The 57,671-nt window shown below is 56.2% G+C and carries 48 protein-coding genes, 1 tRNA gene and 3 pseudogenes; 30 read left to right on the top strand and 22 right to left on the bottom strand.

Annotated features, from left to right (window positions below):
* Window positions 1-180 precede the first annotated feature (180 nt).
* Window positions 181-516, top strand: a complete 336-nt coding sequence (locus GH657_RS00255) for a GNAT family N-acetyltransferase (RefSeq protein WP_153098811.1) — start codon at window positions 181-183, stop codon at window positions 514-516.
* Window positions 517-548: 32 nt separating this feature from the next.
* Window positions 549-824, top strand: a complete 276-nt coding sequence (locus tag GH657_RS00250; RefSeq protein WP_153098810.1) for a hypothetical protein — start codon at window positions 549-551, stop codon at window positions 822-824.
* On the opposite strand, the gene GH657_RS00245 is transcribed toward GH657_RS00250, so the two are convergent.
* From GH657_RS00245 to GH657_RS00230, 4 genes are read right to left on the bottom strand one after another with little or no spacing between them, the layout of a single operon-like run.
* On the bottom strand, window positions 808-2,526 hold the full coding sequence (locus GH657_RS00245; RefSeq protein WP_153098809.1) for a glycosyltransferase family protein: 1,719 nt from the start codon (window positions 2,524-2,526) through the stop codon (window positions 808-810). The two genes, GH657_RS00250 and GH657_RS00245, sit on opposite strands and share 17 nt — an antisense overlap.
* A 16-nt stretch (window positions 2,527-2,542) precedes the next feature.
* The gene (locus GH657_RS00240) at window positions 2,543-2,983 is read right to left on the bottom strand and encodes a GtrA family protein (protein WP_153098808.1); all 441 of its coding nucleotides are present in this window, start codon (window positions 2,981-2,983) and stop codon (window positions 2,543-2,545) included.
* A gap of 2 nt (window positions 2,984-2,985) precedes the next feature.
* On the bottom strand, window positions 2,986-3,702 hold the full coding sequence (locus GH657_RS00235; RefSeq protein ID WP_153098807.1) for a class I SAM-dependent methyltransferase: 717 nt from the start codon (window positions 3,700-3,702) through the stop codon (window positions 2,986-2,988).
* A gap of 3 nt (window positions 3,703-3,705) precedes the next feature.
* Entirely contained in the window at window positions 3,706-4,677 is a 972-nt protein-coding gene (locus tag GH657_RS00230) for a glycosyltransferase family 2 protein (RefSeq protein ID WP_153098806.1), read from the bottom strand.
* A 114-nt stretch (window positions 4,678-4,791) separates the two neighbouring features.
* Here GH657_RS00230 and GH657_RS18485 point away from each other — a divergent pair, with 114 nt between their 5' ends.
* Window positions 4,792-5,082 (top strand): transposase, encoded by a 291-nt coding sequence (locus GH657_RS18485; protein WP_153098805.1) that lies wholly within the window; start codon window positions 4,792-4,794, stop codon window positions 5,080-5,082.
* Window positions 4,979-5,309, top strand: a pseudogene (locus tag GH657_RS00220) (integrase core domain-containing protein); the annotation flags it as partial. The gene GH657_RS18485 and the pseudogene GH657_RS00220, both read left to right, overlap by 104 nt.
* A gap of 249 nt (window positions 5,310-5,558) precedes the next feature.
* Here GH657_RS00220 and GH657_RS00215 read toward each other — a convergent pair.
* From GH657_RS00215 to def, 9 genes are all read right to left on the bottom strand, one after another.
* Window positions 5,559-5,634 (bottom strand) — tRNA-Phe (locus GH657_RS00215).
* Between the two features lie 162 nt (window positions 5,635-5,796).
* Window positions 5,797-6,519 carry a response regulator transcription factor EsaR gene (gene esaR / locus GH657_RS00210; protein WP_153098804.1) on the bottom strand — a complete coding sequence of 241 codons (723 nt, stop codon included), beginning with the start codon at window positions 6,517-6,519 and terminating at the stop codon, window positions 5,797-5,799.
* On the bottom strand, window positions 6,520-8,928 hold the full coding sequence (locus GH657_RS00205) for a sensor histidine kinase (protein WP_153098803.1): 2,409 nt from the start codon (window positions 8,926-8,928) through the stop codon (window positions 6,520-6,522).
* A complete protein-coding gene (locus tag GH657_RS00200; protein ID WP_153098802.1) occupies window positions 8,918-9,505 on the bottom strand; it encodes a DUF4390 domain-containing protein in 588 nt (195 codons plus the stop codon). Before GH657_RS00200 ends, GH657_RS00205 begins: the two co-directional genes overlap by 11 nt.
* Window positions 9,502-10,965, bottom strand: a complete 1,464-nt coding sequence (gene rsmB, locus GH657_RS00195) for a 16S rRNA (cytosine(967)-C(5))-methyltransferase RsmB (protein WP_153098801.1) — start codon at window positions 10,963-10,965, stop codon at window positions 9,502-9,504. Before rsmB ends, GH657_RS00200 begins: the two co-directional genes overlap by 4 nt.
* A 351-nt stretch (window positions 10,966-11,316) precedes the next feature.
* Entirely contained in the window at window positions 11,317-12,174 is an 858-nt protein-coding gene (gene htpX, locus GH657_RS00190; RefSeq protein ID WP_153098800.1) for a zinc metalloprotease HtpX, read from the bottom strand.
* Between the two features lie 135 nt (window positions 12,175-12,309).
* Window positions 12,310-12,963 (bottom strand): LysE family translocator, encoded by a 654-nt coding sequence (locus GH657_RS00185; protein ID WP_153101566.1) that lies wholly within the window; start codon window positions 12,961-12,963, stop codon window positions 12,310-12,312.
* Window positions 12,964-13,062: 99 nt separating this feature from the next.
* On the bottom strand, window positions 13,063-14,046 hold the full coding sequence (gene fmt, locus GH657_RS00180) for a methionyl-tRNA formyltransferase (protein WP_153098799.1): 984 nt from the start codon (window positions 14,044-14,046) through the stop codon (window positions 13,063-13,065).
* Window positions 14,047-14,110: 64 nt separating this feature from the next.
* Window positions 14,111-14,614 (bottom strand): peptide deformylase, encoded by a 504-nt coding sequence (def, locus tag GH657_RS00175; RefSeq protein WP_153098798.1) that lies wholly within the window; start codon window positions 14,612-14,614, stop codon window positions 14,111-14,113.
* Window positions 14,615-14,814: 200 nt separating this feature from the next.
* On the opposite strand from def, the gene dprA reads away from it, so the two are divergent.
* From dprA to GH657_RS00160, 3 genes are all read left to right on the top strand, one after another.
* Entirely contained in the window at window positions 14,815-16,026 is a 1,212-nt protein-coding gene (gene dprA, locus GH657_RS00170; protein ID WP_153098797.1) for a DNA-processing protein DprA, read from the top strand.
* A gap of 56 nt (window positions 16,027-16,082) precedes the next feature.
* Entirely contained in the window at window positions 16,083-16,463 is a 381-nt protein-coding gene (locus GH657_RS00165; RefSeq protein ID WP_153098796.1) for a thioredoxin family protein, read from the top strand.
* Between the two features lie 258 nt (window positions 16,464-16,721).
* On the top strand, window positions 16,722-19,334 hold the full coding sequence (locus tag GH657_RS00160; protein WP_153098795.1) for a DNA topoisomerase III: 2,613 nt from the start codon (window positions 16,722-16,724) through the stop codon (window positions 19,332-19,334).
* 125 nt (window positions 19,335-19,459) lie between these two features.
* On the opposite strand, the gene GH657_RS00155 is transcribed toward GH657_RS00160, so the two are convergent.
* Complete coding sequence (locus GH657_RS00155) at window positions 19,460-20,560, bottom strand: LysR family transcriptional regulator (RefSeq protein ID WP_153098794.1); 1,101 nt, start codon at window positions 20,558-20,560, stop codon at window positions 19,460-19,462.
* 460 nt (window positions 20,561-21,020) lie between these two features.
* Between GH657_RS00155 and GH657_RS00150 the strand changes: the two genes are divergently transcribed.
* From GH657_RS00150 to GH657_RS00135, 4 genes are all read left to right on the top strand, one after another.
* The gene (locus GH657_RS00150) at window positions 21,021-21,980 is read left to right on the top strand and encodes an NAD(P)H-dependent flavin oxidoreductase (protein ID WP_153098793.1); all 960 of its coding nucleotides are present in this window, start codon (window positions 21,021-21,023) and stop codon (window positions 21,978-21,980) included.
* Window positions 21,981-22,612: 632 nt separating this feature from the next.
* Window positions 22,613-23,131: a (2Fe-2S)-binding protein gene (locus GH657_RS00145; protein WP_153098792.1), complete on the top strand. Its 519-nt coding sequence runs from the start codon at window positions 22,613-22,615 to the stop codon at window positions 23,129-23,131.
* Window positions 23,128-25,398, top strand: a complete 2,271-nt coding sequence (locus GH657_RS00140; protein ID WP_153098791.1) for a xanthine dehydrogenase family protein molybdopterin-binding subunit — start codon at window positions 23,128-23,130, stop codon at window positions 25,396-25,398. Before GH657_RS00145 ends, GH657_RS00140 begins: the two co-directional genes overlap by 4 nt.
* Before the next feature lie 75 nt (window positions 25,399-25,473).
* Window positions 25,474-26,781 carry a cytochrome c gene (locus GH657_RS00135; RefSeq protein ID WP_153098790.1) on the top strand — a complete coding sequence of 436 codons (1,308 nt, stop codon included), beginning with the start codon at window positions 25,474-25,476 and terminating at the stop codon, window positions 26,779-26,781.
* An 84-nt stretch (window positions 26,782-26,865) separates the two neighbouring features.
* Here the strand turns inward: GH657_RS00135 and GH657_RS00130 are convergent, their stop codons facing one another.
* Together GH657_RS00130 and GH657_RS00125 are read right to left on the bottom strand one after the other, a co-directional pair.
* Window positions 26,866-27,945, bottom strand: coding sequence for a porin (locus tag GH657_RS00130; protein ID WP_153098789.1), 1,080 nt, complete (start codon window positions 27,943-27,945; stop codon window positions 26,866-26,868).
* A gap of 284 nt (window positions 27,946-28,229) precedes the next feature.
* The gene (locus tag GH657_RS00125; RefSeq protein ID WP_153098788.1) at window positions 28,230-28,538 is read right to left on the bottom strand and encodes a hypothetical protein; all 309 of its coding nucleotides are present in this window, start codon (window positions 28,536-28,538) and stop codon (window positions 28,230-28,232) included.
* A gap of 390 nt (window positions 28,539-28,928) precedes the next feature.
* On the opposite strand from GH657_RS00125, the gene ychF reads away from it, so the two are divergent.
* The gene (gene ychF, locus GH657_RS00120) at window positions 28,929-30,023 is read left to right on the top strand and encodes a redox-regulated ATPase YchF (protein ID WP_153098787.1); all 1,095 of its coding nucleotides are present in this window, start codon (window positions 28,929-28,931) and stop codon (window positions 30,021-30,023) included.
* Between the two features lie 187 nt (window positions 30,024-30,210).
* On the opposite strand, the gene GH657_RS00115 is transcribed toward ychF, so the two are convergent.
* A complete protein-coding gene (locus GH657_RS00115; protein ID WP_153098786.1) occupies window positions 30,211-32,646 on the bottom strand; it encodes a heavy metal translocating P-type ATPase in 2,436 nt (811 codons plus the stop codon).
* 112 nt (window positions 32,647-32,758) lie between these two features.
* Here GH657_RS00115 and cadR point away from each other — a divergent pair, with 112 nt between their 5' ends.
* The 13 genes from cadR to GH657_RS00055 all read left to right on the top strand — a co-directional run bounded on the left by cadR (window position 32,759) and on the right by GH657_RS00055 (window position 45,426).
* On the top strand, window positions 32,759-33,190 hold the full coding sequence (cadR, locus tag GH657_RS00110) for a Cd(II)/Pb(II)-responsive transcriptional regulator (protein ID WP_153098785.1): 432 nt from the start codon (window positions 32,759-32,761) through the stop codon (window positions 33,188-33,190).
* Between the two features lie 83 nt (window positions 33,191-33,273).
* Complete coding sequence (locus GH657_RS00105; protein WP_153098784.1) at window positions 33,274-33,459, top strand: hypothetical protein; 186 nt, start codon at window positions 33,274-33,276, stop codon at window positions 33,457-33,459.
* A gap of 20 nt (window positions 33,460-33,479) precedes the next feature.
* Window positions 33,480-34,907 carry an ATP-dependent RNA helicase DbpA gene (dbpA, locus tag GH657_RS00100; protein ID WP_153098783.1) on the top strand — a complete coding sequence of 476 codons (1,428 nt, stop codon included), beginning with the start codon at window positions 33,480-33,482 and terminating at the stop codon, window positions 34,905-34,907.
* 221 nt (window positions 34,908-35,128) lie between these two features.
* On the top strand, window positions 35,129-35,842 hold the full coding sequence (locus GH657_RS00095; RefSeq protein WP_153098782.1) for a GntR family transcriptional regulator: 714 nt from the start codon (window positions 35,129-35,131) through the stop codon (window positions 35,840-35,842).
* Window positions 35,843-35,949: 107 nt separating this feature from the next.
* On the top strand, window positions 35,950-36,747 hold the full coding sequence (locus GH657_RS00090; protein ID WP_153098781.1) for an SDR family oxidoreductase: 798 nt from the start codon (window positions 35,950-35,952) through the stop codon (window positions 36,745-36,747).
* 45 nt (window positions 36,748-36,792) lie between these two features.
* On the top strand, window positions 36,793-37,725 hold the full coding sequence (gene kce / locus GH657_RS00085; protein WP_153098780.1) for a 3,5-dioxohexanoate:acetyl-CoA acetone transferase: 933 nt from the start codon (window positions 36,793-36,795) through the stop codon (window positions 37,723-37,725).
* A 62-nt stretch (window positions 37,726-37,787) separates the two neighbouring features.
* On the top strand, window positions 37,788-39,137 hold the full coding sequence (locus GH657_RS00080; protein WP_153098779.1) for an MFS transporter: 1,350 nt from the start codon (window positions 37,788-37,790) through the stop codon (window positions 39,135-39,137).
* A gap of 770 nt (window positions 39,138-39,907) precedes the next feature.
* Entirely contained in the window at window positions 39,908-40,120 is a 213-nt protein-coding gene (locus tag GH657_RS00075) for a hypothetical protein (RefSeq protein ID WP_174769835.1), read from the top strand.
* 1,161 nt (window positions 40,121-41,281) lie between these two features.
* The gene (locus GH657_RS00070) at window positions 41,282-42,028 is read left to right on the top strand and encodes a hypothetical protein (RefSeq protein WP_153098777.1); all 747 of its coding nucleotides are present in this window, start codon (window positions 41,282-41,284) and stop codon (window positions 42,026-42,028) included.
* 642 nt (window positions 42,029-42,670) lie between these two features.
* Window positions 42,671-42,874: a hypothetical protein gene (locus GH657_RS18450; RefSeq protein WP_343031256.1), complete on the top strand. Its 204-nt coding sequence runs from the start codon at window positions 42,671-42,673 to the stop codon at window positions 42,872-42,874.
* A gap of 259 nt (window positions 42,875-43,133) precedes the next feature.
* Window positions 43,134-43,316, top strand: a complete 183-nt coding sequence (locus GH657_RS18480) for a DUF3320 domain-containing protein (RefSeq protein ID WP_174769834.1) — start codon at window positions 43,134-43,136, stop codon at window positions 43,314-43,316.
* 30 nt (window positions 43,317-43,346) lie between these two features.
* The gene (locus tag GH657_RS17940; RefSeq protein WP_174769833.1) at window positions 43,347-43,553 is read left to right on the top strand and encodes a hypothetical protein; all 207 of its coding nucleotides are present in this window, start codon (window positions 43,347-43,349) and stop codon (window positions 43,551-43,553) included.
* A 115-nt stretch (window positions 43,554-43,668) separates the two neighbouring features.
* Window positions 43,669-45,426, top strand: a complete 1,758-nt coding sequence (locus tag GH657_RS00055; protein ID WP_153098774.1) for a DUF4236 domain-containing protein — start codon at window positions 43,669-43,671, stop codon at window positions 45,424-45,426.
* A 17-nt stretch (window positions 45,427-45,443) separates the two neighbouring features.
* Here GH657_RS00055 and GH657_RS00050 read toward each other — a convergent pair.
* Window positions 45,444-45,866, bottom strand: a pseudogene (locus tag GH657_RS00050) (transposase); the annotation flags it as partial.
* 222 nt (window positions 45,867-46,088) lie between these two features.
* On the opposite strand from GH657_RS00050, the gene GH657_RS00045 reads away from it, so the two are divergent.
* Window positions 46,089-46,337: a hypothetical protein gene (locus GH657_RS00045; protein WP_153098773.1), complete on the top strand. Its 249-nt coding sequence runs from the start codon at window positions 46,089-46,091 to the stop codon at window positions 46,335-46,337.
* A gap of 473 nt (window positions 46,338-46,810) precedes the next feature.
* Here the strand turns inward: GH657_RS00045 and GH657_RS00040 are convergent.
* A pseudogene (locus GH657_RS00040) lies at window positions 46,811-47,508 on the bottom strand (transposase); the annotation flags it as partial.
* Window positions 47,509-47,605: 97 nt separating this feature from the next.
* Here GH657_RS00040 and GH657_RS00035 point away from each other — a divergent pair.
* The 4 genes from GH657_RS00035 (at window position 47,606) to gapS4b (ending at window position 52,008) form a co-directional block, all read left to right on the top strand.
* A protein-coding gene (locus GH657_RS00035; protein ID WP_153098772.1) for an IS3 family transposase occupies window positions 47,606-48,705 on the top strand; the annotation gives its coding sequence in 2 pieces (ribosomal slippage) (window positions 47,606-47,867 and window positions 47,867-48,705; 1,101 coding nt in all).
* A 194-nt stretch (window positions 48,706-48,899) separates the two neighbouring features.
* Window positions 48,900-49,907, top strand: a complete 1,008-nt coding sequence (locus tag GH657_RS00030) for a nucleoid-associated protein (protein WP_174769832.1) — start codon at window positions 48,900-48,902, stop codon at window positions 49,905-49,907.
* Window positions 49,908-49,909: 2 nt separating this feature from the next.
* Window positions 49,910-50,851, top strand: a complete 942-nt coding sequence (gene gapS4a, locus GH657_RS00025; RefSeq protein WP_153098770.1) for a GapS4a family protein — start codon at window positions 49,910-49,912, stop codon at window positions 50,849-50,851.
* Window positions 50,848-52,008: a GapS4b family protein gene (gene gapS4b, locus GH657_RS00020; RefSeq protein ID WP_153098769.1), complete on the top strand. Its 1,161-nt coding sequence runs from the start codon at window positions 50,848-50,850 to the stop codon at window positions 52,006-52,008. Before gapS4a ends, gapS4b begins: the two co-directional genes overlap by 4 nt.
* Window positions 52,009-52,188: 180 nt before the next feature.
* On the opposite strand, the gene gyrB is transcribed toward gapS4b, so the two are convergent.
* The 3 genes from gyrB to dnaA form a co-directional block, all read right to left on the bottom strand.
* Entirely contained in the window at window positions 52,189-54,660 is a 2,472-nt protein-coding gene (gene gyrB / locus GH657_RS00015) for a DNA topoisomerase (ATP-hydrolyzing) subunit B (RefSeq protein WP_153098768.1), read from the bottom strand.
* Window positions 54,661-54,773: 113 nt separating this feature from the next.
* Entirely contained in the window at window positions 54,774-55,877 is a 1,104-nt protein-coding gene (gene dnaN, locus GH657_RS00010) for a DNA polymerase III subunit beta (RefSeq protein ID WP_153098767.1), read from the bottom strand.
* A 255-nt stretch (window positions 55,878-56,132) separates the two neighbouring features.
* The coding region (gene dnaA / locus GH657_RS00005) for a chromosomal replication initiator protein DnaA (protein WP_153098766.1) at window positions 56,133-57,671 on the bottom strand (1,539 nt) is incomplete at its 5' end.

The raw sequence follows: 57,671 nt of genomic DNA, 5'->3' as shown, positions 1-57,671 counted from the left end.
GCCAGGATATAAATTCGCTGTACTGGGCAAAACCCGGTTACTTGCACGCTGGTTCGTATGCCAGATCATTCGGGCATTCTCGTGGACCTAACGAATTCGGTCATCTGGTACTAGCTGACGAGATTGTTCCGTGATGACAATCAAAAATTGTTTTAGCGCGTGCGACAGGGGTGGAGCAACATGCAGGTCTACGTGTTTAAAGATCGAAGCGGGCGTGTTATTCGCGTGGTGTTCGATACGGAAAGCCTGTGCGCGCTCGCCTATCGTGATGATGAGATCGTTGGCGTATTGCGTGTCGAAAACGATGCAGTGGGAGCGCAGACGTCAGTCAGGCTTCTATCTGTATATGTCGAACCCGCCTACCGGCGCTGCGGTATCGCGCATACGTTGCTCGCTTATGTTTGCCGCGAAACGGGCCAGTCGATCGAGATCGCTCCGGTGATGGCGTCTCAATCTCTTGCCTTCGCTCATCTGTGCCGTTGCCTGATGCAAGAAGGCGTCATCGTGGCGGCATGAAGGGAGATTCGGCTGCGTGACGGCATGGCTGCATGACGGCATGGCTGCATGATTTCCTGATCCTGGTGAGCCTGACCTGCTCAGCGTTTCGTGCGTATTCGTGGGGTCTAGCGGGAGCACATAAGAAAAAACCCCAACCGAGAGTGGGTTGGGGTTTGAATTTTGGTGGAACGCTGGCGCGTCGCTCCGGCCCAAAGTTCATCCGCCTGCTTGATGGAGTCATCTGGCGACTGTGCGACAACGAGGGCTACGAAAACGACGGCCTGATTTTGAGGTTTTTCCAGGCGCCCGTCAATCGGAAGCCTTAACCTCGAAAACTCCTATTTGTTGAATATCGTCACGTGATGGCAATCTTAATGTTAAGACGTGTTTCCCAGGCTTTGAAATATATTTCGGATCAATTGCAGCGGTAATTATTTTATCTTCAACTGAAGTGGCCAAAGCAGCCTTGTCATCAAAGTAAACTTGAGCCTGGGAAAACCCTTGCGTACTATTAACCTTAATCCACAAGCCAATACTGCCATCTGGCTGTTTATTAGGGTTGACACCTGCCGTGGTGAACTTTGGACCAAAATCCTCAACAGAAAGATTATAGTTAACCACCGATAACAAGCAGTGTTTATTGAGATTAAGTATAAGGCTATCCTTTATTGGTTGCTGGCTAGGTGACGGAGTGTGAAACGTAATATTGCCGTGTTCGCCAATCCGGTTTCGATCATGAATTAGTCGCAACAAAATAGTCGTTGGAGCATCCCAATCTGATGTAAAAAAAACATCGCCTGGAAATCCTGCTGAAGCATGATTAGCCTCCAGTGAAGTTGATATTCGATTCATGCATAAGCCGGTTTCATAGATTTGCTTTTGAAATGCAAATCCATGCCATAGTAAAATAGATGTGGCAAAAATAGAAAAGAACTTAACTAATTTATTTTTATTAAGAATTAGTGACGCCAAAGCAACACTCAATGGCGCAGCAGATGCAAACATGTAATGCGAACCTTGGTTTTGCAAAAAAAGGACTGGGAGCAAGAACAAAAAATAGGAAATTATATATATTAAGGAATATCGAAAACCATAACAAAACGCCAAAATTAAAACTAGTGCAACATGTATAGTAAACGAGAGGGTAATAGACCAGGTGGACTGAAGCGTCCAATTATGCGCCTCGGTAATAAAGGGATGAAAAGGGTATATCCAATATGCAAAAATATTTTTACCAATATTTAAAAACGATGCGGCGTAAGGATCCTCTGCTGCACCCCCAAATGAATTCTCAATAGCTGCGATGCGATATAGAAGATATAAAACTATTGGAAGCAACCAGACCCCAGCCACCAGAAATAGGCGGCGCCATCGTGAGAGCAACTGCTTGGGAAAGAGAGCAATCAGTAAAAGAAGTAAGGCAGGAAAAACTATCCCGGTCTCCTTTGAAAGAACAGAAAACATACCTCCTGCAGCAACTGAAACCAGCACAAGAATTTCTTTTTTTGAATTGAATACATACCTCACAGCCAACAAAAAGGTAACCAATCCAAAGGTAAAATATAATTGATCCATCAGCGCTGCCGACCAGCCAGTTGCCAGTACAGCCAATGGATTTAAAGTGAACAACGCACCCGCAACAAGAGCGACCTTCCTGGTAAGCCCCAAATTAATGCAGGCAAAATACACAATTATTGAGACAATGATTGTATTAACAGCGCTAATAAGATGAACAACAAATGGAAACGATTGGAAGAAAAGATTATGAATGCCTTGGAGTGCAAAAGCTACTGGACGAACAGGGGTTCCGAAGCTGGCGCCAGCATGAATTTGAGAAGACTGGGCAATATATGAAAAAAATCCATTATTAAGATAGTTGTCGAATCTCTGCCATTCATCATGCGAATAATAACCAGGGTTCGCAATCAATAAAATCTGCCCAAGGACGCCAATTAAAAACAAAATCAAAATATCCCTGGAATCAATTTTGCGATTCACGAAGCCAGGAGAGGTAGCGCCAAAATCCATTTTAATTCCTCAAAAACTATCGTCTAAATCCCCAAAGCCTGCTCAATGAATAACTTATAGCAGGCACCACAGAAGCAGAGATGGTCGCAGAAAAAGCAGCGGGAAACCAATTTTTTCGAACCAAAAATGCGAGGATCGTTGTGTTTATAATAAATGCACAGACTGCGATAATAAAAAATCTAAATGCTGCGCGATGTGGGCTGCCTGGAGAACGAAATGTCCATAAATAGTTTCCGCTGAACGAAATAACAAAAGCCACAAGGAATGCTGTGGTATTAGCTGCAATTGGGGAAATGCTCGATGTCACCAATAAAAGCCACACAATCGTAATGTGGACTGTAGTGGAGAGAAGTCCAACTAGACCAAAGCGTGAAGCGATGATAATTTCGCGTAAAAAGCTCACATTCGAAAATTTTTTCTTTTGCAAAAAATCATTACCTGTATCAGTCGGCGCCATAGTCAAGACTTTTCCGCAAGTACAAAAACAGACAAGCCGGCGACACGGTTACTTAAAAATAATGGCAACTCAGCTGAAGACAGTGCGGCCAATGTTCCATTTACGAAGGGATGGTGCTGTGAGAGCTGTGATTGAGCTTTGTAATGCCCTCGTTGTAATAGGTTAGTCACAATACGAATGACTACCGCGATCGGGAAAATCGCGCCAAAGTAATAAGAGCCGCGCTTCACCGTCAAACCCGCGCGTCTGACCACATCCTCTATCTGATTTAAACGGTATCGGCGCTTATGTTCAAGAAAGACATCATGGCCGCTCCATAAAAACTGGAAGGCAGGAACTGAAATCAGGAATCGTGTACCATGCGGAACCTTCTTTACATAGTCGTTAAGCAGGCCAACGTCGTCGTCGACATGCTCTAGCACATCCATAAGAAGAACCAAATCTGCATCAACCTCATCAACTGATCGCCTAAAATAAACAGGCTTACCAGCCTCTAATGTCTCTGAGTCGGCTTCATAGCTTATGTCTACACACCATGCCTGTTTTGCTGATGTATTCGAAAGTAACTTTCTCGAAAAAAAGCCTGAACCAGCACCGACATCCAGGATTATGGAGGGCGTCACATCACCAAGCAGATGCTCCATCGCTCTGGCTTTGGATCGGTAATACCAATGTTTTCCGATATCAGCGCCGAGGATATCAGTTTCTTTCAAGTCCATCTCTTAATCCTTTTGGCCGTAAACTCGTCTAACCAGATATACAGGACGACGTTTCGATTCAATGTACGACCGTCCTATATATTCACCTATGATCCCGATCCCAACGAGTTGTAAGCCTCCGAGAAACGTTACTGCAACTACGACAGACGCGTAGCCAGGCACATCCACTCCGTAAAGCAAAACTTTAAAAATCATAAAAATGGCAAACAAAAAAGATATGGACGCAACCACGCCGCCAATGTAGGCCCAAATTCGCAAAGGATCAGTACTAAAACTAGTTATACCTTCAAGCGCGAAATTCCATAGTCGCCATCCGTTGAATTTTGTTGTGCCAGCAATGCGCTCGGGTCTCGCGTACTCAATTGCAGTTGTCCTGAATCCAACCCAGGTAAACAATCCCTTCATAAAGCGTCTGGATTCTGGAAGTTCATTTAGAGCTTCAACAACCGAACGGTCCATAAGCCTAAAATCACCAACGTTCTCTGGAATTTTTGGCTCAGAAATTTTGTTGTGAATCCGGTAAAACCAGGTTGCTGATTTTCTTTTTATCCAGGAGTCCGAGTCTCTATTAATGCGTTTTCCGACTACGACGTCGTACCCCTCCTGCCATTTTTGAATCATTTCAATGATGAGCTCTGGCGGATCTTGGAGATCAACATCAATTGGAACCACGACATGACCAGAGGCTATTTTTAGACCTGCAGTAAGAGCAGCTTCTTTTCCAAAATTTCGACTTAAGTCTACTATTCGAATACTTCTGTAATGGTTTTTTAATTCAAGAAGCCGCTCAAGCGTATTGTCAGTGCTGCCGTCGTTCACAAAAACAACATCCAGGCCAATCCAATCAAATTCATCAAAAACTTTCTTGACGCGCTCCATGAAGAGAGACACTGTTTCCGATTCATTAAAAACAGGCACGACTAGTGTAAGCACAATTTTTTCATAAGTGCGCGCATCAGCGTTTTCTGTTTCCATCAAACTAGAATCCTGTATCACGTCCACGTTATGCCTTTTAGATATTTTTTGATTCGCGCACCAACACCTATGGGCACTCAATCATTTGAAGCGGTATTTTAGACTGCGAAGGGGGTGATCTGTCCTGAAAATTTCGTACCAACCGAATCTAGAGATAACGGCTTCTTAGCTCAGGTGAGGAGTTGGTATGAAGAAAGCCGGTGCAGCGACGGACAGGTTGTGCGGATCTTGCGCGAGGCGGATCGGGATACTGTGCCTGAAGTGGCCAAGCGCCACGGCGTGAGCGAAGTGTCGATTTACGCATGGCGCACCACGTTATCTCCGATCAGACAACGGGCCGGAGTTTGTCAGTACGGCGCTTTTGAAATGGGCGCTCCAGGAGCCGATCGAGACAGCGCTGATTGATCCAGGCAAGCCTTGGCAGAACAGCACCAACGAAAGCTTCAACGGAAAATTCCGTGATGAATGTCTAGCGATGGAGTGGTGTCGGAACCGAATCGAAGATCGTGATTGAAGACTGGCGAACACACTACAACGAAGTGCGCCTGCATTCGAGTTTGCAATACCAAACGCCGGCAGAATTTCGTCGGGTTAGCGAACGTAGTTCAATTACTGGGGCCGTGAATCTCTAGACAGCAGCGGTACGAAAAAATCCGTCAGGTCACATAGGTCTCGGGCGTGACGCCTGCGGACTTCTGGCGGTTTTGCACCAAGAAGGAAGGGAAGAGAAATGGCCTGGAGAGAGTGCTATGTGGCCAGAGGTAGGCAGCAGGCCTGTGAGCCGTCCGCCAAGCCTGCTCATCGTTGCGCGTGAACTCGCGGGGCTTGGCGGGAGCACATAAGAAAAAACCCCAACCGAGAGTGGGTTGGGGTTTGAATTTTGGTGGCCTGGGTCGGAATCGAACCAACGACACGCGGATTTTCAATCCGCTGCTCTACCAACTGAGCTACCGGGCCATGAAGAAGCGAGAGTATAGCAAAGCACTTCAAACGGCTCAAGTTCTTCGTGAAAAATTATTGACCGCACTTTGAGTGCCAAGGTGGGCCGGTGCAACGGGGGCGGATAAGCGTACAGGAACAGGGCAACCACAGGCGCGCATGGATTGGCGCCGGTTGGCGTTACTCATTCCTCGACGTTTCGACATTTTTGACCGGTTTGCTGATAGCCAGATTGACGCCGAGCTGTTTGAGCTTGCGATACAGATGTGTGCGTTCGAGCCCGGTTTTTTCTGCCACTCGCGTCATGCTGCCGTTTTCGCGTGCGAGGTGATATTCGAAATAGGCTCGCTCGAACGCATCGCGTGCGTCGCGTAACGGAATATCGAAGGGAATCGTCGTCGTCTGAGCGGGAGGAATACGGCCCGCGATACTGTCGGCCGGTGAGAGCTGAGGCAATGCCGCAGCGGATGCGATCAGCCCGGGATCAAGCTGTTGCGGTTCGGCTTGCGCTTCGTTTTCGACAACCGGAAGCGGCGCGCCTTGACGGTTCAGGCCTAGTTCGACCGCTTTCAGCAGCTTTTGCAGTGCGATGGGTTTTTCGAGGAAATTGAGCGCACCGATGCGAGTGGCTTCGACTGCGGTGTCGATGGTCGCGTGGCCGGACATCATGATGACCGGCATCGTGAGCAGCCCTTGCGCGGCCCATTCCTTGAGCAGCGTGACGCCATCGGTATCGGGCATCCAGATGTCGAGCAACACCAGATCAGGTTCCTGGCGTGCGCGGAAGCTGCGTGCTTCCTGTGCGTTTTCCGCAGCCTCGACGACATGCCCCTCGTCGCTGAGAATCTCCGAGAGCAATTCCCGGATGCCCATTTCATCGTCTACCACCAGGATGGTCGCCATTTATGCTGCCCTTGTTTGCACGGTTGCTTTTATTGTTGCCACACTGTCGTGTTTCGACTGCGACTGGCCTCCTGGGGAGGCCGGGTCGTTGGCTAACTGAAGAAAAAGAATAGATATCTGTGCGCCTTCGATCACATCACCCGCCTTGAGGCGATTGCGAATGTCGATCCGTGCGCCGTGTTCATCAACGATTTTCTTGACCATCGCCAGCCCGAGCCCGGTGCCTTTGGCCTTGGTGGTCACGTAAGGCTCGAAGGCGCGCGTCAGGATGCGCGCGGAAAAACCGGGGCCGTTATCAGAGATGGTCAGGCGCACGGCGACCCGTACCTTACCTTCCGCGTCGGGATCGCCGTATTCTACTGTCCTTGTCTCAAGATGGACACGCGGTTGCGGTACATCGGCGACAGCGTCCTGCGCGTTTTGCAGCAGGTTGTGAATCACCTGACGCAATTGCGTGGCGTCGCCGCAGATCACAGGCAGTGCTGCCAGCTCGACCACAATCGGGCTTTTACCCTCTTCGATGCCGTACAGCATCAATACTTCGCTAACCAGATCATTGAGCTGGAGATTGACCAGAACGGCGGGTGGGGTACGGGCGTAATCGCGGAAATTGTCCACCATCTGCTTCATCGCCGCGACCTGGTTGACGATGGTCGTCGCTCCCCGTTTGAGCACGTCGGCGTCCGCGGGCGCCAGCTTGTCGGCGAGTTTCATTTGCAGGCGTTCCGCCGATAGCTGGATCGGGGTCAGCGGGTTTTTGATCTCATGGGCCAGGCGGCGCGCGACTTCGCCCCATGCAATCGAGCGTTGTGCGGAGATCACGTCCGAAATATCGTCGAACACAATCACATAGCCCGAGGTTTGTGCGTCTTGCGCATCGCGGTCGCTGGCGGAGACGAGGCGCGCACCGCGCACCAGCAACGTGAGCGGCTCCGTCTCGCCGCTGACTGGCATCGAGAACTGCTGTTGCCAGTGGCCCATGTCGTCGTGACCGTCGCCGCTAGCCGCTTCGCGGTCAGCGAAGGCCTTGCGCACCATGATGCCGAATTCGTTGAGTGCGCTGATGTGATCGAGCGCTGCGCCGAGCTGGGTCTGAAACGGCTGACGGAAAATCCGTTCCGCGCCTCGATTGGCCGTGGTGAGCCGGAATTGCCGGTCGAAGACGAACACGCCAGCGGTCAGGTTGGCCAGGATGCTTTCCAGATAGGTTTTGGAGTGCTCGAGTGCGATCCGGTTGTTCTCGACGCTCGCACGGGCTTCGGCTAACTGCCGCGTCATCGCGTTGAATGACTGGGTGAGAAACCCGAGTTCATCGCGTGACTTGATTTCGCGCTTGGGCGTGTAATCGCCTTCGGTAATTTCTTTCGTGCCTTGCGCGAGCAAAAACAGCGGCCGTGCGAGCTGGTTGCCGAGTGCCAGAGCCAGCATCATGGCGATGAATGTGGCAAGAAAGAGCGCGAGCGTCAACGTGCCGATGTACATCTTGCGCAAGCCGGTGCGGCCTAGCGATTTTTCCTGATACTCGCGGTAAGCGCGTTGTACGGCGTCAGCATTACGCGCCAGTGTGGGGGACACGGGTTGCGTCAGTTGCAGGAAGCGCTCGGAGGGTTGCAACAGCGTGGAGCTGGCGTCCGGGATGCGCTGCACGATGCGCAGCCGCAATGCACCTTTTGCCCCGTTCGTGTGAGGGTCGCCGTCGAGTTCACCTTCGATCGCGGCAAAGCCGTTATTCCGCGCCTGGTTGATCATCAGTGGCGTGGGCAGGTCGTTCGGCACGAGCGTGGCGTAATTGCTTGCGACTTGCGCGATCACATGCATGTTCGGCGTGGCACCGGACATGCTGCGCGTGGGTTCGACGATGGTCGCATCCTGCACGCCAAACTGGTCGCGCAGGCGCAGCAGCGTCAGTGTGGTGCCGCTGCCATTGCCGCTGGCAAGTTGTTCGGCCATCAGACGGCCTTTGGTTTGCAGGTCGGAGAGCGAGGCGTCGAGCATGCCACGGCCCAGATTCAGGCCAGAGGTCAAGGCCGTTTCGACATTCACATCGAACCAGGATTCGATGCTGCGCGACACAAACTGATATGACACGACGTAAATAATGCCGCCTGGCACTACGCCAACGAGGGCGAAGAAAAAGGCGAGCTTGGCCAGCAAACGGGTGCCGAATTTCCCTTTGCGCAAACGCGTCACGATGCTCGTGACGAGCACCGCGACGATCAGCAGGAAGATCACGGCGACGGCGAGGTTGGCCGCGTAGAGCCACTGGTAATAGCGGTCGAAGAACTCGGTGTTGGCGCTAGCGGCTGCCAGTAGCACGAGCAGCAAGATGGCCGTGACTGCAACCGTCGACACCAGCAGGCGTACGACGAAGCTACGGGCATTGGCGGTGCGGCGCACTCTATTTAGCACGTTCGGTTGCTGTGAAGGTAAAGCGCTTCCAGTCGGAAGACAGGTTCCAGTCGCGGTTGTTGACCGCGTCGATCTGGAACGGCTTGGGCATCAGCGCGATGTCGAGTTGCATGCGCACGGATGCGGTGTAGGTTTCACCAGGATGCACCTGGTTGCGATCGATCACGTGCCAGGAGGTGACATGGCGGATGACCGCCAGCGCTTCTTTCAGCGTGCCAAAGCCGAGTTGCAAGCCCCCCGTGGAGACGCGATATTCGCGTGTGAGCGGCTGGAACGACAGGCGGATGCTTTGCGATACGTTGACCGGCTGTTCATCGAACCAGTACCAGCGGGGGCGGCTGAGTGAGAAATCGGTGGTGAAGTAGAGCGGAATGCCTTTATTAACCACCTCTTCGAGGTTGCTGTTAAGTTCGAAGTCGAAGCGGGCGTCGAGGCTCCAGCCGCTACCGTCGGCCTGAAGCGAGGCGCGCGGCACGCCGATGGAATCGGCGTGAGCAAGCCCTGTGCCAAAACAGAGCACAAGCGTGATCCAGAGCAGAGCCGCGAGCCGAAGCGGAAAGAAGCGTTTGATGGTCACCGTTTCTGAAAGCGCGCGTAGAAAAATCCGTCGTGATCGGGGAGTGGGTCCGTGTCCGGTTTCGTTCCGAAGCCCACTGCGAGGGAAGTGGGCATCCCGGGTGTATCTGGTGTATCAGGTGTATCGGAGGCGTTCGACACGGCCGGTAGAAGTTGCCCCGGGGCGCCCAATCGTACCGCATCCTCCTGCGCGCTTTCAAACCACAGGGCTTGCTGCTCTCCTTCTTCGGGGAACACGGAGCAGGTCACATACAACAACTCGCCACCCGGTTTGAGGAGTGGCCAGAGCGCTTGCATAATGCGCCGCTGTTCAGCTACCAGCGCGGCGATGTCGGAGGCACGTCGCAACCAGCGGATATCCGGATGACGCCGGACGATACCCGATGCGGAACACGGCACGTCCGCCAGAATCCGGTCAAAGAGCGGCTCATCGGTGTTGTGCCATTGCGACGGTGTGCCCGCGTCACCGATGCGAATGTCGGCGTTGAGCCCGAGACGCTGCAGATTCTCTGTGATGCGCCGGGCGCGCGAGGCATCGCTTTCCAGTGCCACCAGGTCGATTGTGGCGAGTTCCAGCAAATGCCCGGTTTTGCCGCCGGGTGCCGCACAAGCGTCCAGCACGCGCATGCCACCTTGTACGCCCAGCCATTGCGCGGCTAGCTGTGCTCCGGCGTCTTGCACCGAGACCGTTCCCTGGTTGAAGCCCGGAATCCGGTCGACCGGCATCGGCGTGGCCAGCCGCACCGCGTGTTCGCCGGCGCGCGTCGCGCTGATCCGTGTTTCTTGCAGTTTTGCCAGATAGGCTTCGACGGTCGTGTGGCGTTGATTCACGCGCAGCGTCAGCGGACCTTGCTGGTTGCCCGCCATCAGCAGGTTTTGCCAGTCAGCGGGCCAGGCTTTTTGCAACGCTGTGATCCACCAGACGGGATAGTTCCAGCGTGCGACGTCATCGGCCTGCGCGGCTTCGGCGAGTGTCATGCGTTCGCGCAGGAAGTGACGCAAAACGGCGTTGACCAGCCCTTTGGCAAATGCAAGTTCACGCCGTGCGCCGATCGCGTCGACGGCCTGATCCACGACCGTGAAGGGCGCATAGGCGGCGTGGGGTCCCTCATCGAGAAGCAGTGCCAGCGCACAGGCCAGCACATTGGCGACATGTGGCGGAGGCGCTTTGCGAACTTGCCTGGCAATCAGCCAGTCGGCGGTGCCGAGGCGCCGCATGGTGCGATAGGCAATGTCTTGCGTCGCGCCGCGCGAAGCGGCCGCGGCGCCTTCTGGCGCGGCGACGAACACGGATTGCAGGGCAGCGGGGAGCGCCGCGCCCAGACGGACGGCGCCAATAGCCTGGGCGGCACAATCGAGCGCAAAGCCAAGCGATTCAGGTGCGAGATGCAACGTGGACAGGCGAGATTCGCGCGCGCGTGAGGCAGGCGCCGAGGCATGCTGGATAGGCTTGGCAGTCATGAAATGAGAGGGGGCGGGCTGCACGGGGCGCGCGGCACAAACGGCGCATTGTAGCGTGGCGAGGCGAACGGGCTGCGGGGGTATGGGTTGGGCGTGGCGTGAGGTGCGCTGGTGGGCGTGGCTGGATTTATCGCGGGCGATGGGTTGGTGCTTCGGCAAAACGCATGAAAAGGCGCTAGCGGTTTGCGCTACTGGTGTGGTGGCTAAAAAACGAAAAAGCGAAACGAAAAAACGAAACGAAAAAGCGAAAAAAACGAAAAGGCGAGTTTGAAGGCTCGCCTTTTCGTTTGGGATGTTTGGGATGGCGGCCGCTGCCGCTATGGATGGTTCTGGATGGCGAAGCTGCCGGTGTTATTCGAAGCGTCCGGTACGCGCCATTTCCATCAAACGGGCAATGCGTTCCTCGGTGGCCGGGTGGGTGCTGAACAGTTTGGAGAGGCCACCGCCGCTCAACGGATTCATGATCATCATTTGCGCGGTGGTTGGGTGCGCCTCGGCTGTCGGAAACGGAATGCCGCTGGCATAGCGATGGATTTTATCCAGCGCGGACGCGAGCGCCTGGGGATCACCGGAGATTTTTGCCCCACCACGATCAGCTTCGAATTCACGCGAGCGGGAAATGGCCATCTGGATCATTGCGCTAGCGATCGGCGCGAGCAGCGCAACCGCGATGCCTGCGATCGGATTGGACGGACGGCCATTTTCATCCCGGCCACCGAAGAACATGGCGAAATTGGCGAGCGCGGAAATGGCCCCAGCCATCGTGGCTGAAATGGTTGAGATGAGAATGTCGCGGTGTTTGACGTGCGCCAGTTCGTGGGCCATTACACCGCGCATTTCGCGCTCCGACAGCACCCGCAAGATACCCGTGGTAGCCGCGACCGCCGCGTGTTCTGGATTGCGCCCAGTGGCGAAAGCGTTGGGCGCATCTTCGTTAATCAGATACACCTTGGGCATGGGCAAACTAGCCCGGGTGGCGAGCTCACGTACCATCCGGTAAAACTGTGGCGCGCTGGTTTCATCGACTTCCTGCGCGTTGTACATGCGCAGCACCATCTTGTCCGAGAACCAGTACGAAAAGAAATTCATGCCGATGGCGATGATGAGCGCGATCATCATGCCGCGCGATCCGCCAACCATGCCGCCTATGACGATAAATAACCCCGTGATGGCGGCCATTAATATTGCGGTTTTCATCCAGTTAAACATATTCAGTGCTCCTTGCCCGCATGGGGTTCCTGTCTGATCTTTGCGCCGTCCGCGCTGTCCGGTTATATCGACCGGATGGACTGGACGGCCAATTGTAAGCGATCTGTTAGATAGGGGCGGGTGCGGAAAATTCAATCATTGCGTGGCGGTGGCGAGTTTCACGCCAAGGCCCACGAAAGCGCCACCGACACCGCGATCGAGCCATTTTCTGGCCCCGGGCTTGCCGGAGAAGTGTTGCGTGACACTGCCGGCGATCCATGCGACGAAGCTGTTCCAGACCATGCTCATCAGGACGAACACCACGCCCAGTGTTAAAAACGCGAGCGTTTTGTGTTCGCTGGTGCCGGTGACGAACTGGGGGAAAAACGAAACGAAGAACAGCACGACCTTGGGATTGAGCACGTTGGTCCAAAAGCCCTGCAAGAACAGCTGGCGCAGCGATTTGTGCGCATGGGCCGCGGGTGCCTTGCCCGTTGGCGTCGAGGCGCTTGGGGCGTTGGGGGCGCGGGTAAAGATCAGGCGCACGCCGAGATACACCAGATAAATCGCGCCTGCGAACTTGATGACGGTGAAGGCGGTGGGCGAAGCCGCCAGCAGCGCGGTGAGCCCGAAAGCACACGCCAGCGAATGCACGCAGCAGCCGGCTGAAATACCGAGCGCCGACATCAACCCGGCGCTACGCCCCTGCGCCACGCTGCGCCCGACGATGTAGGCCGTATCGGGCCCAGGCGTCACATTCAGCAGAAAAACAGCGACGAGAAAAAACGGGAAATGAACGATGCCGAACATGAAGACCTCTGAAACGGGGTGGCGCATGAGGATTCTAGCGTGCGCTAACGCGGCTGGCGATTAGGCCAATTGGCCGATGGCACAGGGAAAATGTGCCTGCTATTGTGGCCCGGTTAGCGCAAAACGTTGTCCGGCAGCCAGGCTGGAGCCGCTCAGAAATTCCCGTGTGGGCAGCCGTTTGCCGCCGGGCTTCTGGAGTTGCGTGAGACGCAGCGCGCCGTCGCCACAGGCGACCACAATGCCTTCAGGGGCGACTTCAAGGAGCGTGCCGGGGGGCGCGTCGTGAGCACGCTCAACGGGGCGGGCCGCCCAGATTTTCAGTGTGGTTTGGTCCAGTGTGGCGACGCAGCCTGGGAAGGGGTCAAAGGCACGCACCTGGCGGGCAAGGTCGATGGCGGGACGGCGCCAGTCGAGCGCGGCCTCGTGCTTGCTGATTTTTTCTGCGTAGGTCGCGCCGGCGTCAGGCTGCGGCGTTGCGGGCAACGTGCCGTCGCGTTCGAGCGCCGCGAGCGCTTGCACGATTCGTTGCGCCCCGGCGAGCGCCAGCCGGTCGTGCAGCGTGCCGGTGGTGTCGTCATCGTGAATGGCCATGCGCGATTCGGCAATTATGGCGCCTGTGTCAAGGCCCGCATCCATTTGCATCAGTGTGATGCCGGTTTGTGTGTCACCTGCCTCGATGGCGCGATGAATGGGCGCCGCGCCGCGCCAGCGCGGCAGCAATGAGGCATGGATATTGATGCAGCCGTGTGGAGCGATATCCAGCACTTCCTGCGGCAGTAGCAAACCGTAGGCCGCGACCACCATCACATCGTGCGGCGTGGCGCGGAGCCGCTCAATGGCCGCGGTGGCTTCGGCGGGAAACTTGCCACTGCGGCGCAGGGACGGCGGCTGGATTAGCGGCAGGCCTGCGGCCAGGGCATCGCGCTTGACCGGACTTGCCTGGTGTTTCATCCCACGTCCGGCGGGCCGGTCAGGCTGGGTTAGAACAAGTGGGATGGCAAAACCTGCCGCGCGGATCGCGTTGAGTGCTGCCGCGGCAAATTCTGGCGTGCCAGCAAAGACAACACGTAGCGAATGGCTCATGGAAGTTAGAGGAAACAGAACGATACAAGAGGGAATTAAAGACGCACGGCGGTGAATGCCACGGTTACATCGCGTGCGCGAGTTTTTTCAAACGGTTTCTGATGCGGGTCTGTTTGAGTGGCGACAGATATTCGACGAAGACCCGGCCTATCAGGTGATCCATCTCGTGCTGGATGCATACGGCGAGGAGCCCTTCGCAATCGAGCTCGAACGTTTCACCGTGTTCGTTGAGCGCTCTTACGCGCACCTTGTCCGCGCGTTCGACATTGTCGTAAATACCGGGCACCGAAAGACAGCCTTCTTCATGAACCTGTTTGTCGGCGCTTGACCAGATGATTTCAGGGTTGATAAAGGCGCGTAGCTCGTCATGTGTTTCTGAAACGTCGATCACGACGACACGCTCATGCACGTCAACCTGGGTTGCCGCGAGCCCCACGCCAGGCGCGGCATACATGGTTTCCGCCATATTGGCGACGAGCTCGCGGATACGGTTATCTACCACCTCAACGGGTTTGGCGACTTTGTGCAGACGTTTGTCGGGATAGTGGATGATATTCAGCAAGGTCATGATTTTGAAGTAATTTTTGGTGTTTTTCGCATCGGGGGGAGAGGCTCCGTGCGTTTCAGCGTTGTTGCACGATGCTGAAGGGCGTTTTGAAAGGCAGTTGTACCGGGGGCGTTGCCTGGCGGGCTTTCTGGATGCCGAAAATTCTAGCATGGCGCTTGTCCCTTCGCCGGAGCGCTGGCCGCGCGCGAGGATTGATTGAGATGCAAATTCTGTCGCTGACTGATACCGAACTGGCCGCCTGGTTGCGCCTTACTACTGCCAGGGGGCTAAAACCCGCTGCGGCGCGCACACTGCTCGAAACCTTTGGCTTGCCTGAAGCGATCTTCGGCCAGTCTTTTGCGGCGTTGGCCAGCGCGACTAGCACTGCGGTTGCAAGGGCGGTGCTGGGCACGCCCAGCCCTGATTTCGCCACGCGCGTGGCGGCACTGCTTGTCTGGCGCGCCCAGCCGGGCAATGCGGTGGTGACGCTGGCCGATCCCGCCTATCCGCCGCAACTGCTCAATATGGCTGATCCGCCACCGATGCTCTATGTGAAAGGGCGCATTGAGCTTTTGCACGTTCGAAGTGTTGCCGTTATCGGTAGTCGCAATGCAACGGCTCAGGGCATGAGGGATGCGGCCTGGTTTGCCGGTGCGTTTTCGCAGGCGGGTCTGGCGGTTGTCTCGGGTCTCGCGCACGGAATCGATGGCACCGCGCATCGTAGCGCGTTGATGGGGCCTGGCAGCACGGCCGCGGTAATTGGCACGGGGGCCGATATCGTGTATCCCGCCGCGCACCGGGCGCTTGCCCATGACATCGCGGCAACGGGCGTGATGGTGTCGGAGTGGCCCTTGGGCGCGCCTCCTCGGGCCGCGCATTTTCCGCAACGCAACCGCCTGATTGCCGGGCTGGTGAGTGGCGTGCTGGTGGTTGAAGCGGCGTTGCGTTCGGGCTCGCTGATTACAGCGAGGCTCGCCAATGAAATGGGCCGCGATGTATTCGCGTTGCCTGGGTCGATTCATGCGCCGCTTTCACGCGGCTGTCACGGGATGATCAAGCAGGGTGCGAAACTCGTTGAAACTCCCGACGAGGTGCTGGAAGAATGGGGGCTCGCCCAGTCAGGCGCGGGGCAAGCCGTGGCACGGAAAGACGCGTGTCAACCCGTTTTGCGTATCGCGTCCCAGGGGAGCGTGCCACGCAGGGTTACTCCATCGGGTGCTGCGCCTTCGCCGTCTGACATCGTGCGCGAACTGCCGCCCGAAGCCCGGCAAGTGCTGGATGCGCTGGGCCACACGCCCGCGCTACTGGAAACTCTCGCGGTTCGCACGGGCTTTGCTGATACGGTACTGCAAAGCGTGTTGTTGCAGCTTGAACTGGCAGGGCAACTGACGATATTGCCTGGCGGGCGTTATGCCCGTGCTACTCACGGGTGAATTCGCCATGCTACATTCGTGCCTCTTTTTTTGACCTAAGCATGCAAGGATCTCTCATGCCCGCGCTGAACCTCGATACCGATTCAGACCGGATCGCCGAGCGCGTCCAGTGTCCTGAAATGCTGTTTGTCGCCTGTTTGTGCGCCGAGTGGTGCGGCACCTGCCGGGATTACCGGCTGATTTTCGACCGGCTGGCTGAACGTCATCCGGATATCTGTTTCGCATGGATCGACATTGAAGCGCATGCAGACCGGTTCGATGATCTCGACGTCGAAAACTTCCCTACGATCCTGATCGAAGACGCTGACACCACACGCTTTTTTGGCACGGTTTTGCCGCAGCAGGCGATCGTCGAGCGCATGCTTGTCGATCTGAGCGCGTTGCCTGGCATGACCGGAGCACCGAAGCTGCGCCCCGCCCTGGCGCGTGCGCAATAACATCCCAGACACGTGCAAATGGCGATGGCATGGACCTCCCCTGGGATGAACACGGCGCGGCGGCTCAGGTTGGCGAGCGGCACGCACAATCCTCGCGGATGCCTTTCGTGCCCCGGCTGTGCTGCCGTGGCGCCGTGTGCTATAAAGCGGTCGTTAACAGGTTGGAGCCGCCAGGGTTGGGGCCGCCAGCCTGGGGTCGCCAAGCTTGACGCTGCAAACCCGCAGTAAAAATCCCGATCTCCCAACTCACATCCAGTCATGTCCAAAGCACTCATCATTGCCGAAAAGCCTTCCGTTGCGAATGACATCGCACGCGCTTTAGGTGGTTTCACCAAGCATGACGACTATTTCGAAAGCGATGATTACGTTCTTTCTTCAGCGGTGGGCCATTTACTGGAGATCGCCGCGCCCGAAGAATATGAAGTGAAGCGGGGCAAGTGGAGTTTCGCTAATTTGCCCGTGATTCCTCCGCATTTCGATCTCAATCCGATTGCAAAAAGCGAATCCCGGCTGAAAGTGCTGACGCGTTTGCTCAAGCGCAAAGATATCGATGCCCTGATTAATGCCTGTGATGCGGGGCGCGAAGGCGAACTGATTTTCCGCCTGATCGCGCAGCACGCGAAGGCAAAGCAACCGGTATCGCGTCTCTGGCTGCAATCCATGACGCCCGCGGCGATCCGTGAAGGGTTCGCTCATTTGCGCAGCGACCAGGACATGCAGCCGCTGGCCGATGCCGCGCGTTGTCGCTCGGAAGCCGACTGGCTGGTGGGGATCAACGGCACGCGTGCCATGACCGCTTTCAACAGCAAGGGCGGGGGGTTTTTCCTGACGACGGTGGGCCGGGTGCAAACCCCGACGCTGTCGATTGTGGTTGAGCGCGAAGAGAAGATTCGCCGTTTCGTGCCGCGTGATTACTGGGAAGTCAAGGCGGAGTTCGTTTGCGCGGCAGGGTTTTACGAGGGCCGCTGGTACGACCCAAAATTCAAGCGCGATGAGTTCGATCCGGAAAAGCGTGATTCCCGGCTGTGGAGCTTACCCGCCGCCGAAACCATCGTTGCTGCTTGCCGTGACCAGATCGGCTCGGTGACGGAAGAATCCAAACCGTCCACGCAACTATCGCCGGCGCTGTTCGATCTGACCAGCTTGCAGCGTGAAGCCAATGGGCGTTTCGGCTTTTCGGCGAAGAACACGCTGGGCCTTGCCCAGGCGCTGTATGAGAAGCACAAGGTGCTGACCTATCCGCGTACCGATGCACGCGCCCTGCCCGAAGATTATCTGGACACCGTGCGCGGCACGCTCGACATGCTCAAGGAGAGCAATAACTATTTGCCATTCGCCAAACAGGTGCTCGATCGCGGCTGGGTGAAGCCGAACAAGCGGATTTTCGACAATTCGAAGATCAGCGATCACTTCGCTATCATCCCGACGCTGCAAGCGCCCAAGGCGTTGTCCGAGCCTGAACAAAAGCTTTATGACCTCGTGGTGAAGCGCTTTCTCGCGGTGTTTTTCCCGGCAGCTGAATACAAGGTGACGACGCGCATCACGGAAGTCGTGGGGCATCACTTCAAAACCGAAGGCAAGGTGCTGATCGAGCCGGGCTGGCTCCAGGTTTATGGCCGCGAAACTAGTGGTGAAGATGCCAATCTGGTCGCGGTGCAAAAAAACGAGAAGGTCAAGACCGACAAGATCGCGGCGCAGCAACTGGTGACCAAGCCGCCTGCGCGCTATAACGAAGCGACGTTGCTGTCGGCGATGGAAGGCGCAGGCAAGCTGGTCGAAGACGACGAGCTGCGCGAAGCCATGGCGGCCAAAGGCTTGGGGACGCCTGCAACGCGTGCGGCGATCATCGAAGGTTTGCTGGGCGAAAAGTATCTGGTGCGGGAAGGCCGCGAAATGATTCCGACCGCCAAGGCGTTTCAGCTGATGACGCTGCTTCGAGGCTTGGGCGTGAAGGAGCTGACTGCCCCCGAACTAACCGGCGAATGGGAATACAAGCTCTCGCAGATGGAGCGCGGCAATTTGCAGCGCGATGCATTCATGCAGGAAATCGCCCGCATGACGCAAACCATCGTCAAGCGCGCGAAGGAATACGATTCGGACACCATCCCCGGCGATTACGCGACGCTCGAGACTCCGTGTCCTAATTGCGGTGGTCAGGTGAAAGAAAATTACCGGCGTTTTGCCTGCACGAAGTGCGAGTTTTCCATTTCGAAGATTCCCGGCGGGCGTCAGTTCGAAATTGCCGAAGCCGAAGAGCTTCTGCAAAAAAAGGAGATCGGGCCGTTGTCGGGCTTCCGTAGCAAGATGGGCCGGCCGTTCTCAGCTATTCTCAAGCTCGCTTTCGATGACGAGACCAAAAACTACAAGCTGGGGTTCGATTTCGGCCAGGACGCGGGGGGCGAAGACGGCGAAGTCCCCGATTTTTCCACGCAGGAACCGGTAGGCGCGTGTCCGAAATGCCAGTCGCATGTGTTCGAGCATGGCATGAGTTACGTGTGCGAAAAATCGGTCGCCAATCCAAAAACCTGTGATTTCCGCTCAGGCAAAGTCATTCTTCAGCAGGAAATTACCCGTGAACAAATGGCCAAACTGTTGGGCGAGGGGCGCACGGATTTGTTGACCAACTTTAAATCGTCGCGCACGGGTCGCAACTTCAAGGCTTTTCTCGTGAAGCAGGGCGATGGCAAGATTGGTTTCGAGTTCGAGAAGAAAGCGCCTTCGGCGAAAGTGGCCGCCAAAGGTGGTGAGGCCAAGGGCGATGATGCGGCTTCGACGTCAACGGCCGTACCGGCTAAAAAAGCAGCGGCCAAAAAAGTCGCGGCTAAAAAAGCACCGGCAAAAAAGGTGGCCGCGCGCAAGACGGCTTCCTGAGGCAGGAGCAGGCAGAGGCGAATGCGCTTTTGTGCCCCAGGGGCATAAGGCGCAAAAAACGCGATGCGGCACATTGGTGCCGCATCGCGTTTTTTCTGAACTGCTCCGCGTTTTCGTGCCGGTCGTTATAGCGGCGAGAGTGCTTCCGCGCGTGTGCGCCCGGGTTTTTTCGCGGGCGTGGGAGGCAGCGGGCTATCGTGGCTGGCTTCCGTTGCGCCGGGTTCCGCGGTTGCGGCAGCGAAAGCCTCCTGCGGCTCCCAGCCTGCTGCTTCAAGCGCTTGCGCGCCTGGACGAAGCTGGCCGTCCTTGATCCATTTTTCCCCGAGCAGGCCATTGGGTGTCTGGCTGAAATGCTCGACCAGGTGATCAATGAACGTGCGCACTTTAGCGGGCAGGTGCCGTCGGCTCGGATAAGCGATGTTGATCTCGACTTGCGGCAGCCGGTAGTTGCCCAGCAGCCGGACCAGCTTGCCCTGGGTCATGTCGCGGCCAATCAGGTAACTTGGCAGGATGGCAATGCCCATGCCTAGCAAGGCGAACTGCCGCAGCATTTCCGTATTGTTGGCGGCGATCACGTTTGAAGGCCGGACGCGGACTTCACCATCGGGGCCGGTGAAAACACGCTCGTCACCCCAGTACTCGGAGGGCAGGCTCAGACACGGATGCTCTAGCAGATGCTCTGGGCGCGTGGGGGTACCATGGCTTTCGAGGTAACCGGGCGTGGCGCATACCGTCATGCAACCGGTCGTCAGGCGGCGCGTGACGATACTGGCGCTGCGCATTTGCCGTGCAATCACAATGCCGACATCGAAGCCTTCTTCGACCAGATCGACCTGACGATCCACCAGAGTCACGTCCGGCACGACCTTGGGAAACTGCTGGACGTAGGTTTGAAGCACGGGCGCGAGGTTATGCAGCCCGAATACTACCGGGGCCACCAGACGCAACGTGCCCACCGGCTCATGATTGCGTGCGACGACCATTTGTTCGACGTCTTCCAGTTCATCGAGAATCTGGCGAGCGCGTTCGATATATACCTGACCGGATTCGGTCAGCGACAGGCTACGGGTGGTGCGGTTAAGCAGCCGCGTGCCGAGGCGGCCTTCCAGATCGGCGACATGCCGTGTGGCAACCGCATTCGAAATATCCATCGCACTGGCGGCGCGGGCGAAACTTCCAAGATCCGCCACCCGCACAAATACTTTCATCGACTGTAAATGATCCATAAGGCAGAACTCCTGCGTCCTTAAGCTGGGCGTAAGCGATGAAGATGACTAGGAATTGTCTTGTGACTGTCTTAGCTGGGAAGAAGTTGCCTGAGACAGTGCATTTTTCATTTGAATTTGCGCCATTGCGCAACGGTTAGTCTCGCTAGACTAGATGGCGTATTTATTGTTCGAGTGAATGCAACAACAGGTCGTGCCGCTTGCGAGTACCAGGCATTTTCTTTCTGTGCCGTTTTTTTAACAGATTATGGTGTGGTTCACGCGCGCTTGTCTCAAAAAACAACGGTATTGACCTTAATAATTCGTTTTCGCATGTTGGGAAAAGCTTTTGATGAAATAAATCTGTAATAAAACCAGAGCTTTTCTGTCAATGAATGGGTCATGAATTGACATGAGCTACCCGTCTATAATCGAACGCTCGTTCGCAAACTGCCCAAACCAATTTCAGGAGACTCGCGCCATGGCCCTGCCCGCCGTTTTGCAGAATCTTGCGTTACCCGTTGTGGCATCCCCGATGTTCATCGTCAGCTATCCCGAGCTGGTGCTGGCGCAATGCAAGGCTGGCATCGTCGGCTCATTTCCGGCGCTCAATGCACGTCCCGCCGAATTGCTCGATACGTGGCTCACGCAAATCCAGTCGGCACTGGCTGAGCACCGGGCCGCGCACCCGCATGCCGTGATTGGCCCGATAGCCGTGAACCAGATCGTGCATCAGTCGAATGAGCGTCTCGAACATGACGTGCAGGTATGCGTCGAGCACCAGGTGCCGATTTTTATCACGAGCTTGCGCGCACCCTCGCGCGCGATCGTCGATGCCGTGCATAGCTATGGCGGCATCGTGCTGCACGACGTGATCAATCTTCGTCATGCGCAAAAAGCGCTGGAAGCGGGCGTGGACGGGTTGATTCTGGTGGCGGCGGGCGCGGGCGGCCATGCAGGATCGACTTCACCGTTTGCGCTGGTGGGTGAAGTGCGGCGCATCTTCGATGGTCCGCTGGTGCTGTCCGGGGCGATTGCGAATGGCGGCTCGATCCTGGCGGCGCAGGCGATGGGGGCTGATCTGGCGTATATAGGCACGCGTTTTATCGCTACCCAGGAGGCTCACGCGGTGGATAACTATAAACAGGCGATCGTACAGGCTAATGCTGCCGACATCATCTATACCAATCTGTTTACGGGCGTGCATGGCAATTACATCCGCGAGAGCATTGTCAACGCGGGGCTCGACCCTGATGCGCTGCCCGAGTCGGACAAAACGAAAATGAATTTCGCCAGCGACAAGACCAAAGCCTGGAAAGATATCTGGGGCGCAGGCCAGGGTGTTGGGTTGATGGATGATGTGCCGAGCGTTGCGGAACTGGTCGCGCGTCTGACGCGCGAGTATGAAGATGCCAAGGCGCGCCTGGGCATGCTTCGCTAGGTTGGCCACGCTGGGTTGGCCACGCTGGGTCAGGCCGCGCTTTCGTTGTTCACCGTGAGTTTGGGGTGCCTGTTGCTTTTTGGGGGAGGCAAGGGGATGCGTTCTGGACGCGGGGAGATGCGCCGGAAGACAAGGCCTCGACGTGCTTGTCAAAGGCCTGTCGCAAGCTATCCTGTCAGCTCGGGTCGGCGTGTAGCTTGTGGGCGCGGTGATGGGTGCCAAGGGCGGTGTTGCAACGCGGCTTCGGCGGCGCGGGTAACAGCCGGGTTTCAGGTCATGATTTATTTTTCTTCTTACGCCATTAAAACCGTGAATTTCCCCAGTTTTAATGCATCTTCCGTATTTTCAGCCCAAGTCTTCCCCGGAAAAAATCAGGCAACCGAAACAATCGCATGAAGCTGTCCGCTAATTTGTCACCGTAGTTCTCCTCGTAGTTGCCTGCGTAGTTGCTTGCGTAGTTACCTGATTAACGGCTCGCATTACGTCTGCCGGTGGTTTTCAGGATGTTGGTTTCAGAACTGTGGATAAAATCGCCCGTTATTACTGTGACACTGTGACGCGGCCTTCTTGATACAGAACCAATTTCAATCCTTGCCGTATTGCCGCTATACGCGAAGCAAGGGGGAACCCACATGAATACGAATCTCAAGCTGACCGTTAATGGTCAGATCCGGCACGTCGAAGCGGAGCCCGATACGGCCCTGCTTTACGTGTTGCGCAATGACCTGGCGCTCAATGGCCCCAAGTTCGGCTGTGGTTTGGGCGAATGCGGTGCCTGTACGGTCATCGTCGATGGCGTGGCGACGCGTTCGTGCGTGATGCCCGTTGCTGCCGCTGTCGGCCGCACCGTGACGACGCTGGAAGGGCTGGGCGACCTGGCCGCGCCCCATCCGGTGCAGCAGGCGTTCATCGATGAGCAGGCGGCGCAGTGTGGCTATTGCATCAACGGCATGGTGATGACCGTCAAAGCATTGCTTGATCGCAATCCTAATCCCACTGATGCCGAGATTCGTCAGGAACTGGCGTACAACTTGTGCCGCTGCGGCACTCACGTTGAAATTCTGAAGGCCGTGCATCGCGCCGCCCTCTTGCTGCGTGATGCCGCAACCGCAACCGCAACCGCAGCCGCTCCGGCAAAGGCTAGCTCATGAGCCACGCTTTGCCCTCATCCGTGTCCCGCCGCGCCTTTCTCAAGGCGGGCGGTTTGTTGCTGGTCACGCTGAACATGCCTGCGCCCCTCGCGGCGGCGCTTGCCAGCCCTGGCCCGCTGGCTGCCCCTGAGTTGCCGCTCGATCAGGTGGACACCTTCATTGCGATTGGCCCAGACGGCCGCGTGACGGCTTTTAACGGTCACGTTGACCTTGGCACTGGCGTGCGGACCGCACTGGCGCAGATTGTCGCCGATGAGCTGGATGTCGCTTTCGATCATGTCGAGATGATTCTGGGCGATACCCGCCGTACACCCGATCAAGGTCCGACGATTGCTAGCGCCACGATTCAGGTGACGTCAATTCCGCTGCGCCAGGCGGCCGCCGAAGCACGGCGCTTTTTGCTCGAGCGCGCGGCCCAGCATTTTGGTGTGCGTCCTGAACAACTCAGCGCTGCCGATGGCGTGGTGACAACGCGTCATGGCGGGCTTCGCACCATCGGTTATGGCGAGCTGGTCAAAGGCCAGCGTTTTAACCTGCATCTCGATAGCGCGACACCGCTCAAGCCGCGCAAGGATTTGCGCCTCATCGGCCGGTCGGTGCCGCGCGTCGATATTCCCGCCAAGCTGACGGGCCAGTTGACCTATGTGCATGACATGCGAGTTCCGGGCATGTTGCATGGCCGTGTCGTGCGGCCGCCCTATACCGGTGTCGATAACACCGCTCCCATTGGCAAAAGCCTGATTTCAGTGGAGATGGAATCCATCGCTGGGCTGCCGGGGTTGGTCAAGGTGGTCGTCGAGGGTGATTTTGTCGGAGTGGTCGCCGAGCGCGAGGAGCAGGCGATTCGCATCGCACGTCAGCTCAAGGTGAACTGGAAGCCATGGAAAGGCTTGCCCGACCTGAGCCTCGATGGCCTGGAAAAAACCTTGCGGGCACATCCCAAGAGCCCGCGCATGCTGCACGATGATCCGCAGGTCGACAAGGTACTGAGCACAGCGGCCAAGCCGCTCAACGCGACCTATGTCTGGCCGTATCACCTGCATGCCTCGATTGGCCCGTCCTGTGGGCTGGCCGATGTACAGAATGACCAGGTCCAGGTGTGGTCTGGCAGCCAGAATCCGCACGATCTGCGTGCCGATCTGGCGAAACTGCTCAAGCGCCATGAAGCTGAAATTCACATCGTGCGGATGGAAGCCTCGGGTTGCTACGGGCGCAATGGCGCTGACGATGTGTGCGCTGACGCGGTGCTGCTGTCGCGCGCGGTGGGGCGTCCGGTGCGCGTGCAACTGATGCGCGAGCAGGAGCAAGGCTGGGAGCCCAAAGGTACGGCGCAACTGATGGAAGTGCGTGGTGGGCTGGATGCGAAAGATGGCGTCGTAGCTTACGATTTCAGCACCTGCTACCCCTCGAACAGCGCGCCGACACTCGCGTTGCTGCTCACGGGCGCGATTGATGCCAAGCCCGAAGTCGCGCAGATGGGCGATCGCACGGCGATTCCCCAGTATCGCTATCCGCATATGCGGGTGGTGGCCAACGATGCGGCGCCGATTGTGCGAGCCTCGTGGCTGCGGGGCGTGTCGGCATTGCCGAACGTTTTCGCGCACGAATCCTATATCGACGAACTCGCCCATCTGGCGGGTGTCGATCCGCTGGCATTCCGTCTGCGCTATCTGGATGACGAGCGCGCCCTGGCGCTGATTCACGCAGTGACTGAGCGTGCGGGCTGGACACCGCGTCCCGTACCCAATCCGCAGGCGCGCCAGGGTGGCGTGCTGAAAGGGCGTGGGCTGGCTTATGCGCGTTACTTTCACAGCAAGTTTCCGGGCTTTGGCGCGGCTTGGGCGGCCTGGGTGGCCGATGTCGAAGTCAATCCCGATACCGGTGCGGTCAAGGTCACGCGGGTGGTGGTGGCGCACGATTGCGGCTGCATGATTAATCCGGACGGCGTGCGGCATCAGGTGCATGGCAATGTGATCCAGTCACTGAGCCGGGTGCTCAACGAATTTGCGACGTTCGATGAAAGCTCGGTCACGAGCCTTGAGTGGGGCGGCTATCCCATCCTCGGCTTTACCACGTTGCCGGAGATCGACGTTGTGCTGCTCGATCGTCCGGATGAGCCGTCGAAGGGCGCGGGCGAATCGGCTTCCGTGCCGAGCGCGGCGGCAATTGCCAACGCGATTTTCGACGCTACGGGTGTGCGCTTGCGCCAGGTGCCTTTTACGCCTGAGCGTGTGAAGGCAGCCTTGCAACAGCACAACATTGTCTGAACCGGATGCGCTTTTCCCTGGTGAGCCGGGTGAAATGACGCGCTCGCAGTAACCCGCAGTATTTCCTTTTCGATTATGAAAACAAAGAACAAGGCTCTCTGGAGCATCGGCGTCGTTGTCGTACTGATCGCCTGTAGCGCCATGGTGGCCTGGCAGCCAGCCATTGCCCCTGTCGCGCCCCCGCCTGCGGCGAGTTTCGATTCGGCGCAGATCGCGCTGGGCCAACGCCTCGCGGCACTGGGCGATTGCGCGGTATGTCACACGCGTGACGGTGGCGTGCGCAATGCGGGTGGGCGTCCGCTCAACACGCCGTTTGGCACGATTTACAGCACGAACCTGACGCCGGATCCGAAATACGGGATCGGCAATTGGTCGTATGCCGCGTTTGAACGGGCGATGCGCCATGGCATCGACCGCGAAGGACATCACCTGTATCCGGCGTTTCCCTATACCTCGTTTACAAAAACCAGCGATGACGATCTGAAGGCGCTTTACGCGTATCTGATGAGCCAGCCGCCGGTGAGCGAGGCCGCGCCTGCAACGAAGTTGCCGTTTCCCTTCAACCAGCGCTATCTGATGGCGGGCTGGGACTTGCTGTTCCACAGAAGCGGGCCGTACAAGGCGGATCCCAGCCAGAGCGTCGAATGGAACCGTGGGGCTTATCTGGCTGAAGGGCTGGGACATTGCAGCGCGTGTCATACACCGCGTAATTTCCTGGGGGCGGAACGTGGTGGCGCGGCGCACTTTGGCGGTGGTCTCGCGGATGGCTGGGATGCCCCTGCACTCAATGCGAAATCGCCTGCGCCCCTGCCGTGGACCCAAAGCGATTTCAACAGCTACCTGCGGCATGGCTTCACCCCGCTGCATGGCATCGCAGGCGGGCCGATGGCACCGGTGATCCAGGGCGTCTCGGGTTTGCCGGAGGATGATCTGGATGCACTCTCGCTTTACCTGGCGTCCTTTGGCCAAAAGACGGACAACGCTGGGGAACAGGCAAAACGTGCCGCCGAGTTACGCGCGCAAACCTATGGTCAAATGCAGCCCATCACCGGGCAGGGTGCGCGTATTTTCGCTAGCGCATGTATGGCCTGCCATCACGATGGCAATGGGCCGCACCTTTTTGGCGTGCGTCCTTCGTTAGCGTTTAACACCAACGTGCATGCAGCGCGCCCTGACAATCTGTTGCGCACGATTCTGGATGGTATTGGGCATCCGGCAAAAGATAATCTGGGCTATATGCCGGGCTTCCGGAACAGCCTGAACGATGAGCAAATCAGTGCGTTAGCCGGGTATCTGCGTGAGCATTTCGCGCAAAAGCCCGCGTGGGATGATGTGCGCGGCCGGGTTGCGGCGTTGCGGGCCGCGACGGCGCCTTCACACTAATTTGCGCGAGCTTGTTTTTGAATCAATGCAGCGCGTGAGGCCTTCAGGGCTCACGCGCTGCATTGATTGTGCGATTCCCGATGTTTAAAAACGGGAGCGGATACCGGCGCCAAAAGTATTGCCGTTGGACTGGCCGCTGATATGGTCGTTCAGATAGCCCGCGTAAAGATCGGTGCGTTTGGAAAACGGATAGTCGTAGGCGAGCGCCCAGGTTTGCCGCGTCAGATCAAGCCCGCCACTATCGTGCGAGTAGGCATATGAGGCCAGAATTTTCCCCGTACCGGCGGGTACCGAGACGCCGCCCTGGGCGGTGTTGACGTGCCAGCTTCCTTGGCTTGACCGGTCATTCTTGCTGTACATGTACTGGCCATAGAGCTTCATGAACGCCAGATCGTAGGTCAGGCCCAGTTGCGCGACGCTCTGGCTTTTCATGCTGGCAGTGAGTGCCGCCAGGTCACCCGGGTTTTGGCTGAAGTTGACATACTGAAATACGCCAGATGCCGCGAATGCCCCTCCGGAATAAGTGAATTGCGCACTCCATTTTTTTGCGCCGTTTTGTCCGGGTGTATTGCCCAGGGCATACATGGCGCTGGCGCTTAGGCCTTTGAAGTCCGGCGACGAATACTGGATGGCGTTGTTCCAGCCTGAATCGCCGAGTGCGCCCTGGTCTGTAGGGTAAGGCTGGGAGGTGCCCAGGCCCAGATACGTGTGATAGACCATCGGCGAAAACACATAAGAATCGCCAAATGGGTTGAAGCCAATCGTCGCCAGAAAAAGCCGCGTGGTCAGGCGGCCCGCGACCAGCCTGCCATACGGCGAATCGATTCCCGCATAGGCATTGCGAGCGAAAAAAGGATCACCGGTAAACCGTCCGTATTGCCCATTCTCGGCGCGGAAAAATCCTTCCAGCGAGAACACCGCCTTATAGCTGCCGCCGAGATCTTCAGCGCCTCTCAGGCCCCAGTACGAGGTGGACATGCCGCCTCCCGAAACTCTCACGGCCCGCTCGCCCCCAGGTAATTTCCTGGCGCCTACCCATTCGTCGACCAGGCCGTAAAGCTGCACGCCGGATTCGGCGAATCCGGGCGAAGCGCCTGCTAGCAGGCTAATGAACGTGCTGGCCGTAAGGGCTTTTTTCAGCGAGCTGCGACAACGAGGAGGCATAGCTTTTCCTGTTTTGGCTTGAGGCACCTGACTGCGACGTAGTGCCGCGGGGTGCCTCACATTGGCCGCTCGTTTTGCGCGAGGCTGACCGGAAGAGCGCATCTTTACGGATCGTCTGGCCGGAAAAAAATAAGGCAAGTTATTGCGGGTATATCGAGTGCGTTAGCCTTGGGAGGGTGATGTGTGCTGGGGGGGCGGTGCAGGGTGTGGGAGGCGATGCCGTGGCGACAGGACGCGAGTTCGGCCGGGTGAGCCGGGCAACTGGAAAGTGAAAGACGGCGGAGCTAATTGTTGCGGTAAGGAGGGATGGCCGGCGGCCGGGCGACCTCGTCGAGGACACGGATATTGCGGCGTTCCTGGTTGTAGCGCGTGACGTCGTAGCGGATCGAATTCGTGTGAACCTGTGCCGGGCGGGCGGCGGCGGGCGACGGTACGACAAATCGCGTCGCCGTCGTGTTTGAAGCGGCTTCGGCCTGCTGCGCGTTGTTGCCAGCCACCGCGCGGCTGGGCCAGCCGTGCGCCTCGGCGAGCGGCAGGGCTGCGATCATCAAACCGGCCAGCCAGTATTTCATTTCCGGACGCATGGTATCCACGGCGATTTGCCTGCTAGGGATGAGTTGCAGCATTGAATCTATGAGAGCGATTAACCCGTGTCGAGGCAAAAGATGTGAGTTCTTGCGCCGGGTTGTAACACGATGTTAGCTGGGTATTCTGGCTGCCGGTACCGCTTTTTTTCAGGTGTTTCAGGCTCGGACCCTTGTCTGTCGGGGCCTCTGAACGCGTTACAATTGCGCCTTTCGCGGCGCAGGGCGCGTACGGCCCCGCCGGGCGGTCGCGCCAGTGAGCTGTTTTGCTGCCCTGTCGTGTGCTTCGTGCGTTTTCCGTGGCTTTCGTGGTCTCTGGGTTTGCTTTGTCCGCGCCCGCATGGCCGGCATAAAAGCATCCATTGCGCCACATCAACTATTGATACAAAAGGTTTTCCCATGAGCCTCAAATGCGGCATCGTCGGCCTGCCCAACGTCGGCAAGTCTACCCTGTTCAACGCGCTGACCAAGGCGGGTATTGCTGCCGAAAATTATCCATTCTGCACGATCGAGCCCAATGTTGGCGTGGTGGAAGTGCCCGATGCACGGCTTGACGCGCTAGCGGCCATCGTCAAGCCGGAACGCATCCTGCCCGCCGTGGTGGAGTTTGTGGATATCGCGGGCCTCGTGGCCGGGGCGAGCAAGGGCGAAGGGTTGGGCAACCAGTTTCTGGCGAACATCCGCGAAACTGATGCCATCACCCATGTCGTGCGCTGTTTCGAAGACGAAAACGTGATTCACGTCGCGGGCAAGATCGATCCGCTGTCGGATATCGAAGTGATTAACACTGAACTGGCGCTGGCGGACTTGGCGACCATCGAGAAATCGCTGACGCGCTACGCCAAGGCGGCGCGCTCGGGCAACGACAAAGAGGCGGCCAAGCTGGTCGCCGTGCTGGAAAAGGTGCGCGCGCAGCTTGACCAGGCGCGTCCGGTACGCGCGCTGGATCTCTCAGACGATGAGCTGGCGCTGCTCAAGCCGTTTTGCCTGATTACCGCAAAGCCGACCATGTACGTGGCGAACGTGAAAGAAAACGGCTTCGAGAACAACCCCCATCTCGATGCGGTGAAGCGGTTTGCTGAAGCGGAGGGGGCGCCGGTGGTGGCCGTGTGCGCGGCGATCGAAGCCGAAATAACCGATCTGTCAGACGATGACAAAGCGATTTTTCTTGCCGATCTGGGGATGGACGAGCCCGGGCTGAACCGGGTGATTCGCGCAGGTTTCAAGCTGCTGGGACTACAGACTTATTTCACGGCAGGCGTCAAGGAAGTGCGGGCCTGGACGATTCATATTGGCGATACGGCGCCGCAAGCGGCCGGCGTGATTCACACTGATTTCGAACGCGGTTTTATCCGGGCACAGACCATCGGTTTCGACGACTTTGTCACGTACAAGGGTGAGCAGGGCGCGAAGGAAGCCGGCAAGATGCGTGCGGAAGGTAAGGAATATGTCGTGCACGATGGGGACGTGCTGAACTTTTTGTTTAACGTCTGAGCGAACCCGTTTTTCTGATGCCTGCAACCCGGTAGCAGGCAAGCCCGTCAAATGAACTGCGCCCCAAAAGTTGGAGATCGAGCCAACCGATCCAACCTTTGGGGCGCAGTGCAAAAGCCAGCGAGCGTTGCTTTATCCGGTTCGGGCTTGCATAACGGCAGACCCTTGCCTCAAAACAAAAACACCATCACTTGCGCAACAGCCGCAAACCGTTCCCGACCACCAGCAAGCTTGCGCCTGCGTCGGCAAACACAGCCATCCACATCGTTCCCATGCCCATCAGCGTGAGCGTCAAAAAGACCGCCTTGATGCCCAGCGCTAACACGATGTTTTGCACCAGCACCGAATGCGTAGCCCGTGATAGCCGGATAAAAAGCGGAATCTTGCGCAGATCGTCATCCATCAAGGCGACATCGGCGGTTTCAATCGCGGTATCGGTGCCCATCGCGCCCATGGCGAAGCCGATGTTCGCTCGCGCCAGCGCAGGTGCATCGTTAATGCCATCGCCGACCATGCCGACGACCGTTGTGCTTTCAGCCGAGAGCGCCACAATCGCATTCAGCTTGTCTTCGGGCAGTTGATTGCCGCGCGCTTCGTCAATTCCCACTTGCCGCGCAATGGCCTCGGCGGTGTGGGGATTGTCTCCGGTCAGCATCGCGGTCTGGACGCCCAACTGATGCAGCTCGGTGATGGCCGCGCGGCTGCTTTCTTTCACGGTGTCGGCAACCGCGAAAAGAGCTAGCACGCGCTCGGCGTCGATTAGCATCACGACCGTTTTGCCTTCACGTTCCAGCGTATCGAGCCGTGCTTCGAGCTCGGGTGAGCAGCGTCCCAACTCCTCAACCAGGCGGTGATTGCCCAGCGAATACGACATGCCGTCGATCATGCCGCTGACGCCGCGGCCAGCAATCGCTGTGAAATCTTCGACGGCAAACAGGGTCAGCCCGTCAGCCTGGGCGGCGCGGGCAATCGCTTGCGACACGGGATGATCTGAGCGGCTGGCCAGGCTGGCGGCGAGTATCCGGCTACGTGCAGCATCGGCATCGGCGGCGCGCAGCTCGAAGGTGGTTTGCACGGGCTTGCCATGTGTGATGGTGCCGGTTTTGTCGAGTGCGAGCCATTTAAGCTTGCGGCCTTGTTCCAGATACGCACCGCCTTTGATGAGGATGCCGTGCCGTGCCGCGGCAGCGAGCCCGCTGACAATCGTCACGGGTGTTGAGATCACCAGCGCGCAAGGGCAGGCGATCACTAGCATCACGAGTGCCTTGTATACCCACTCATGCCACGCACCGCCAAATAGCAGCGGCGGCAGCACGGCGACCGCCAGGGCAATGGCAAACACCACGGGGGTATAGACCCGGGCGAACTGGTCCACGAAACGCTGTGTCGGCGCTTTGTTGCCTTGCGCTTCTTCGACGGCGTGAATGATGCGCGCCAGCGTCGTATTGCCGCTGACGGCGGTGACACGATAGTCGAACGAACCCGATTCGTTGATCGTTCCAGCAAATACAGGATCGCCTGGGTTTTTGTCGACGGGCAGGCTTTCGCCAGTGATTGGCGCCTGATTGACGCTTGAGCGGCCCGCAACGATATCGCCATCCAGACCAATGCGCTCGCCCGGCTTCACGCGCACGAGGCTGCCGACGGCAATCGTCTTGAGATCAGTTGCCTGCCAGCTGCCGTCCGCTTGCTGGACACTGGCCTGTTCCGGCGTCAGTTGCATCAAACCTTTGATGGCATTGCGTGCCCGGTCCAGCGATTTAGCTTCGATCAACTCGGCAATCGTGAAGAGCACCATCACCATCGCGGCTTCCGGCCATTGCTGCAAAATTAGCGCGCCGGTCACTGCAATGCTCATCAGCGCATTGATATTCAGATTGCCGTTGCGCAGCGCCAGCCAGCCTTTGCGGTAAGTTCCGAGGCCGCAGGCGGCGATTGCGCCGAGTGCCAGCGCTGCCGCCAGCCAGGCCGGGGCGCCGAGCCAGCTAGCGGCTTCCGAGCCCACGGCCAGCGCACCCGCGAGCGCGAGGGGCCACCATGGCTTGTGAGGCGTCACGGGCGCCGATTGCGGGGCATTCGCATCGGGTAGCTCGGGGGTGAAATCGAGCGAGCGCAGCGTGTCCATGACGGTTTCGAGCGCGCCGGGAGCGTGCACGACAGTCAGTACACGCTGCATCAGGTTGAAATCCATGCTGGCGACTTCGGGCAGACGCCCCAGCCGTTTGCGAATGAGCGCTTCTTCGGTGGGGCAGTCCATCTGCATGATGCGAATGGCGGTACGCACCTGGCCATTCACGATTTCTTGTGCAGCGAGTTGTTGCAGCGCGCTGGGTGCGGGTGCATGGGCATGTCCGTGGCCGGAGCAGCCATGAGCGTGATCATGGCTGTGAGCGTGTCCGGAATGTTCGTCATGCGCATGGCTGTGACTGTGGCTGTGTGAAGCGCCTTGCTTCGTCTCAGTGCCATGATCGTGCGCATGAGGCGCTTGATGGTTGTGGCCATCGCATGCATGCGGATGCTCATGCTCGTGATGATGAGGGTCCACGGGGGCTGGATGAGCCTCGTGGCGGCATGCTTCGTCATGGTCATGACGCTGATCAGACGAATGGAGGGTGTGAGACATGGTGGCTTCCTTCAAGGATTTGTGGTCTAGTAAACACCTTGAAGCCACTATAAGGTCAAGGCCGTTCTCCAGGAAATCCCGTAAAACACTCAGGAAACCGGCAGAAAACATCATGAAAATCGGCGAATTGGCAAAAATGACGCATTGCACGACCGAAACCATCCGCTTCTACGAGAAAGAAGGGCTGCTGCCCGAGGCGGACCGGACCCAGGCGAACTACCGCAGCTATACGGCGAAGCACATTGAGCGGTTGCGGTTTATCCGCAATTGCCGCGCGCTGGATATGACACATGATGAAATCCGCGCGCTGCTGCGTTTGACCGATGCGCCCGCTAATGGATGCGGGGCGATCAATACGCTGATTGACGACCATATCGCACATGTCGATACGCGCATTAATGAGCTGGGGCAACTGAAAGTGCAATTAACCACGCTGCGCGAGCAATGCCATGGCGAGCAGTCGGTTGAAGACTGCGGCATCGTGCATGGGCTCACCGACATGGAAGTGACGGCTCCTCGCTCGCGCCATACGCATCTGGGATAGCGGAGCGCTCTACCACTGCCCGCTGCGCTGTATACGCAGCATTCTTTTATTCAAGCAACCAAGATCCAAGCTGGAGAATCACCGTGTTCACCTGTAGAAACCAGTCCTGCGAAGCCCGCTGGGAACAAGCCGAGGTACTCATTAAAAATGAAGGCCAGGGGTTGCTGTTCCGCTGCCCGATGTGCGGCGCACGCAATTATGTTGAACGCTTCGATGGCGAAGAGGGTGTGATCGTCTACGAACAGATCGAAGGCCGTCCCTTCCAGTGAGCCTTCTACGAGCCCCCGATATGACTCAGCCTACTCTGGCCCCCGCCGCGGCTACCGCACCGGCAGCGGGCTTTGCCTTTAGCCAGCTCACGCTGCCGGACGCGATGCTGGCCAACCTGACCCAGCTCGGCTATCACGAGATGACGCCGATTCAGGCCGCCAGCTTGCCCTTTGCGCTGGAAGGGCACGACCTGATTGCCCAGGCCCAAACGGGCAGTGGCAAGACGGCCGCTTTCGCATTGGCCTTGCTCGCGCGGCTTGAGCCACGAAATTTCGCGGTGCAGGCAATGGTGCTGTGCCCCACGCGCGAACTGGCCGATCAGGTGACTCAGGAGATTCGCCGCCTCGCTCGCGGAGAAGAAAACATCAAGGTATTGACACTGTGCGGCGGCACACCGATGCGGCCGCAAAGCGCAAGCCTCGAACATGGCGCCCATATCATCGTCGGTACGCCGGGGCGGATCATGGACCATCTGGAGCGCGGCGGACTCGATTTGCAAGGGCTCAAAACGCTGGTGCTCGACGAAGCCGACCGCATGCTCGATATGGGTTTTTTCGACGATATTGTGACGGTGGTGCGTCAATGTCCGAAAGAGCGTCAGACGTTGTTGTTCTCGGCGACTTACCCAGACGGAATTGGCAAGCTGAGCCAGCAGTTTCTGCGTAATCCGAAGGAAATCAAACTGACGCAGCAGCATGACAACAGCAAGATCCGTCAGCGTTTTTACGAAGTCTCCGAAAATGAGCGTCTGCACGCAGTCGGCATGCTGCTCAATCACTATCGCCCGGTTAGCACGCTGGCTTTTTGCAATACCAAACAACAATGCCGTGATTTGCTGGATGTGCTGCGGGCGCAGGGGTTTCATGCGTTGGCGTTGCATGGCGAGCTTGACCAGCGCGAGCGCGACCAGGTGTTGATCCAGTTTGCCAACCGGAGCTGCTCGGTACTCGTTGCGACGGATGTCGCGGCACGTGGCCTTGATATCGCGCAGCTGGAAGCCGTGATTAACGTCGACGTGACGCCTGATCCCGAGGTCCATGTGCATCGTATTGGCCGCACCGGGCGTGCCGATCAGGACGGCTGGGCGTTGAGTCTGGCCAGCATGAATGAGATGGGCCGGGTTGGCGGGCTGGAGCAGGCGCAGCGGCGCGAGGTCGCGTGGCATCCGCTGGCCGAACTGAGCGCGGCCAGCAACGAGCCCTTGCTGCCGCCAATGGAAACGCTGCAAATACTGGGCGGGCGCAAGGAGAAAATCCGGCCTGGCGACGTGCTAGGTGCCCTGACGAAGGATGCCGGTTTTTCCAGCGCCCAGATTGGGAAGATCAACGTGACGGAGTTTTCCACCTATGTGGCGATCGGGCGCGGTGTTGCCCGCGATGCGTTGCGCAAACTCAACGCTGGAAAGGTGAAGGGCAAGAAAGTGAAGGTTCGTTTGATGGACGAATAAACCAATCGTTGTGCCGTCAAGGTTGGGCCGGGGAAGCTGCTTCATGCGAGTGAGGCAGCTTTTTTTACTCTGGCGTGGCAACAGAAACCGCCAGTCATACGGCGGTCGCGTCCCCACGTATTCCCTGGTCCTGGATAGATTGACTTCGGAATTTCAGGCACAGACACTTTCTGTACGACGTGATCACACATCACATGCTGCCTGTCTCAATGGAATATCCGATGGCCTCCCGTCTTGCTTCATCTTCTATGTCACCGCTCACGGTGATCTCACACAAGACCATTGCCGACAAGGTCTATGAGCAACTCCGCGAGGCCATCATGAGTGGCCGCTTTGCGCCTGGGCTGCCACTGAGCTTGCGCAGCGTGGCCGATGCGGTAGGTTCTTCCACCATGCCCGTGCGTGCGGCGCTAACGCGTCTTCAGGCGGAGGGCGCGTTGATCGATGGGCCTGGGCGGGCGTTGGTGGTGCCGCCCATGACGCCCGGTCTACTCGAAGAACTGCGCGATGTGCGCATTGCGCTCGAAGGTTGTGTCGCGGAACGCGCCGCCACGCGGATGACCGAAGCGAACCTGCATGAGCTGCAAACGATCTTCGATGAGATGAACGTTCATGCACAAGCCGGTTCGTCCAGCGCATATCTGCACGGCAACTTCGCTTTTCACTCGTATATCTACCGCCACGGCGCGAGCGATCTGACGCTCGCCACAATTCAGAACATGTGGCTGCGGATCGGCCCGTTTTTCAATATCGCTGCCCCGGACATTGCGCATATGCAGCGCTCGATGCTGTCCCATCGCCAGATTATCGAAGCCCTTTGGCAACGCGATGGGGGCGCGGCTAAAGCGGGCATCGCGGCCGATATCTACACCGCAGCTGAGAGCCTGCTCGAACGCCTTCATCTGCATGCCGCCGCTGAGCTGAAGCACGGCTAGCCGCAGAAAAAATTTAAATCCAGCCCAATCAAATTTGGCGAGGCCGCTTACCCCGGTCTGGCCGCGCAATCCTTGTTTGTTAATCCGCTTTTTAAAGGAGCCATGCTGTGAGTGTGTTGAACCTGTTGCGCCCTCGTGCCGGGTTGCGTGCACTGATTAGTGGCGGGGCTGCGGGCATCGGTCTTGTGATTGCCCGCGCCTTTGTCGAAGCCGGCGCACGCGTGCATGTTTGCGATGCAAGCCAGGATGCGCTCGCTGCGATGCATGCCGATTCAGATAACGCAGGCATCTCATCGACGCTCGCCGACGTGGCCGATGAAGCGGCCGTCGCGCGTGTTTTTAGCGATGCTGAACGTCAGCTTGGTGGTATCGATGTGCTGTTCAACAATGCCGGCATTGCCGGTCCAACAGGCGGCATCGACGAGATCGATAGCGCGGACTGGGAACGGACCATCGCGGTTAATCTCAACGCCCAGTTTTATTTCGCTCGCCGCGCGGTGCCGCTATTACGCGCGTCTCCTGGCGGAGGTTCGATCATCGCGCTGTCATCGGTTGCTGGGCGGCTGGGCTACGCTTACCGCACACCCTATGCGAGCAGCAAATGGGCCGTGGCCGGTTTGACGAAGAGTCTTGCGATAGAGCTGGGCCCATCAGGCATTCGGGTCAACGCGATTCAGCCGGGCATTGTGCGTGGGCCGCGCATGGAGCAGGTGATCGCAGCGCGAGCCGCTCAACTCGGCTTGTCTTGTGCCGCGATGGAAGAAAAGTACCTCGAAACAATTTCATTGCGCCGTATGACCACGCCTGAAGAAATCGCAGCTACGGCGCTTTTTCTGTGTTCGCCAGGCGGGCGCGGCATTTCCGGCCAGACGATTTCGGTTTGCGGCAACGTCGAAACGCTATAGGCGTCGACGCTGCCGAGCAGGATCACTACTTCCAAGGAGCATGACATGGCTGCCTCCCGCAAGGTCATCATTACTTGTGCGCCAACGGGTGCGATTCATACGCCCTCGATGTCGCGCTATCTTCCCGTCACACCGCAAGAGATTGGCGATGCCGCAATCGCAGCCGCCAACGAGGGTGCAGCGATCCTGCATCTGCACGCGCGCGATCCCGAAGATGGCAGACCGACACAAGACCCCGCTGTGTTTTCCGAGTTCTTGCCGCGTATCAAGGAGAGTACCGATGCAGTGATTAACCTGACGAGCGGCGGCAGCCCGCATATGAGCGTCGAAGAGCGGCTGCGTCCCGCGCATGTCTTCATGCCTGAAGTGGCATCACTCAATATGGGGTCGATGAACTTCGGTTTGTATCCGATGCTCACGCGCTTCACTGAGTTGCAGCACGATTGGGAATACTCGCATCTCGTCAACAGTCGGGACCTCGTTTTCAAGAACACCTTTGCCGATATCGAATACATCCTGACGTCGTGCGGCGCGAATGGCACGCGTTTTGAGTTTGAGTGCTATGACATTTCCCATCTCTACAATCTTGCGCACTTCGTCGAGCGCAAGCTGGCCGAGCCGCCGTTCTTCATTCAGAGCGTGTATGGACTGCTGGGAGGAATTGGTCCGCACCCCGAAGATCTGATGCATATGCGCCGCACGGCGGATCGCCTGTTCGGCAGCGATTACGTCTGGTCGATTCTTGGCGCTGGCCGTCACCAGATCCCGTTGGCGACGCTCGGTGTGGCGCAAGGCGCCAACGTCAGGGTGGGGCTGGAGGATTCGTTGTGGCTCGAGCCCAACAAGCTTGCTGAATCAAGCGCTGCACAAGTGCGAAAAATCAGGCAGGTGATCGCTGGGCTTTCGCTTGAAATTGCCACGCCGCAAGACGCCCGGGCGATGCTGGGCCTCAAGGGGAGTGCGCACGTGAACTTCTAGACGAAGTCTTGATAAGGCATCCCGCAACAGGCACTAGCTACATCATAAAAACGGAGACTACGATGTCCTTCCCGCGACGACAAACAGACCAGCCCTTATCCGACGAGGCGGCAGCTCTTAGCAAGGCAATGCTGCGCAAGCTGATGCCGCTTCTGGTGATGGTGTACGTGGTCAGCTTTCTTGATCGAACCAACATTGCGCTTGCCAGGCAGACGATGGGGATTGATCTGGGTATTTCAGCCGCGGCATATGGACTGGGTGCGGGCCTGTTTTTTCTCACCTATGCGCTCTTCGAAATCCCTAGCAACCTGATCATGCAACGTGTGGGCGCGCGGCTCTGGATCACGCGGATCATGCTGACTTGGGGCGTGCTGTCGATGGGCATGGCATGGGTTCAGGGCGAAACCTCGTTCTACGTGATGCGTCTTTTGCTCGGTGTGGCAGAGGCCGGACTCTTCCCGGGCGTGATGCTGTATCTCACGTACTGGTTTAACCGCGAAGAGCGGGCGCGAGCGACCGGCTATTTTTTACTGGGCGTGTGTGTAGCCAATATCGTCGGAGGGCCGCTGGGTGGCGCATTACTGGAACTTGATGGGGTGCTTGGCTGGCATGGCTGGCAATGGCTTTTCGTTTGCGAAGGGCTGCCCACGATATTGCTGGCGTATATCGTGTGGCGTGTGTTACCGGATGGTCCTGCTTCGGCGCGATGGCTATCGCAACAGCAGGCGGCATCCCTGATGCAGCGGCTGGCCGCCGGACAGGTCTCGGAAAGCAAGAATAAGTGCGGGCGTCATGCATTGTTCCGCGTGATTCAGGACAAACAGGTTTGGCTGGCGATCTTCGTTTACTTTTGTCATCAACTGACGATCTACACGACGATTTTTTTTCTGCCCAGCATGATTGGCGCATCAGGTCACTTCTCGCCATTCATGATTGGCATACTGAGCGCAACGCCATGGATCACCGCGGCGATCGGCGCGGCCACCTTGCCACGTTTTGCCAGCACGTCAAACCGTAGCCGTGGGTTGCTGATGATCGGGCTCCTGACGATGGCAGCGGGTCTGCTGTTGGCGGCACATTCGAGCCCAGCAATTGGCCTCATGGGCCTGTGCCTGTCGGCGACGATGTTCTTCGTGGTGCAGTCGGTGATCTTCACGTTTCCCTCGTCGCGGCTACACGGTGCCGCTCTTGCCGGGGGCCTCGCTTTAGTGAACTCGTGTGGCTTGCTCGGTGGTTTTGTCGGACCTGCTGTCATGGGCTGGATCGAACAGTCGAGCAGCAACCCGATGCATGGGCTGGTGGTTCTGGCCAGCGTGCTAGTTCTGGCAGCCGGGTGCAGTGTGGCCTTGCGCCATGGCGATGAGGAACAGATGGGCCGCCATGCCGCACGCCGCCCAACCCATCTCGCGTGAGCTTTAGCCTGGCATGGTGTCCGGTTTGACTTCGGCCAGCGTGCTGGCTTCGTCTGTGCCCCGGGCACGGACGCGGGATCCGTTTTGCGTTGCGCGCTTTTTTCTGCCACTCGGCGAGTACTTTCGCTTTTCCAGTACTGCGCTAGTTTGTTAAGTTTTTCGACATGATGCGGTGGCACACGTCTAAAAAACGCATCGGGATTATCGAGAATAAACGGACGCATTAGATGCGTGTCCTTGTTCTTTTCGAAAAACTGCTCGCAGAATTCCTTGACACGGCTAGCGGGTATCGCCGTGCGATTTTCGATTTCATCTTCGATGGCCATTAAGGGGTCCGGCGTGACCGCATTGACCCAAAAGATTGGATAGGGCGTGCCGTTGGTGACGCCCTTCAGGTCTTTGCGTCCTTCGTAGTAAAGCTGAAGAGGCCCAAAGGCCCACGTCTCGGGCAGCTTGTCGAGCGTATGCGCCAATACCAGGGCGAGATCTACAGACAGCACAAAACGGCGCGGCGAAGCCACCGATCTCACGCGAAAACCCGTGTCGATCGAGGGGCCGATGAAGTCCCTGATACGTGCGTTGTCTGGCGTCGATGTCGAATCTTGAGCTCGGCTTGCCGCTGCATGTAGCCGCGACAGATTGCCGAAGATGTAATCGCCATTGTCGCAGGCGACCAGCCCACCCGCGGCCTGGTGATCGAGCATCACCTCCGCGTTATTCACCGGAAAACCCGCCAGCCAGGCGGCGCATTTCAGATCGAGTTCGACACTGTGCTGCTTGATTCGCTTACGGTATTCCTGCGCGGTTTGCAGCCATGCCGTGACGCAGATGTAGGCTTGCCGATGATCGGTCAATACCTTGGTGAAAATCAGTTCATCGCCGGCCACTTTCCACACGGTTGGGCGCTCGCCAATCGCCCAGTCATGAGGCGTGCTTTGCGCATGACTGGAAATGGCATTCCAGCGTTTATCGAAGATGGCTGAAATCTGCTCATAGAACTCAAGCGTGGGTGAGAGCCATGGCTCGGACGGAATGTCTTCTTCGAACGTTTGCTCGGTCAGCGTGCTGCTTTTGTGCGTGAAGATCTGTTTGAACAGCATCGACCCTGTGATATCCACGCTCATGAAAATGCGTAGCTTCGGTTGCAGAAAATCGGGAAGGTTGTGCAGGTCCGGCAACAGGGCGTCCGGCATTTCGTTTAGGTTGTCGTTTTTCATTTGAATTCGGGTTCTAGATGCCCGATAAATTAAAGGCTCAATGATTTCGCGTACACGCTCGTGCTGGAGGTGAACACACCGCATTGCGGAAGCCAGGACAGTAAGGCCGCCATCCATGGCATGAGATGTCTCCGTAAATATTTATTTCGGCATTTTTTGCAAAACGCTAAGCCGGTTTCCTTCGAGGGCTGGCGATTCGCTACCGACATGTGTGCGGTTAACAGCACCTGGGTTTCAGACGCGCAGCCATTCGATACAAGCGTGAAGGCCTGGGCAAGTTGCATCGTGTGCGCTACGGGCGAGGCATGAAAAGACGTCATAACTTGCACCACCTCAGGATTGCCCTGCATCTCCTGACAAAGGAAGATTATTTTTCGAGTCAGAGATTGGGGTCTGAACCCCCTGTTTATACCGTGACAATTTCAGGATATCAAGGACGAAATATGCGGTTTGAATGCGTGTGATCACTGCAGCCAATTTGAGCTTCCCAGAATGGGCAAGCGCGTTGGGTGCCGCAAAGATGAGCACCGCTTTATTGACTTAGTGCAAAACAACAATGCGGGCTTGAATCAGCCGGATGCCTGGACGTTTTCCTGCAACGCATATCGGGCCGTGTGGCAGGGGTGCCATCTCATGGTCAGACCTGATGCCGATTGTTAAGCAAATTTTTCCGGTATGACGCATGCCCTGGAACGTTTGGTGTGGAGTTGTCACTTAGATTGGAATAAACCGGATATTTTTTCGAAAGTTTAACGGTGATAATTGGGTAATTAATTTAAATATGGTGTATTACAGTCGTGAAATAATTTCAATATTCACGGAAGCAATTCGCCGGGCGCTGACCTAAATAAAAACTCTGAAATTAATGACGAAAATAGTCCGCTAATTTCACGTGCTTTTTAACAAAATTAAAAAAGGAAAGAATAGATGCGGCGAGTCTCGAGCTTCCTTCCCAAAACACTCAATGTGCAACCGCCAGACGCTGTTCGCAACACGGCAATAGATTCTATTGCTAGCAGTTGTCAGAAGCGTATTGACGACGCGTCTCATTTGTCAGAGGCAGAGCGGGTGACCGCAAAAGAATGGCTTGAAAAGCTCAGGGCAGACGGTGTTGTCGATGTACCCGATAACGAGCAGGAGCGAAAAGCCGCTGTAGGCGGTATTCAATGGGCCATGGAAGCAGTTTTGCGGGGGATCCAATACATCATTACGCCGGAGCGACCCACGCCTCTTCGTACCTGTGGCGAAGCGCTGTTAGCGCACGGTCAGGCTGAACGTAGGGCGGGCCTCATTCAGCGCGTGCAACAGGGCGATCCGCTACATCTCGTGTTCTGCAAGGCGGGCGTTGGAACGCAGACGGAGGATGCCACTTACCGTCGTGAAGTGTGGGATCGGTTTGCGGACTCCGGAACGTTGCAGGAGCATTATTTAGCGTATTCAAAAGAGACGTTTCCCGCCGAGCACAGTGGTGCATTTATCATCGGCTCGCATAATGGCGCAACGGCCGTATTCGCCATTCACGCAGCGCAGGTGGACAAGGTGACTCATGACAAGGTCTTAAGGCTATACCTGGGCGTGCCGGAAACGGGTTCCAGTGATCCACTTGACGCGGCCCTGAACGGTTGGAAAAAATTTCTTGAGGAAGAGCAAATTCCGTTTGCTGGTTGCAATTGAACGGTTTTGCCATGATAAAGACCGTGTGATGAGGGCGATCAATTTGTGAAATGCGGTTAAGAACGTCTTTGCTATCTTCTGAGTAGTAGCTGACGATTAACGATGCTCACGTTAAAGAATAGCTATGCGTTGCTATCTGCCTAGCTCAGTTACGATATTTTTGTAAGCTATTTTTATTATTTGGACAGCCATATGGTATGGAATGTAACTATCCCCTACTATGGGCAAACTCATTAAATCGCTATAACATTTTTCTCAGATTGGCTGGCTGTGGAGGGTCGGTAACACTTGGCTGATGGGGCGGGGTATGGCATTCAGATGCACTCTTGTCTCTTGGTTTTCCAGTGTGGGACGCTATCGGCGCAATGGTATGTGCGAAGCCGGTCATAAATGATAGCGCTGTAAGTTTCAATTACGTCCAGATGGTCAGCATGAGCGCGGCGAAGCGCGGATAAACAGGCCAGAAGCGAAAGCGCTCGGAGCAGATAGACCTGCCGAGAACTCAAGCCCTGGGCGGGCGTGACCTAAAGCACTTCCTGGAGTTTGCGGACTGCGGTGCACGTGCTCTAGGCGCGGCTGTCGCCGGTAGCGTGTCCGTTTGAGAAAGCAGTATCGAACGCGCTCACCGAAAAGGGCTGGATTTTGCATCCTCAGGTTGGCGTTTCGGCGCTTCGAATTGACCGGGGTGTCGTCGACTCAGACGCACCTGAGCGATACCTCGCTGGCGTTGAGTGCGATGGTATGACCTATCATCGCTCGGCAACAGTTCGTGACCGTGACAAATTGCGAGAGCAGGTCTTGTGCGGGCTCGGCTGGAACATTCTCCGCGTTTGGTCGACCGACTAGTGGATTGATATGCGGCGAACCATCGAAAAAATTCATCAACAGTTCGAGACCTTGCTCGTCGAACAGCGAGCAAAGCGAGTCCTGGCTGAGCAAGACGACGATCGTTACAGAGCTGGGCATCGTGGACGTCATGGCAATGCCGGACGAACAAGTGGGCTCTTCGGCGGAGACCTCTGTTCATTCGTCGGCGGATGTTGATGCCAATACTTTTTCCGATACTTCCTGAAATCCGACACTTTTGCGGCTAATTGAGCACGTCGTGCGCGTGGAAGGACCGGTTCGAGATGAAGTTTTGGCGCGTCGTATCGCCTGGGCGCATGGCTGGGTTCGGACGGGTGCAAGAATTCAGGATCGTGTGATGCGACTGGCATCGCAGCACTACAGCGAAGACACAGAAGAGGTGGGGACATTCTGCCGTGTTAAAGATACCTCGACTAGCTAGCAAATTCGATTCCGGCGGCCTATCGGTGGCGTGGCACGTTCAGTCGATGAAATTTCGCTTGTTGAACTTCGGGCGCTCGCATTTGAGATGCTGCGGGCAGGGTGTGATGAAGAGTCTGGCATGCCAGCAATGGCACATGAAGTGGGTCTTCGCAAGCTCAACGCAGGTAACAGAATGCGTCTGGAGATGGCTTGGCTAGATGCGATGAAGGCCAATTCTCTGAACGCTGACGCTTGAGACTGAAACGGCCCGATGGCCGGTACGGCAAGTGTCTGGCCGTTGGAAACCGGCAGTATTTCGCCTTGTCGGGCAGATGGCATTAGCTCGTTAGACAAGGTGTTAGGGGGATGACATGGGTTGGAGCTTCAGGAAAAGCATAAAAATTGCGCCCGGTATTCGCATCAATTTCAGCAAGAGCGGAATTAGCACGTCTTTCGGTGGCAAAGGCTTCACTTACAACACACGTGGCCGTGTCACCATAAGTATTCCGGGGACCGGCATCAGATATACGACCGGTTTAAAAGGCAGGAAATTGAACCGTCTGGAGAATCACGGAGCTGCGAGCAAAAACATTGGCTATATGAATACTGAGAACCTATCAAAAAGAGAACAGGCTACACAGGACTTCGTTCATAAGGTGCAGTCAAGAACAACGAATGCATTGGTACAGTATTTTCTTTCGCATGGCGTTTTTGTTGACGATGCTGACATCAGCGAAGCCGTCATGCTTGAAGAGCATCAGCCGTTCCTCAACACACTCGCTCAAGACCTTGCGTTGACAACGAAGGCCATCAATCTGTCCATCGATATTGGTACGGTTTCGCTTGCCGAGAAAGAGAAAGCGATGCTGGCGGTCTACGAGCTGGAGCACAAATGTGCGGCGGCTCATGGAACTCATGGTGAGCTGAAGACAGCCGCGAATGCTCTTATGGCCAGAGTGCAGGCATGGCCAAGTGTCCCCGGATTTGTTGGTTCTCTGTTCACGGCATTGTTGGGATGTTTTCTGATGGCGGTATTTAGCGTGCCTATAGGGCTTGCTTTAACAGGATTTGCACTTGCCTATGGTGGATACAAGACACTCAGTTTCATGCAGAAGAAGGCAGCTTCCTCGGAAGCCATTAAGGAGGCGACCGAGTGGTTCGAGTCTCAACTTGTAGTAGAGGTGACGCCGCGGCCAACTGTTCATTTGGACAATGACTACGTTGTGTTCAAGGCAGTAGCGTCCTCAGTAGTCATTGCAGTGGCCGTCGTCTACACCCTCATCGTATATTCACATCATGTTGCTATTCGTGGCGAGGGCGAGCCGGCGATGCTCCAATCTGATACGACGACGCCGGCTATCACTGGTTCGAACGGCGTGGTGCCTGGCATTGCCACAGTCGCGGCATCTGGTGTAAAGCGTCAGGTCCAAGACTTCAGTTGGCTTGTTGGTAAATATCCTTCGGATGTCTTGAATGACAAACGATTCCGCTCTGCATTTAACGGGATTTCGAGAGGCGACTGGAAAAAAATCGCAGAGCGGCTCGCCGTGACGAACTCAGCAGGTATTCAGTTGCAAGACGGCTATCTGGTCGGACAAGGTTGCAAGAAACATGAGTGCGGTACCGAACAGGTCTCTTTTGCTATCAATGAAGCGACTGGCAAAGGAGTTTTGGTCGTCAAGCAAACCCCGAATGCCGTAGATGGTGATTCTGTAAAGACATACCAGTGGCCTGACTTGCCTGTTCGTGCGACACCTCTATTGAGTTGGGCGCAGAAGAGTAAGGGATCAGCATCTGTTAGGGACGAGACAGTCGTGACGTACACAGCGCAATTGACTCCAGTTACTTCGTTTCAACCAACCAGTTTTGATTGTTCGAAGGCTTACTCCGACGCGGAGCACATCATCTGCAATGACGCCGCATTAGCTTCAGATGATATTCAATTGGCTGCAATTTATGCCAAGGCAAAAGCCGCAGTGGATGACCCCGTTGCGTTCAAGGCGCAAACCCGAGCCCAGTGGAATTACCGCGAGCAGCAATGCCATGACCGAGAATGCCTCGTACGGTGGTACGCCGACCAGAAAGTTGTGCTCGCAGCAATAGCTGAAACCGGTAAGGTCGCTCAGTAGCGTAAATGCGTCATCTTGACCGAACTGATGAACTCGGGCGAGACCCAGGTGCCGTACTGTTCCTGCAGGAAGCCCTGAATCCCTCGCACAGCCATGCCCCACATGTACATCGCAACGATCTTGTCGTCGAAGCCTGAGAAGCGTTGTTCGTGTTTGAGAATTAGAAGAGGCTCGAAGCTGCCGTCGTGCTTGCGTGACACCTCGATACGGATTGGACCGTCTTCGGTCGGAATCATCCTGGTGCCTTTGCCATTGCACTAGTTCGTTACGCTGGCCGGTTTGACGGTGCCCGGCAGATAGCCCGGATGGTGGTTCATTTCGCCACCCAGCGCCCGCTCGATCAGGGCTTTCTTGAGTGCCTGCGTTGCAGCATTGATGGCTTCGGCTGTCATTGACCCGTTGCCGAATTGCTCAAGCAGTTCAGCGGGAATCGTCAGCAACGCTTATATCGGCCGAGATGCTCTGTTGAACTATTCTCATTATTCAGGTTAGCCCATGGTGGGAAATAGAGTTATTCACTACCATGAATAAACCCATTAAATTGTTATGGCTATTTTATCGAATTGGAGAGCCATGGTGGGCCAGTAACATTTGATCGATGGGCCGGCGCATTGCTCTAGATGCACTTGTCCCTTATTCCTATAGCGCATTAGGAGTGGTGTATGGCTACCAATAAAAAGCAGACGTCTTCTCGTGTTGCCTCGACTGCCGGTAAAACACTGGGTAATTCTTCGTCGAGCTCACTTCAAAAATCGCTTGCAGGTTCAGCATTGCGCCAGACAGGCACTCAGGCTCAAACTGGCGCCGACATTGAGGCCAAAGCATCCAGGGCGCTGAAGGATTCTAGATCGAGCTCTGTGACCAAGGTTCTGGCCGGCACGGTTGTATCGCAGTCGAACAAGAAGCGGTAGCTACAAAAAGCAAAGATAAATAAGCAAAGAAAGACTGCGTGCGTTTTGGATGGTGCTGCACGAATTGCAGCCATTCGGTTTCACGAAACAGTGTGATGCTTTGCGTAACATGATTTATGCGCTCGGCAGGTAATTTAAATCTCAGCGCAAATAGCGAAAGATATTTCACCTACGTGCAGATCATTACTCATTCAGGTAATGAGCATTCCCTCACCCTCAAAGAGAGTAAATAATGGAAAATATGACAGCCTTGACCGGTAGCATTCAGGATTTTCGTCAGTTGAAGGGTAATGACATTCTGAATCGGGTTGGCCCTTTTTTTGAATGGCAGGAACTTCGCCGGAAAGCAGGTGTTTGGACATTAGGCCGTTCAACTGAGCGAGGGCCACATAATTTTTGTGAAGTACGCAGCGATCGTGGAGAACTGTGTGTCGGGGTAAATTTTGCCTCGCAGGATTATCTAAATTTATCCATGCTTCATGCGTAGCATCATCGACCACCGTCAGGTTCTTGATGACACGGCCTTCCGCTGTCCGCTCAAACACGAAATCCATCGACCAAACCTGATTAGCCGCCGACGGTCGCCCCAGCGGCTGACGATCCGATACCGGCACCTTCTTTCGCTTGCCGCGGCGCACCTGCAACTCCTCTTCGGCATACAGCCGCTCGACCCGCTTGTGGTTGATTGTCATGCCCGACTGCCGCAGCTTCAGGTAGATCATTCCCGAGCCGTAGCGGCGATGCCGTTGAGCCAGCGCCACGATCTGCGCTCGCAAAGCCACATTACGGTCCGGCGCTGGCTGGTAACGATAGGTACTCGCACTCATGCCGATTACCCGCAAGGCTCGGCGTTCGCTCAAGCCTTGCCCGGTCATATGGCGCACCAGCCCTCGGCGTGATGGCGCGCTCACCACTTTTTTCGCAATGCCTCGCGTGTGACCTCGTTTTCCAGCATCGATTCGGCCAGTAGCTTCTTCAACCGGGTGTTCTCGACTTCCAACTCCTTCAGACGCTTAGCGTCTGGCACGCTCATGCCGCCGAACTTGCTACGCCACAAGTAGTAGCTCGCTTCCGAGAAGCCGTGCCGGCGGCACAACTCCTTGATTGGGATGCCCGTCTCGGCTTCCCCAAGGAATCCGATGATCTGCTCTTCCGTGAATCGCTTCTTCATGTCCAATCTCCTGACTACTGACCTCCCCCGAAAAAACGTAGCGGCGAGAAGTAGAGATTTCTGGCAAATTTGAAGCCCTGACGGGCGGGAGGTTTGCATGAAGAAATCCAGGTACACGGAAGAGCAGATCGCGTTCGCGCTGAAGCAGGCTGAACTGGGTACCCGGGTGGCAGAAGTGTGTCGGAAGATGGGTATTTTCGAAGCCACGTTCTACAACTGGAAGAAGAAGTACGGCGGCCTCGGCGTTTCGGAGTTGCGGCGCCTAAAGCAACTCGAAGAGGAGAACGCCCGACTCAAGCGCATGGTGGCCGACCTAAGCCTCGACAAGCAAATGCTTCAGGAGGTGGTGCAAAAAAAGCTGTGAAGCCAGCCCGTAAGCGCGAGCTGGCTGATTTTTTGATTCAAGCGTATCGGGTGAGCATCCGGCGTGCGACAACACTATTGCAGCTACGCCAGGCCACGTACTTCTATGTGCCGAGCCCACGTGATGACCGTGCCGAGCGCCGGCGCATCCGGGAGATTGCCGAAACTCGGATACGTTACGGCGTAGAGCGCATTCACGTTCTGCTGCGCCGCGAAGGCTGGTTGATCAATCACAAGAAAACCTACCGAATCTACTGTGAAGAGGGGCTGAACCTGAGGCGTAAGCGGCCTCGCCGTCGTGTCGCTGCCGCACACCGTATGGAGCGCCCCGAAATCTCTACGGTGAATGCGTGCTGGAGCATGGATTTCGTGGCCGATCAGTTGTTCAACGGGCAGAAAATCCGGGCCTTAACTGTGGTCGATAACTTTAGTCGGGAGAGCTTGGCGATTACCGTCGATTACGCCTTGAAGGCTGCCGATGTGGTGGCAACGATGGGACATCTAAAAGCGCTGCGAGGTGCCCCGAAACGGATACAGGTCGATAACGGGAGCGAATTTATTTCTCATGCGCTGGATCACTGGGCGTATGAAAATGGCGTAACGTTGGACTTCTCCCGTCCTGACAAACCCACGGACAATCCGTTCATCGAGTCATTTAACGGCAGTTTTCGGGATGAATGCCTGAACGTGCATTGGTTTCTGTCACTGGACGATGCCCGAGAAAAGATCGAAGGCTGGCGACAGGATTACAACGACTTCAGACCGCATAGTTCGCTAGGCGATTTGACTCCGGGTGAGTTCCGACTTGCCCACCATGAAGCCGGAACTCTCTAGGCCAAAGTGCTCGGTTATCCGGGGGGAGGTCATTGTCACTACTCAGTGCGGCACTGACTTGCATGGCGCTCGGTGAATGCGCACAACGGGACTCGTCGTACAGGCTTTCCGGAATGAAGTTGGTAAAACATAATGTTACATTCCGGACTACAGATGACGTTAGGTGGTACAACAAGTCCAGCCAGGGGGAATCAATGCTTGATGTTAGTTCAGCAAGGGTCACGCACTGCGTGGTCCATCGAGTAGGAAATCGCTTGCGGGAAGAAGGCTGTGAATTCTCACAGCAGGAAGTGCGCGGGACTGCGGAATTGCACGGCACGTTACTTAGACACTATCTCACACCACTTGCAAAATCAGGTGAAGACTTTGAGTTTTATCACGAGTCTGATATCAGCTTGAATTCTGTAAAGCAGTTCTCCACGCGAATACTAGTTGACGTTGGAAATTTTTTGAACGTCAGCCAGAACATTGCCAAGCACCTCTATTCGATTTCAACGCACCCAAGCATTGCGGAGGGTGAATTCATCGTAATTCTTTTCCAGGATGTGCGAATTGACGGCGCATCACATGCGGCACTTGGGCTTTATAAGATTGAGCAACGTGAGACATTTTTGGATATAGAAAGATCAAATGATTCCATAAATCTCATAGAACTGAACGGAATTCCAGTAACCAGCATCCAGAAAGGCGCTCTGATTGTTGGGGGAGACGTTGGTGTCTTCGTCAAAGAATCAGGCAGTCAGCAAACAAAATACTGGGCAGAGCTTTTTCTGAAAGCGAGGCCAAGGCAAACCAGAAAATCGACGTCCAAGCTAGCCGCAGAATTTGTTAAACAAGTCTGTTCAAGGATTGACGTGGAGGCCGGAATGTCGCTACGTCGAGATTTGGTCGACATTTTTTCCGCCAATGAAACGATCAATTATCGAGACGTAGAAGAAGTCTCTGAGAGATATTTAGATCGCAATGAAGTGAGTAGGCTGACGCAGCAGCTTGAGGATCATGCCGGCTTTTCGGCGTTGTCAGAAAGCACAGTAGATTCAGCGCTTCTCAGTCGTCAAGCCAGAAGCGTGCTCCGCCAATACCCACTAGGTGACGGGATTGGCCTAACCATCGCTAACCCCAAGGCTCGCTTGGACAAATGCTCGGTGAGTAAGACGAAGAATGGCTATCGGGCCATTATTGATATCGAACTTGGAGAATAAGAATGGCAGGGGAGAAATCAAAAAGCTCCGGTGAAATCGGAGAGAAGATCGCTGCTGGGCTTTTGGACCGAATCGGATGGCGCAAGAGCTTAAAGAACGTTCCCGTAAAATGTAACACACCCACGCATAGGAACGAAAGCGGAAATCAACGGACGAGTCACGGTGAGGATCAGATATTTCTTTACAACAATCCATTCCATGACTCAAGAACGGATGTGGTACATGTCTCGGTCAAGAACAAGCTCGGCTCCTATCCTGCATCGGAAGCTACATTAAAACGAGAATTCAAGGAGCATCTAGCCGAGCTTTACGAAGTGATCGAATGTGCCCGTTATAGCGAAGAGATTTCTCAAGCGACGAGCTCGTTCAAGGCGCGCAGAAAGGTCTCTCACTCCGGGCTCCTGATTTGGGTGCATAACGATGCAGAAGATATCGAGAGAGATATTAAGCCCGTCTTGTCGAAAATCCGTTTGGAACCAGGATCGGACGTCCCTGTTTATTTGATCGACAGCGGGCGTGCGGGTTTCGTCATGAAGGTAATGGACGACATCGAGCGCCGCCAGAAAAATTGGGCATTTTTCTTCCCAGTCATTGGTACGGTCACTACCGTGGACGAAGCAAGAACTGGCACATTTCTGCCCCTCGAGATAATTGCTTCGGACGTTCTCCCCATCATTATGTACGAGGGCGGCAAGATCGAGATGATTATTTATGCAAATCAGGCTTTCAGTACGGATGCATATAAGAAGCTGATAGCCTACGGATTGAGATTTTGTACAAGCCTAGTTACAACCATAAAAATCGGCATGCCGGATTACAATCCGGCGACTGACAAAGCGGCTGCGGATCTAGCGAGATTGGCCTTTTCAGACCGTAATGAAGTGATTGAGCCTTTCTCTTTCAATCGCTCAATTTTGACTCTTCTGAATGAGGCGCAATCATGAGTGCAGCTAACGCTATTGATCCCAAGTCCAGCATTGTGTCCGGCTCGGATCTCCGAATTCTCCTAGGCAGTGAACACCTTAGCTATGGAGAAATCTATGGGACACTCAAAGAAAAGGGGGTATTCGTTGGAAACTCCGATAAGGCAATAACTGTCCCCCTTCTTTGTTCAACGCTTTTAACCCCGGATAATTTCACAAGGTTGATTGAAAACAGTGTCAGTCGCGAATCGCAGCCAAAGGTTAAGGTGGCTGGCTTGGATTTGGTGGCAAAAGAGGTGGATTGGATTACTCCGCTGAAGAAGAGTCTCTTTGATGGATCCTTTGATATGCTCGACGAGGCTTCGGGTGTGAATTTCGTTACCAGCCCAACTCTGGTTGTTTCTGATGCAAATAAAATCACAATTCCGTATCAGATTCAGCGGCAAGATTTCAGCAAGGACTGGATTCACCGAGAACTTAGCTTCGATGCGCAAGTGACGATAGAGCGTCAAGGTGGTGGGCTGAAACTTGCATTCACTTCGATACATTCGTCGAAGGAAACTGAGCTTGTCAATAAGAAGATCACATCGCGAATTGCAAAGGTGCTTCACGGTGAGAATCTCGTCAAGGATGAAGAACCGCTTTCTATGACCTTTGGATCTTTGGACAATGAAGAGCGCATTAGGTACTTCAAGCGACTGACCGCAGGGCATGCCGGATGCTTAATGCCTGGTTGCGTAAATGACATCGACATCTGCCTGGATGCCGATGGCCCCGCTTTGCCTGATGATCCTCAAATCGCTTGGATGAAACAAAGTGTCCGGCGATTTAATGTGGATGGCGATAGGCTGAATGACATCTTTCTAATTAACGACGAGAAATACTATAAGCATTACTATATTCTGCGAATGGATGTGACGTTTCCATTCGTAGTCGCGGCAAACCAAGGGGAATGCCGCGTTACCTTCTCGTTTAGTGGATCAAGGTCGGTTAGTCCTAGTTCAGAACTAGTATTTGAGGTGGTGCGATGGGTTCATAAAGACTCTCCGAATGCAGATGCAAAGAAGCTTGTCTCTTCTGAGGTTCAGCACGCTCTACGGTCGCTAATCGAGCAGAAATTCAACTTGGTGACTTCTGAGCGGGAGGCGGCGCAAGAAAGCGCTCTTGCTGGAGCTTAGATTCTGGAGCCGGCAGGCATGCAAAAAAACAGCGGCCACCCCATTTAAGTGGTCGCTGTTCGTTCCGACACAGTGGCAGGCTAGACGCCATAAACCCGACCTATCGAGGCGCATCCATCAATAAATGTCTCAATGGATGCTTCCCAAAATCTCAGGTTATGGTTCCCGCTACAAACAACCTCAAACATCAATATTCCCCGCCCTCAACGCATTAGATTCAATAAACGCGCGGCGCGGTTCCACATCATCGCCCATCAGCGTCGTGAAAATCCCATCCGCTGCAATCGCATCCTCGATCTGCACGCGTAGCAAACGGCGCACATTCGGATCCATCGTGGTTTCCCACAACTGCGCAGGGTTCATTTCCCCCAAGCCTTTATAGCGTTGCTTGGACACATTTCGTTCAGCATCCGCGATTAGCCACTTCATCGCCCCTTTGAAGTCGCTCACCGCCATACTCCGTTCGCCACGCTTGATCATCGCACCCGCACCGATGAGCCCCTTGAACGTATTCGCCGTATTGATCAACTGCTGATAATCCGCCGTCAGCTGAAAATCCTCATCAATCACCGATACCTTCACATTGCCGTGATGCCGCCGCTCCACGCGCAGCGAGCGCGCTTCGCGTACCGGGTCGTAGGTCGGATAAACATTCACCTCGGGCTTCAAAGCATCGCTGCGCAGCTTGGCTTGCAAGGCATCCGCCGATGCTTGCGCCGATTCTTCGCTTGAAAGATCCAGCGTCACGCCATCCATCACGGCTTCCAGCGCATGGGTGTCGTACAACCGGCCCAGGCGCTCAACGACAGCCTGCGCCAGCAGATACGAACGTGCCAGTTCGCCCAGCGCATCACCGGCGATAGGTGTCGCGCCTTCGGTTGCGATCAGCTCCGAGCCTTGCAGCGCGAGGCGCAGCATATGGGCATTGAGTTCCGCGCCGTCTTTCAGATAACGCTCATCCTTGCCGGCCTTCACTTTGTAGAGCGGTGGCTGCGCGATATACACAAAGCCGCGCTCGATCATGTCGGGCATCTGACGGTAGAAGAATGTCAGCAGCAGTGTGCGGATGTGCGCGCCGTCCACGTCGGCGTCGGTCATGATGATGATGCGGTGATAACGTAGCTTTTCGAGGTTGTAATCGTCCTTGCCAATGCCGCAGCCCAGCGCGGTAATCAACGTGACGATCTGTTCCGACGAGAGCAGCTTGTCGTAGCGTGCTTTCTCGACGTTTAGCACCTTGCCGCGCAGCGGCAAAATAGCCTGAAACTTGCGGTCACGTCCTTGCTTGGCCGACCCGCCTGCTGAATCGCCCTCGACGATATAAATTTCGGACTTGGCAGGATCTTTCTCCTGACAGTCCGCGAGCTTGCCTGGCAAGCCGACGCCATCCAGTACGCCTTTCCGCCGGGTCATCTCGCGCGCCTTGCGCGCGGCATCGCGTGCCCGTGCTGCATCGACGATCTTGCCGCAGATGATCTTTGCGTCGTTGGGTGTTTCGAGTAGAAATTCTTCGAGCGCCTTGGCGATGACGTCTTCGACGGGGGCGCGAACTTCGGATGAAACGAGTTTGTCTTTAGTCTGGGCGCTGAACTTGGGCTCAGGCACTTTCACGGACAGCACGCATGACAAACCTTCACGCATGTCGTCACCAGAGGTTTCGATCTTGGCCTTCTTGGCGATTTCGTGATCGGTGATGTATTTGTTGATTACGCGTGTCATCGCGGCGCGCAGGCCGGTCAGATGGGTCCCGCCGTCGCGTTGCGGAATGTTGTTCGTGAAGCACAACACGTTCTCGTTGTAGCTGTCATTCCATTGCATGGCGACTTCAACGCCTACGCCATCTTTCTCACCGCTCACGTAAAAGATATTCGGATGCAGGACGCTCTTGGCTTTGTTGATGTATTCGACAAAGCCTTTGACGCCGCCGACAAAAGCGAAATCGTCTTCCTTGCCAGTGCGCTGGTCGCTTAAGCGAATCCGTACGCCGTTATTCAGGAACGACAGCTCACGAATACGCTTGGCGAGGATGTCGTAGTGGTATTCAACATGACCGAAGATTGTGTCGTCGGCCATGAAATGTACTTCGGTGCCGCGTTTTTCAGTGTTGCCCGTCACGGGGATCGGCGAGAGGTTTTCGCCATTGACGGTTTCAATCACGCGGTTTTGTGGCACGCCGCGGTGAAATTCCATGAAATGCTTTTTGCCGTCGCGGCGCACGGTGAGCCGCAGCCACGCCGAGAGTGCATTGACGCACGAGACGCCCACACCATGCAGTCCGCCGGACACCTTGTAGCTGTTCTGATCGAATTTGCCGCCAGCGTGCAGTTCGGTCATCACGATTTCAGCGGCACTGCGCTTCGGGTCGTGCTTGTCGTCGCGCTTGATGCCGGTTGGAATGCCGCGGCCGTTGTCGGAAATGGAAATGGAGTTGTCCGCGTGAATGATTACCTGGATGTCGTTGCAATGACCGGCCAGGGCTTCATCGATGGAGTTATCCAGCACCTCGAATACCAGGTGATGCAGGCCCGTGCCATCCGACGTATCGCCGATGTACATCCCGGGCCGCTTGCGTACTGCCTCCAGACCTTCGAGGATCTGAATGGACGAGGCGCCGTAGCTGGTATCGGGTTGTGTGTGATTCGTTTCAGTCATGGATTTTTTCCGGTTCTGCGTGACAACTTCATTGCTGCTCGGGACTTTTCAAAACGCCATAAAAACGCCAAAGGGGCGCTGTGCCCCTTGGTGTCTTGATCGTGTCGATGGTGTCAGATGCGCATGGGCATGACGACGTATTTGAATTCTTCGTTATCGGGAATGGTGATCAGTGCGCTGGAGCTCGCATCGCCCAGGCTGACCTGCAACATGTCGACCTTCAGGTTGGCCAGCACGTCGAGCAGATAGGTGACGTTAAAGCCGATATCGACGCTATCACCGTCATAAGCGACTTCGAGCTCTTCCTGGGCTTCTTCCTGATCGGCATTGGTGGACATGATCTTCAGTTGGCCTGGCTCGACGATGCAGCGCACGCCCTTGAACTTGTCCGACGTCAGGATGGCCGCGCGTTGCAGCGAACGTTGCAGCTCGTCGCGGCCAATCAGGAACATGTTTTTGTGTGACTTGGGAATCACGCGCTGGAAATCCGGAAACTTGCCTTCGACCAGCTTCGACACCATTTCAACCTGGCCAAACGTGAATTTGGCCTGGGTAGCCGCGATGTCGATTTTTAAGGGGTCATCGATATCTTCCAGCAGACGTTGTAGCTCAAGAATGGTTTTACGCGGAATGATGACTTCCTGGCGCGCGAATGAGCCTTCGATTTTCATGGAAGAAAACGCGAGGCGGTGGCCATCGGTGGCGACGGCCATTAATTGGTCACCGTCTACCACGAGCAGCATGCCGTTCAGGTAATAGCGGATGTCTTGCTGCGCCATGGCGAAATGCACCATGCCGAGCAACTGTCGGAAGGTGCGTTGTGGCACGGCCAGGCTGGCGTTGAATTCGCTAGTCTGGGCGAGTGTTGGGAATTCGTCGGCGGCAAGGGTTTGCAGCGCGAAGCGGCTTTTGCCGGATTGAACGGTCAGACGCTTGTCGGACAAGGTCAGCGTGACTTGGCCGTCGGGCATCGCACGCAGGATATCGAGCAGTTTGCGCGCGGCCACCGTGGTGGCGACGGTGTCGTCGCCGACGCCGAAATCGGCGTGGGTGGTGATCTGGAGTTCGAGGTCGGTGGAAAGGAACGACACATCAGCGCCGCTCTTGGTAATCAGCAAATTGGCGAGGATCGGTAACGTATGACGGCGTTCGACAATGCCGCTGACAGTTTGCAGCGGCCTGAGGAGGTTATCGCGTTCGGTCTTGACCAGTTGCATAAAATTCCTTCGTTGATATGACGGCCTGTGATGACGGCCTGTGCGTCCCGCCAGGCGGCTTTATTACTGGGGCCAGAGCGTCTCCCGGCAGCACCCGCATTTGCGCTATGTCGCGCCGGCCACGGCCTGAAACCGGCCCATGCCTGCCAAATGGATAATCCGGTATTGTGCCTCAAAATAAAACCGTTCCCCCGAAATGGGCGTGCGGGGCGAAATATACAGACCGGCTTGCACCTTCATGCTCTCGCGGCAGGGTCAGCCTTTGAGGGTTTGTTCAAGCACGTGTAGTTCATGGTTGAGCTGGGCGTCCTTGCCGCGCTCGTCCGCGATCTTGCGTACCGCATGCAGCACGGTGGTGTGATCGCGGCCGCCAAAAAGCTCGCCGATCTCGGGCAAGCTTTTTTGTGTGAGTTCCTTGGCCAGATACATCGCAATCTGGCGCGGCCGGGCGATATTGGCTGGCCGCTTTTTGGAATACATGTCGGCAACCTTGATGCTGTAGAAATCAGCAACGGTTTTCTGGATGTTTTCCACCGAAATTTGCCGGTTCTGCACGGTGAGCAGATCTTTCAGCGCTTCTTTGGTTAGTTCGATCGAAATCTCGCGGCCATGGAATTTCGAAAACGCCAGAATTTTGCGCAGCGCGCCTTCCAGTTCACGGACATTCGAGCGCAAATGCTTGGCAACGAAGAACGCGACGTCTTCGGACAGGCTGACGCCTTCGGATTGCGCCTTGCGCATCAGGATGGCGACGCGCATTTCGAGCTCGGGTGGCTCGATGGCGACGGTTAGCCCAGAGTCAAAACGCGAGATCAGACGATCATCGATGCCGGAAATCTCTTTCGGATAGGTATCGCTGGTGATGATGACCTGAGCCTTGTTGGCGACGAGCGCTTCGAACGCGTAGAAAAATTCTTCCTGCGTGCGGGATTTTCCGGAGAAAAACTGAATGTCGTCGATGAGCAGCAGGTCGAGCGAGTGGTAATACCGCTTGAAATCGTCGAATGCCTTGCGCTGATAGGCTTTCACGACGTCGGAGACGTACTGTTCCGCATGAATGTAGCGAATGCGCGCGCCGACCCGGTCGACCAGCAACTGGTTGCCAATGGCGTGAATCAGGTGAGTTTTGCCGAGACCGACCCCGCCATACAGAAACAGCGGGTTGTATGAAATACCGGGATTGTCTGCCACCTGGATCGCGGCGGCGCGCGCTAGCTGGTTAGCCTTACCGGTCACGAAATTATCGAACGTCAGCGCGGGGTTGAGCTTGGAGCGCTCGTACATCGAGTCGGTTTCGCTGCTTGCATTGGCGCTGCCTGAGCCGGGGCGCCATGTGCGGCGTGCTGCTGCGGCCTCGTGCGCGTCCAGGCTGGGCAAGTCGAGATCGGCTGTGTCGGTGGAAGCGTTGTCCTGGAAGCGTCCTGTCTGAGCCGCATGGACGGCGTCGATGGCCGCATTGATTGCGGCGGCTCCAGCCGCCTGGCGTCCTTGCGCGGCTGGGGGCTCGGCCCGGGGCGGGGCCGCGGCGCCAGACATGCGCACGCCAGCCTTGGGATCCAGCACGAACTGGACTTCGACGGGCGCACGCCAGAAATCGCGGGCCATATCCGTGATGCGGCCTGCAAACTGGCTTTTGACCCAGTCAAGTTTGAAGCGATTGGGAGCAGCAATGCTGAGCGTGTTTGCAGCGGCATCGAAGGCGACTGGCGCCAGTGGCTTGATCCACGTCACGTACTGCTGGGGCGTTAGCTCGCGCTCCAGCAAAGCGGAACAGTGTTGCCAGAAATCGTTCAT

It is taken from the genome of Paraburkholderia hayleyella, assembly GCF_009455685.1.
GTDB classification, from domain to species: domain Bacteria; phylum Pseudomonadota; class Gammaproteobacteria; order Burkholderiales; family Burkholderiaceae; genus Paraburkholderia; species Paraburkholderia hayleyella.
This window is presented reverse-complemented; position numbering and strand designations above follow the sequence as displayed.

Coding starts and splice junctions, on each gene's coding strand:
- GH657_RS00255 (WP_153098811.1), top strand. CDS start 181: ATGCAGGTCTACGTGTTTAAAGATCGAAGCGGGCGTGTTATTCGCGTG.
- GH657_RS00250 (WP_153098810.1), top strand. CDS start 549: ATGACGGCATGGCTGCATGATTTCCTGATCCTGGTGAGCCTGACCTGC.
- GH657_RS00245 (WP_153098809.1), bottom strand. CDS start 2,526: ATGGATTTTGGCGCTACCTCTCCTGGCTTCGTGAATCGCAAAATTGAT.
- GH657_RS00240 (WP_153098808.1), bottom strand. CDS start 2,983: ATGGCGCCGACTGATACAGGTAATGATTTTTTGCAAAAGAAAAAATTT.
- GH657_RS00235 (WP_153098807.1), bottom strand. CDS start 3,702: ATGGACTTGAAAGAAACTGATATCCTCGGCGCTGATATCGGAAAACAT.
- GH657_RS00230 (WP_153098806.1), bottom strand. CDS start 4,677: ATGGAAACAGAAAACGCTGATGCGCGCACTTATGAAAAAATTGTGCTT.
- esaR (WP_153098804.1), bottom strand. CDS start 6,519: ATGGCGACCATCCTGGTGGTAGACGATGAAATGGGCATCCGGGAATTG.
- rsmB (WP_153098801.1), bottom strand. CDS start 10,965: ATGACTGCCAAGCCTATCCAGCATGCCTCGGCGCCTGCCTCACGCGCG.
- htpX (WP_153098800.1), bottom strand. CDS start 12,174: ATGTTTAACTGGATGAAAACCGCAATATTAATGGCCGCCATCACGGGG.
- GH657_RS00185 (WP_153101566.1), bottom strand. CDS start 12,963: ATGTTCGGCATCGTTCATTTCCCGTTTTTTCTCGTCGCTGTTTTTCTG.
- fmt (WP_153098799.1), bottom strand. CDS start 14,046: ATGAGCCATTCGCTACGTGTTGTCTTTGCTGGCACGCCAGAATTTGCC.
- def (WP_153098798.1), bottom strand. CDS start 14,614: ATGACCTTGCTGAATATCATCCACTATCCCGACAAACGTCTGCACAAA.
- dprA (WP_153098797.1), top strand. CDS start 14,815: ATGCAAATTCTGTCGCTGACTGATACCGAACTGGCCGCCTGGTTGCGC.
- GH657_RS00165 (WP_153098796.1), top strand. CDS start 16,083: ATGCCCGCGCTGAACCTCGATACCGATTCAGACCGGATCGCCGAGCGC.
- GH657_RS00160 (WP_153098795.1), top strand. CDS start 16,722: ATGTCCAAAGCACTCATCATTGCCGAAAAGCCTTCCGTTGCGAATGAC.
- GH657_RS00155 (WP_153098794.1), bottom strand. CDS start 20,560: ATGGATCATTTACAGTCGATGAAAGTATTTGTGCGGGTGGCGGATCTT.
- GH657_RS00150 (WP_153098793.1), top strand. CDS start 21,021: ATGGCCCTGCCCGCCGTTTTGCAGAATCTTGCGTTACCCGTTGTGGCA.
- GH657_RS00145 (WP_153098792.1), top strand. CDS start 22,613: ATGAATACGAATCTCAAGCTGACCGTTAATGGTCAGATCCGGCACGTC.
- GH657_RS00140 (WP_153098791.1), top strand. CDS start 23,128: ATGAGCCACGCTTTGCCCTCATCCGTGTCCCGCCGCGCCTTTCTCAAG.
- GH657_RS00135 (WP_153098790.1), top strand. CDS start 25,474: ATGAAAACAAAGAACAAGGCTCTCTGGAGCATCGGCGTCGTTGTCGTA.
- GH657_RS00130 (WP_153098789.1), bottom strand. CDS start 27,945: ATGCCTCCTCGTTGTCGCAGCTCGCTGAAAAAAGCCCTTACGGCCAGC.
- ychF (WP_153098787.1), top strand. CDS start 28,929: ATGAGCCTCAAATGCGGCATCGTCGGCCTGCCCAACGTCGGCAAGTCT.
- GH657_RS00115 (WP_153098786.1), bottom strand. CDS start 32,646: ATGTCTCACACCCTCCATTCGTCTGATCAGCGTCATGACCATGACGAA.
- cadR (WP_153098785.1), top strand. CDS start 32,759: ATGAAAATCGGCGAATTGGCAAAAATGACGCATTGCACGACCGAAACC.
- dbpA (WP_153098783.1), top strand. CDS start 33,480: ATGACTCAGCCTACTCTGGCCCCCGCCGCGGCTACCGCACCGGCAGCG.
- GH657_RS00095 (WP_153098782.1), top strand. CDS start 35,129: ATGGCCTCCCGTCTTGCTTCATCTTCTATGTCACCGCTCACGGTGATC.
- kce (WP_153098780.1), top strand. CDS start 36,793: ATGGCTGCCTCCCGCAAGGTCATCATTACTTGTGCGCCAACGGGTGCG.
- GH657_RS00080 (WP_153098779.1), top strand. CDS start 37,788: ATGTCCTTCCCGCGACGACAAACAGACCAGCCCTTATCCGACGAGGCG.
- GH657_RS00070 (WP_153098777.1), top strand. CDS start 41,282: ATGCGGCGAGTCTCGAGCTTCCTTCCCAAAACACTCAATGTGCAACCG.
- GH657_RS00055 (WP_153098774.1), top strand. CDS start 43,669: ATGGGTTGGAGCTTCAGGAAAAGCATAAAAATTGCGCCCGGTATTCGC.
- GH657_RS00045 (WP_153098773.1), top strand. CDS start 46,089: ATGGCTACCAATAAAAAGCAGACGTCTTCTCGTGTTGCCTCGACTGCC.
- GH657_RS00030 (WP_174769832.1), top strand. CDS start 48,900: ATGCTTGATGTTAGTTCAGCAAGGGTCACGCACTGCGTGGTCCATCGA.
- gapS4a (WP_153098770.1), top strand. CDS start 49,910: ATGGCAGGGGAGAAATCAAAAAGCTCCGGTGAAATCGGAGAGAAGATC.
- gapS4b (WP_153098769.1), top strand. CDS start 50,848: ATGAGTGCAGCTAACGCTATTGATCCCAAGTCCAGCATTGTGTCCGGC.
- gyrB (WP_153098768.1), bottom strand. CDS start 54,660: ATGACTGAAACGAATCACACACAACCCGATACCAGCTACGGCGCCTCG.
- dnaN (WP_153098767.1), bottom strand. CDS start 55,877: ATGCAACTGGTCAAGACCGAACGCGATAACCTCCTCAGGCCGCTGCAA.